This is a genomic window from Mesorhizobium sp. M0522 (assembly GCF_040321085.1).
Classification (GTDB): Bacteria; Pseudomonadota; Alphaproteobacteria; order Rhizobiales; family Rhizobiaceae; genus Mesorhizobium.
Map to the genome: position 1 here is coordinate 1 of NZ_JAMYQW010000022.1, position 56,091 is coordinate 56,091.

At 61.0% G+C, this 56,091-nt stretch carries 57 protein-coding genes (1 of these 57 only partly in view); 21 read left to right on the top strand and 36 right to left on the bottom strand.

Features of this window, described 5'->3' with window-relative positions:
* The 7 genes from NKI58_RS21705 to ccoN form a co-directional block, all read right to left on the bottom strand.
* Positions 1-675 (bottom strand): heavy-metal-associated domain-containing protein (locus NKI58_RS21705; RefSeq protein WP_352828682.1); only part of this gene is annotated, 675 nt, incomplete at its 3' end.
* Complete coding sequence (locus tag NKI58_RS21710) at positions 672-1,169, bottom strand: FixH family protein (RefSeq protein ID WP_352593963.1); 498 nt, start codon at positions 1,167-1,169, stop codon at positions 672-674. The genes NKI58_RS21705 and NKI58_RS21710, both read right to left, overlap by 4 nt.
* Positions 1,166-2,725, bottom strand: coding sequence for a cytochrome c oxidase accessory protein CcoG (gene ccoG / locus NKI58_RS21715; RefSeq protein ID WP_352593964.1), 1,560 nt, complete (start codon positions 2,723-2,725; stop codon positions 1,166-1,168). The genes NKI58_RS21710 and ccoG overlap by 4 nt, the downstream gene beginning before the upstream one ends.
* A 217-nt stretch (positions 2,726-2,942) precedes the next feature.
* Positions 2,943-3,806: a cytochrome-c oxidase, cbb3-type subunit III gene (gene ccoP / locus NKI58_RS21720; RefSeq protein WP_352593965.1), complete on the bottom strand. Its 864-nt coding sequence runs from the start codon at positions 3,804-3,806 to the stop codon at positions 2,943-2,945.
* A gap of 2 nt (positions 3,807-3,808) precedes the next feature.
* Entirely contained in the window at positions 3,809-3,958 is a 150-nt protein-coding gene (locus tag NKI58_RS21725; protein WP_352593966.1) for a cbb3-type cytochrome c oxidase subunit 3, read from the bottom strand.
* A 12-nt stretch (positions 3,959-3,970) separates the two neighbouring features.
* The gene (ccoO, locus tag NKI58_RS21730) at positions 3,971-4,702 is read right to left on the bottom strand and encodes a cytochrome-c oxidase, cbb3-type subunit II (RefSeq protein ID WP_352578058.1); all 732 of its coding nucleotides are present in this window, start codon (positions 4,700-4,702) and stop codon (positions 3,971-3,973) included.
* A gap of 11 nt (positions 4,703-4,713) precedes the next feature.
* A complete protein-coding gene (gene ccoN / locus NKI58_RS21735; protein WP_352593967.1) occupies positions 4,714-6,324 on the bottom strand; it encodes a cytochrome-c oxidase, cbb3-type subunit I in 1,611 nt (536 codons plus the stop codon).
* Between the two features lie 252 nt (positions 6,325-6,576).
* On the opposite strand from ccoN, the gene NKI58_RS21740 reads away from it, so the two are divergent.
* Positions 6,577-6,993 carry a hemerythrin domain-containing protein gene (locus NKI58_RS21740; RefSeq protein WP_352594022.1) on the top strand — a complete coding sequence of 139 codons (417 nt, stop codon included), beginning with the start codon at positions 6,577-6,579 and terminating at the stop codon, positions 6,991-6,993.
* Here NKI58_RS21740 and NKI58_RS21745 read toward each other — a convergent pair.
* Positions 6,990-7,718 (bottom strand): Crp/Fnr family transcriptional regulator, encoded by a 729-nt coding sequence (locus NKI58_RS21745; protein WP_352593968.1) that lies wholly within the window; start codon positions 7,716-7,718, stop codon positions 6,990-6,992. The two genes, NKI58_RS21740 and NKI58_RS21745, sit on opposite strands and share 4 nt — an antisense overlap.
* A gap of 155 nt (positions 7,719-7,873) precedes the next feature.
* Here NKI58_RS21745 and hemN point away from each other — a divergent pair, with 155 nt between their 5' ends.
* Complete coding sequence (hemN, locus tag NKI58_RS21750; protein WP_352640981.1) at positions 7,874-9,223, top strand: oxygen-independent coproporphyrinogen III oxidase; 1,350 nt, start codon at positions 7,874-7,876, stop codon at positions 9,221-9,223.
* Positions 9,224-9,235: 12 nt separating this feature from the next.
* Here hemN and NKI58_RS21755 read toward each other — a convergent pair whose 3' ends face one another.
* The 6 genes from NKI58_RS21755 to NKI58_RS21780 all read right to left on the bottom strand — a co-directional run bounded on the left by NKI58_RS21755 (position 9,236) and on the right by NKI58_RS21780 (position 14,328).
* Positions 9,236-9,667 (bottom strand): potassium channel family protein, encoded by a 432-nt coding sequence (locus NKI58_RS21755; protein WP_352593970.1) that lies wholly within the window; start codon positions 9,665-9,667, stop codon positions 9,236-9,238.
* Between the two features lie 62 nt (positions 9,668-9,729).
* The gene (locus NKI58_RS21760; protein WP_352455633.1) at positions 9,730-10,062 is read right to left on the bottom strand and encodes a DUF779 domain-containing protein; all 333 of its coding nucleotides are present in this window, start codon (positions 10,060-10,062) and stop codon (positions 9,730-9,732) included.
* A gap of 69 nt (positions 10,063-10,131) precedes the next feature.
* The gene (gene adh / locus NKI58_RS21765) at positions 10,132-11,649 is read right to left on the bottom strand and encodes an aldehyde dehydrogenase (protein ID WP_352593971.1); all 1,518 of its coding nucleotides are present in this window, start codon (positions 11,647-11,649) and stop codon (positions 10,132-10,134) included.
* A 145-nt stretch (positions 11,650-11,794) separates the two neighbouring features.
* The gene (locus NKI58_RS21770; protein ID WP_352594023.1) at positions 11,795-12,763 is read right to left on the bottom strand and encodes a helix-turn-helix domain-containing protein; all 969 of its coding nucleotides are present in this window, start codon (positions 12,761-12,763) and stop codon (positions 11,795-11,797) included.
* Between the two features lie 440 nt (positions 12,764-13,203).
* A complete protein-coding gene (locus tag NKI58_RS21775) occupies positions 13,204-13,383 on the bottom strand; it encodes a YdhR family protein (protein WP_352593972.1) in 180 nt (59 codons plus the stop codon).
* A 66-nt stretch (positions 13,384-13,449) separates the two neighbouring features.
* On the bottom strand, positions 13,450-14,328 hold the full coding sequence (locus tag NKI58_RS21780; protein ID WP_352593973.1) for a GNAT family N-acetyltransferase: 879 nt from the start codon (positions 14,326-14,328) through the stop codon (positions 13,450-13,452).
* 242 nt (positions 14,329-14,570) lie between these two features.
* On the opposite strand from NKI58_RS21780, the gene argE reads away from it, so the two are divergent.
* The 5 genes from argE (at position 14,571) to NKI58_RS21805 (ending at position 19,715) form a co-directional block, all read left to right on the top strand.
* Positions 14,571-15,695 (top strand): acetylornithine deacetylase, encoded by a 1,125-nt coding sequence (gene argE / locus NKI58_RS21785; RefSeq protein WP_352593974.1) that lies wholly within the window; start codon positions 14,571-14,573, stop codon positions 15,693-15,695.
* Positions 15,696-15,711: 16 nt separating this feature from the next.
* Positions 15,712-16,635, top strand: a complete 924-nt coding sequence (locus tag NKI58_RS21790) for a 2-hydroxyacid dehydrogenase (protein WP_352593975.1) — start codon at positions 15,712-15,714, stop codon at positions 16,633-16,635.
* Positions 16,636-16,649: 14 nt separating this feature from the next.
* On the top strand, positions 16,650-17,006 hold the full coding sequence (locus NKI58_RS21795) for a cupin domain-containing protein (protein ID WP_023678793.1): 357 nt from the start codon (positions 16,650-16,652) through the stop codon (positions 17,004-17,006).
* Positions 17,007-17,177: 171 nt separating this feature from the next.
* Entirely contained in the window at positions 17,178-18,221 is a 1,044-nt protein-coding gene (locus NKI58_RS21800) for a tartrate dehydrogenase (protein WP_352827547.1), read from the top strand.
* An 18-nt stretch (positions 18,222-18,239) separates the two neighbouring features.
* On the top strand, positions 18,240-19,715 hold the full coding sequence (locus NKI58_RS21805) for an NAD-dependent succinate-semialdehyde dehydrogenase (RefSeq protein ID WP_352593977.1): 1,476 nt from the start codon (positions 18,240-18,242) through the stop codon (positions 19,713-19,715).
* Between the two features lie 154 nt (positions 19,716-19,869).
* On the opposite strand, the gene NKI58_RS21810 is transcribed toward NKI58_RS21805, so the two are convergent.
* Complete coding sequence (locus NKI58_RS21810; RefSeq protein ID WP_352593978.1) at positions 19,870-20,559, bottom strand: haloacid dehalogenase type II; 690 nt, start codon at positions 20,557-20,559, stop codon at positions 19,870-19,872.
* A 429-nt stretch (positions 20,560-20,988) separates the two neighbouring features.
* Here NKI58_RS21810 and NKI58_RS21815 point away from each other — a divergent pair, with 429 nt between their 5' ends.
* Positions 20,989-22,365 (top strand): aspartate aminotransferase family protein, encoded by a 1,377-nt coding sequence (locus tag NKI58_RS21815; protein ID WP_352593979.1) that lies wholly within the window; start codon positions 20,989-20,991, stop codon positions 22,363-22,365.
* A gap of 305 nt (positions 22,366-22,670) precedes the next feature.
* Here NKI58_RS21815 and NKI58_RS21820 read toward each other — a convergent pair whose 3' ends face one another.
* The 3 genes from NKI58_RS21820 to NKI58_RS21830 form a co-directional block, all read right to left on the bottom strand.
* Entirely contained in the window at positions 22,671-23,147 is a 477-nt protein-coding gene (locus NKI58_RS21820; protein ID WP_023678802.1) for an Lrp/AsnC family transcriptional regulator, read from the bottom strand.
* Between the two features lie 10 nt (positions 23,148-23,157).
* Complete coding sequence (locus NKI58_RS21825; RefSeq protein WP_352593981.1) at positions 23,158-24,231, bottom strand: tartrate dehydrogenase; 1,074 nt, start codon at positions 24,229-24,231, stop codon at positions 23,158-23,160.
* Between the two features lie 84 nt (positions 24,232-24,315).
* Positions 24,316-25,641, bottom strand: coding sequence for an NAD(P)/FAD-dependent oxidoreductase (locus NKI58_RS21830; RefSeq protein ID WP_352786751.1), 1,326 nt, complete (start codon positions 25,639-25,641; stop codon positions 24,316-24,318).
* A 156-nt stretch (positions 25,642-25,797) separates the two neighbouring features.
* On the opposite strand from NKI58_RS21830, the gene NKI58_RS21835 reads away from it, so the two are divergent.
* The 6 genes from NKI58_RS21835 to NKI58_RS21860 all read left to right on the top strand — a co-directional run bounded on the left by NKI58_RS21835 (position 25,798) and on the right by NKI58_RS21860 (position 33,084).
* Positions 25,798-26,001: a hypothetical protein gene (locus tag NKI58_RS21835; protein ID WP_352622923.1), complete on the top strand. Its 204-nt coding sequence runs from the start codon at positions 25,798-25,800 to the stop codon at positions 25,999-26,001.
* Positions 26,002-26,417: 416 nt separating this feature from the next.
* A complete protein-coding gene (locus NKI58_RS21840; protein WP_352593984.1) occupies positions 26,418-28,082 on the top strand; it encodes an ABC transporter ATP-binding protein in 1,665 nt (554 codons plus the stop codon).
* A gap of 23 nt (positions 28,083-28,105) precedes the next feature.
* Positions 28,106-29,776 (top strand): peptide ABC transporter substrate-binding protein, encoded by a 1,671-nt coding sequence (locus tag NKI58_RS21845; protein ID WP_352450650.1) that lies wholly within the window; start codon positions 28,106-28,108, stop codon positions 29,774-29,776.
* An 84-nt stretch (positions 29,777-29,860) separates the two neighbouring features.
* Entirely contained in the window at positions 29,861-30,811 is a 951-nt protein-coding gene (locus tag NKI58_RS21850) for an ABC transporter permease (RefSeq protein WP_352786750.1), read from the top strand.
* 32 nt (positions 30,812-30,843) lie between these two features.
* Positions 30,844-31,722 carry an ABC transporter permease gene (locus NKI58_RS21855; RefSeq protein ID WP_023678809.1) on the top strand — a complete coding sequence of 293 codons (879 nt, stop codon included), beginning with the start codon at positions 30,844-30,846 and terminating at the stop codon, positions 31,720-31,722.
* Positions 31,723-31,752: 30 nt separating this feature from the next.
* Complete coding sequence (locus NKI58_RS21860) at positions 31,753-33,084, top strand: NAD(P)/FAD-dependent oxidoreductase (protein WP_502897014.1); 1,332 nt, start codon at positions 31,753-31,755, stop codon at positions 33,082-33,084.
* Positions 33,085-33,230: 146 nt separating this feature from the next.
* Here the strand turns inward: NKI58_RS21860 and NKI58_RS21865 are convergent, their stop codons facing one another.
* Positions 33,231-34,169: an ornithine cyclodeaminase family protein gene (locus NKI58_RS21865; RefSeq protein WP_352593986.1), complete on the bottom strand. Its 939-nt coding sequence runs from the start codon at positions 34,167-34,169 to the stop codon at positions 33,231-33,233.
* Positions 34,170-34,223: 54 nt separating this feature from the next.
* Here NKI58_RS21865 and NKI58_RS21870 point away from each other — a divergent pair, with 54 nt between their 5' ends.
* From NKI58_RS21870 to fghA, 5 genes are all read left to right on the top strand, one after another.
* Positions 34,224-35,261: a GNAT family N-acetyltransferase gene (locus tag NKI58_RS21870; RefSeq protein WP_352593987.1), complete on the top strand. Its 1,038-nt coding sequence runs from the start codon at positions 34,224-34,226 to the stop codon at positions 35,259-35,261.
* 11 nt (positions 35,262-35,272) lie between these two features.
* The gene (locus tag NKI58_RS21875) at positions 35,273-36,451 is read left to right on the top strand and encodes an alanine racemase (protein ID WP_352622917.1); all 1,179 of its coding nucleotides are present in this window, start codon (positions 35,273-35,275) and stop codon (positions 36,449-36,451) included.
* Between the two features lie 56 nt (positions 36,452-36,507).
* Positions 36,508-37,782, top strand: a complete 1,275-nt coding sequence (locus NKI58_RS21880) for an NAD(P)/FAD-dependent oxidoreductase (protein ID WP_352593989.1) — start codon at positions 36,508-36,510, stop codon at positions 37,780-37,782.
* Positions 37,779-39,233, top strand: coding sequence for an aldehyde dehydrogenase family protein (locus NKI58_RS21885; protein ID WP_352593990.1), 1,455 nt, complete (start codon positions 37,779-37,781; stop codon positions 39,231-39,233). The genes NKI58_RS21880 and NKI58_RS21885 overlap by 4 nt, the downstream gene beginning before the upstream one ends.
* A 457-nt stretch (positions 39,234-39,690) precedes the next feature.
* Complete coding sequence (fghA, locus tag NKI58_RS21890; RefSeq protein ID WP_352593991.1) at positions 39,691-40,542, top strand: S-formylglutathione hydrolase; 852 nt, start codon at positions 39,691-39,693, stop codon at positions 40,540-40,542.
* Positions 40,543-40,563: 21 nt separating this feature from the next.
* On the opposite strand, the gene pqqE is transcribed toward fghA, so the two are convergent.
* The 7 genes from pqqE to NKI58_RS21925 form a co-directional block, all read right to left on the bottom strand.
* Positions 40,564-41,685, bottom strand: a complete 1,122-nt coding sequence (gene pqqE / locus NKI58_RS21895; RefSeq protein WP_352593992.1) for a pyrroloquinoline quinone biosynthesis protein PqqE — start codon at positions 41,683-41,685, stop codon at positions 40,564-40,566.
* Complete coding sequence (gene pqqD / locus NKI58_RS21900) at positions 41,682-41,978, bottom strand: pyrroloquinoline quinone biosynthesis peptide chaperone PqqD (protein ID WP_352853745.1); 297 nt, start codon at positions 41,976-41,978, stop codon at positions 41,682-41,684. Before pqqD ends, pqqE begins: the two co-directional genes overlap by 4 nt.
* Positions 41,975-42,733, bottom strand: coding sequence for a pyrroloquinoline-quinone synthase PqqC (gene pqqC / locus NKI58_RS21905; RefSeq protein WP_352593994.1), 759 nt, complete (start codon positions 42,731-42,733; stop codon positions 41,975-41,977). The genes pqqD and pqqC overlap by 4 nt, the downstream gene beginning before the upstream one ends.
* On the bottom strand, positions 42,730-43,668 hold the full coding sequence (pqqB, locus tag NKI58_RS21910) for a pyrroloquinoline quinone biosynthesis protein PqqB (RefSeq protein WP_352827550.1): 939 nt from the start codon (positions 43,666-43,668) through the stop codon (positions 42,730-42,732). The genes pqqC and pqqB overlap by 4 nt, the downstream gene beginning before the upstream one ends.
* Before the next feature lie 464 nt (positions 43,669-44,132).
* Positions 44,133-44,996: a substrate-binding domain-containing protein gene (locus NKI58_RS21915; RefSeq protein WP_352640989.1), complete on the bottom strand. Its 864-nt coding sequence runs from the start codon at positions 44,994-44,996 to the stop codon at positions 44,133-44,135.
* Between the two features lies 1 nt (position 44,997).
* Positions 44,998-45,522, bottom strand: coding sequence for a c-type cytochrome, methanol metabolism-related (locus NKI58_RS21920; protein ID WP_352455602.1), 525 nt, complete (start codon positions 45,520-45,522; stop codon positions 44,998-45,000).
* 154 nt (positions 45,523-45,676) lie between these two features.
* Entirely contained in the window at positions 45,677-47,578 is a 1,902-nt protein-coding gene (locus tag NKI58_RS21925; protein WP_352786744.1) for a methanol/ethanol family PQQ-dependent dehydrogenase, read from the bottom strand.
* Between the two features lie 671 nt (positions 47,579-48,249).
* On the opposite strand from NKI58_RS21925, the gene NKI58_RS21930 reads away from it, so the two are divergent.
* A complete protein-coding gene (locus NKI58_RS21930; RefSeq protein ID WP_352593997.1) occupies positions 48,250-48,603 on the top strand; it encodes a hypothetical protein in 354 nt (117 codons plus the stop codon).
* A 101-nt stretch (positions 48,604-48,704) separates the two neighbouring features.
* On the opposite strand, the gene NKI58_RS21935 is transcribed toward NKI58_RS21930, so the two are convergent.
* The 4 genes from NKI58_RS21935 to NKI58_RS21950 are packed head-to-tail and all read right to left on the bottom strand — an operon-like array spanning position 48,705 to position 51,448.
* Positions 48,705-49,445 (bottom strand): ABC transporter ATP-binding protein, encoded by a 741-nt coding sequence (locus NKI58_RS21935; RefSeq protein ID WP_352594024.1) that lies wholly within the window; start codon positions 49,443-49,445, stop codon positions 48,705-48,707.
* On the bottom strand, positions 49,414-50,211 hold the full coding sequence (locus NKI58_RS21940) for an ABC transporter permease (protein WP_352593998.1): 798 nt from the start codon (positions 50,209-50,211) through the stop codon (positions 49,414-49,416). The genes NKI58_RS21935 and NKI58_RS21940 overlap by 32 nt, the downstream gene beginning before the upstream one ends.
* Positions 50,208-51,194: an ABC transporter substrate-binding protein gene (locus NKI58_RS21945; protein ID WP_352786743.1), complete on the bottom strand. Its 987-nt coding sequence runs from the start codon at positions 51,192-51,194 to the stop codon at positions 50,208-50,210. Before NKI58_RS21945 ends, NKI58_RS21940 begins: the two co-directional genes overlap by 4 nt.
* Complete coding sequence (locus NKI58_RS21950; RefSeq protein ID WP_502897015.1) at positions 51,191-51,448, bottom strand: hypothetical protein; 258 nt, start codon at positions 51,446-51,448, stop codon at positions 51,191-51,193. The genes NKI58_RS21945 and NKI58_RS21950 overlap by 4 nt, the downstream gene beginning before the upstream one ends.
* A gap of 364 nt (positions 51,449-51,812) precedes the next feature.
* Between NKI58_RS21950 and NKI58_RS21955 the strand changes: the two genes are divergently transcribed.
* Positions 51,813-52,193 (top strand): c-type cytochrome, encoded by a 381-nt coding sequence (locus NKI58_RS21955; RefSeq protein ID WP_352450669.1) that lies wholly within the window; start codon positions 51,813-51,815, stop codon positions 52,191-52,193.
* A gap of 60 nt (positions 52,194-52,253) precedes the next feature.
* Here the strand turns inward: NKI58_RS21955 and gph are convergent, their stop codons facing one another.
* From gph to NKI58_RS21985, 6 genes are all read right to left on the bottom strand, one after another.
* Positions 52,254-52,955 (bottom strand): phosphoglycolate phosphatase, encoded by a 702-nt coding sequence (gph, locus tag NKI58_RS21960; RefSeq protein ID WP_352786742.1) that lies wholly within the window; start codon positions 52,953-52,955, stop codon positions 52,254-52,256.
* Positions 52,952-53,509: a thioredoxin family protein gene (locus NKI58_RS21965; protein ID WP_352622906.1), complete on the bottom strand. Its 558-nt coding sequence runs from the start codon at positions 53,507-53,509 to the stop codon at positions 52,952-52,954. Before NKI58_RS21965 ends, gph begins: the two co-directional genes overlap by 4 nt.
* Before the next feature lie 22 nt (positions 53,510-53,531).
* The gene (gene rpe / locus NKI58_RS21970) at positions 53,532-54,218 is read right to left on the bottom strand and encodes a ribulose-phosphate 3-epimerase (protein ID WP_352786741.1); all 687 of its coding nucleotides are present in this window, start codon (positions 54,216-54,218) and stop codon (positions 53,532-53,534) included.
* 62 nt (positions 54,219-54,280) lie between these two features.
* The gene (gene cbbX, locus NKI58_RS21975; RefSeq protein WP_352622904.1) at positions 54,281-55,219 is read right to left on the bottom strand and encodes a CbbX protein; all 939 of its coding nucleotides are present in this window, start codon (positions 55,217-55,219) and stop codon (positions 54,281-54,283) included.
* A 7-nt stretch (positions 55,220-55,226) separates the two neighbouring features.
* Complete coding sequence (locus NKI58_RS21980) at positions 55,227-55,661, bottom strand: ribulose bisphosphate carboxylase small subunit (RefSeq protein WP_352594004.1); 435 nt, start codon at positions 55,659-55,661, stop codon at positions 55,227-55,229.
* Positions 55,662-55,679: 18 nt separating this feature from the next.
* Positions 55,680-56,091, bottom strand: the end of a protein-coding gene (locus tag NKI58_RS21985) for a ribulose-bisphosphate carboxylase large subunit (RefSeq protein ID WP_502897016.1). The gene runs 1,082 nt beyond the window's last position; only the last 412 of its 1,494 coding nucleotides appear in the window; the start codon falls outside the window, past its right edge; its stop codon occupies positions 55,680-55,682.

Genomic DNA, 56,091 nt, shown 5'->3' on the forward strand with positions numbered 1-56,091 from the left:
CAACAGGAAGAACAGCAGAGACACCGACGCGTCGAAATAGGCGTGGTCGCCATGGGTGATCGTCTCATGGAGGCTCATCGCATAGGCCAGCGACACGCCGACCGCGATCGGCACGTCCATGTTCATGCGGCCGTGACGCAAGGCATTCCAGGCCGACTTGAAGAAGATGCCGCCGGCGAAGGCGAGTGCGGGGATGGCGATCAGTGCCGAGACCCAGTGGAACAGGTCGCGGGTCGCGCCCTCGGCACCGGACCAGACCGAAACCGACAGCAGCATGATGTTGCCCGCCGCAAATCCGGCAACAGCGACGGCGCGGATAAGCTCCGAGAGCGTTTTGTCCTTTTCACCAATCTCGGGTTCGAACAAATGCGCCTGGTAACCCAGCCGCCCCAGCATGGCGACGAATGGTGGGGCCTCGTCCCCGCGCCACCGGACCGAGACCCGCTTCGTTGACAGGTTGACGCGAGCGGCCTCGACGTGATCGAGTTTTGACAACGCCGTCTCGATTGTCTGGATGCAGGCTGCGCAATGAACCGTCGGAACTGAAAGATCGGTCTGGCTAAGGCCATCGCCAAGCGACCGGCTCGCCAGCTTGATCTCTTCGCTGGACGGCAGGACGGATGTAGCGTTGCCCAGATCCAGCGCCATTTCCGCGCCCGGTGCACAGCAGCTCATTTCAGCGCACCATCGGAGATCATGATCCTGCGCACGTCGTGGAAAGGCCTTGCCAGACCGGCATCGGCGTCGATTTCGACGATCCACACACCGTCCCTTGGCATGTGCTGCACTGCAAACTCGTGGCCCGAGGCGGCGGCGAGCGTGATGGACTCATCTTCTTTCTCGTAAGCGGGATGGCGAAACAGCACTTTGACGCCATGCAAGGGAACCCCCTTGCCGGCGGCGTCGGTGACGCCATAGCGGACTTCGCCCCATGCAATGGTCAACTTGCCGGTCCAGCCGAGGGCTGCCTGCGCGCGCCCTTCCTCGGCCTTCCTGTTGAATTGCTGGCTCGCCACATAGGTGTTTTCGACGACAAGCCCGGTCCAGCTTGTATTGGCAAGCGTCGCCATGGTCAGATTGACCGCGATGACCACGCCGAAAAAAGCAAGGATGATGGCCAACATGTGCCTGCCGGTGAATTCCCGGGATTTTCGCGTGGTGGCGTTCATCTGGCGATCTCCGGCGCGTTGAAGGTGGCGGTGTATTCGTTGGACTCGAAACTCGCTTTGTCCTCGACCCGGAGTGTGAAGGTCTGCGCTGCGCCATGGATCTGATCAGCAGGCAGGCGCACGAAAACCTTCAACATCTTCAGGCGGTCGGGTTCGACCTGGATCGCAAAAGAGCGATCGGCAGGGAGGTCGACACCAACGATGCTCATCTCTGCGCCTGGCAAACCCCCAATGCTGACGACGATCGTTCTTGGTTCGGGGATCATGTTCAGCAGCTTGACGGTATAGCCATTGCGGATCGAGCCGTCGGACAGCGTCACGAATTGTGGATTGCGGTCGTGCAAAACATTGATCTCGAGCCGGTCGCGCGTCAGCAGCGAAAAGAGCAGACCCAGGCCGATCAGCGACCACATGGCCATGTAGACATAGGTGCGTGGCCGAAAGATCTTGCGGACATGGAAATGCGCCACCCTGTCCGAAAACAGGCCGTCAGCGGTCCTGACCAATGACGGATTGACCGAACAGGCGCCGCCCGCGGTCGCCAGCATCATGTTGGCATTGTAGTCGGAGAGTGTCGCGTAGGAGATCAAGCCGCGCTCCTTGCCGAGCTTGTCCATGACGCCGTCGCAGGCGTCGATGCAGAGCGCGCAGGTGATGCATTCGAGCTGCTGGCCATCGCGAATGTCGATCCCCATCGGGCAGACAGCCACGCAGGCGTTACAGTCGACGCAATCGCCGACTGACTGTCCGGCGGCCTGGACCTTCTTGGTGTGGCGCGTGCGCGGTTCGCCGCGCCAGTCATTGTACGTGACGGTGAGCGAACTTTCGTCGAGCATGGCCGCCTGGATGCGCGGCCACGGGCACATATAGGTGCAGACCTGCTCGCGCATCAGCCCGCCGAACGTATAGGTCGTCGCTGTGAGCACAGCGACGGTGATGTAGGCGATAGGCGCTGCCGTGCCGGTGAAGAGTTCGACGAGCAAGGTCGGCGCATCGGCGAAATAGAAGATCCAGGCGCCGCCGGTCGCTGCACCTATGATCAGCCAGATGGCGTGTTTCGACATTCTCAGCGCGAGCTTGCGGGCGGTCCAAGGCCCGGCATCGAGCTTCATGCGCGCGTTGCGGTCGCCCTCGATAGCTCGCTCGACGACCAGGAACAGATCGACCCACACGGTCTGCGGACACGTATAGCCGCACCAGGCACGACCGACAGTCGACGTAACCAGGAAAAGACCGACGCCGGCCATGACCAGAAGGCCGGCCACATAGTAGAATTCCTGCGGCCATATCTCGATGAAGAAGAAGTAGAAACGCCGGTTGGCGACATCGAGCAGCACGGCCTGGTCAGGGGCAAACGGGCCGCGGTCCCACCGCAGCCAAGGTGTCAGATAGTAGATACCAAGCGTGACCGCCATTGCCAGCCATTTGAATCGGCGAAAGCTGCCCGAGGCCCGCTTCGGGAAGATCTTCTTGCGCGCGGCATACATCGGCTGTCGCACTTTGGCGGAGTTGACCGCCTCGGCTTCGAGCCGTTCTACCTGCGTATTGTCCAGCACTGGTTTCTCCCGTCGCGCAGCTTTGATTTCGCCGGGCAAATGTTCTGACTGGGCACAGGCAGGTCAGCGAAATACAGCGTCGAGCGGATTTTGCTGCCGACTGGATTGCGCCGCGTTGATGCAGGTCAATCGCCTGGCCCACGGAAAACAAATCGAGCCCCGGCAGAGCCGGGCCTCGTCGCTTCGGCGGTGAGGGCCGGAGAATAGGCCCCCGTTCCTATTCTCCACCGCCTAGCGAATGCACGTAGACCGCCAGCTCCTTGATCCTGGTTTCGCCCAGGCGCGCCCCCCAGGCCGGCATCACGCCTTGTTTCGGCGCTGTGACCTGGGCGGCAATGGCCGTTTCGCCCGATCCGTAGAGCCAGATGGCATCGGTCAGATCAGGAGCGCCGAGCTCCTTGTTGCCCTTTGCGTTGTCGCCGTGACAAGCAACGCAGTTTTCCGCAAAAACCTTGGCACCGGGCGCCACCAAAGATTCGTCGCTGACGGCTTGGGACAGGCCGGCAATATAGGCGCTGACCTGTTTAATCTGGTCGGCAGTGATAATGTCGCCAAAGGCTGGCATTTCCGAAAGTCGCGTATCCGGATCGGATGCGAAGCGGATACCATGCGTGACCGTCTGCTGGATCTGATCCGCCTTGCCGCCCCACAGCCAGTCATCGTCATTGAGGTTGGGGAAGCCCTTGGAGCCCTGGGCCCCGGAGCCATGACATTGCACGCAATTGACCTTGAACGCGGCGCCACCAGCGGCGATCGCGAATTCGCGCAAACCATCGTCCGCCGCGATCTCCGAAACACTCTTCGATTCTATCGCCGCGACATATTTGCCCTTCGCCGCTTCAGCCGCCGATAGCTCGTTCTTGACTTCGTTGCGGCTCGAATAGCCGAGCACGCCCGTTGTTGCCGAATGCAGCAAAGGCCATGCCGGATAGGCGATGGTGTATCCGATTGCCCAGACAATGGTGGCGTAGAAGGTTACGACCCACCAGCGCGGAAGCGGGTTGTTCAGCTCCCGAATGCCATCCCATTCGTGGCCGGTGGTCGAAATGCCAGAGATTTCATCGATCTGCTCGTCGCTCATGATCACTCGTCCTCAAGGGGAATCCGGGCAGCTTCGTCGGCCAACTTGCGGCTGCCGGGGCGCAGGGCGAAGGCAATTGCGCCGACAAAGAAAAGCGCCATGGCGACCAGACCCCAGCTGTCGGCAAACTCCCGCATCAAATCGTAATCCATGGATAAAACTCCTCAGCGGTAGCCGGCGGCTTCGTCGTAGTTCTTGAAATCGACCAGCGTGCCGAGCATCTGCAAATAGGCGACGAGGGCGTCCATTTCGGTGACCTGTTGCGGGTTGCCGTCGAAGTCGCCGATCTTGGCTTTGGGGTAGCGGGCTTCGAGGCCGGATGTGTCGGCGTTGGGATCAGCCTGCGCCATCAAGTCGGCGCTGGCGTGTGCGATCATGTCGTCGCCGTAGGGGACACCGACACGGCTGTTGGCGACCAGATGCGTCGAGAAATCCTTCACCTCGATCGGCGTGTCTTTCAGGAACGCATAGCTCGGCATGATTGATTCAGGCACCACCGAACGAGGATCCGTAAGGTGCTCGACATGCCATTGATTGGAATAGCGGTCGCCAACCCTGGCGAGGTCCGGTCCGGTGCGCTTCGATCCCCATTGGAAAGGATGATCGTACATCGACTCGGCCGCCAGACTGTAGTGACCATAGCGCTCGACCTCGTCGCGGAACGGTCTGATCATCTGGCTATGGCAGAGGTAGCAACCCTCGCGCACATAGATGTTGCGCCCGACAAGTTCGAGCGGCGAGTAAGGGCGCATGCCCTCGACCTTCTCGATCGTGTTGTCGAGATAGAAGAGCGGTGCGATCTCGACGATGCCGCCGACAGTCACCACAAGAAGAGAGCCGATGAGCAGAAGCGTGGCGTTCTTCTCGATCAGTGCGTGTTTGTCCATCAAGCCCATTGTCTGGCTCCTTATTCGGCAGGCTGCAGGACGGGCAGGGAGCCCGGCATCGGCTCTTCCTCGCGCTGGTAGCCGAGGATGGTCATGGCGATGTTCCAGGCCATGATCAGGGCGCCGGAGAGGTACATGGCCCCGCCGATGGCGCGCATGACATAGTAGGGGTGCATGGCGGCCACGGTTTCGGCAAAGGAGTAGACCAGGAAGCCCTGCTCGTCGTATTCGCGCCACATCAGGCCCTGCATGATGCCGGACACCCACATGACGGCCGCGTAGACGACGATGCCGAGCGTCGCCAGCCAGAAGTGCCAGGTGACGAGCCGCAGCGAATAGAGACGTTGGCGGTTCCAAAGCTTCGGCACCATGTAATAGATCGCGCCGAACGAGATCATCCCAACCCAGCCGAGCGCACCGGAGTGCACGTGACCTATGGTCCAGTCGGTATAGTGCGACAGCGAATTGACCGTCTTGATCGACATCATGGGACCTTCGAAGGTCGACATGCCGTAGAAGGCGATGGCCATCACCATCATGCGGATAATCGGATCGGTGCGCAGCTTGTCCCAGGCGCCCGACAGCGTCATCAGGCCGTTGATCATGCCGCCCCATGACGGCATCCACAGCATGATCGAGAACACCATGCCGAGTGTCTGCGCCCAGTCGGGCAGGGCGGTGTAGTGCAGGTGATGGGGGCCGGCCCAGATGTATAGAAAGATGATCGCCCAAAAATGGACGATCGACAGCCGGTAGGAATAGACCGGCCGGTTCGCCTGCTTGGGCACGAAGTAATACATCATGCCGAGGAAGCCGGCGGTGAGGAAAAAGCCGACGGCGTTGTGGCCGTACCACCATTGCGTCAGGGCGTCCTGGACGCCGGAAAAGGCGGAGTAGCTCTTGGAACCCAGGAATGAGGCCGGCATCGACAGGTTGTTGACCACATGCAGCATCGCGATGGTGACGATGAAGGACAGGTAAAACCAGTTGGCGACGTAGATATGCGGCTCCTTGCGCTTCAGGATCGTGCCGAGGAACAGGATGAGATAGGCGACCCAGACGATGGTCAGCCAGATATCCACATACCATTCGGGTTCGGCGTATTCGCGGCTCTCGGTGATGCCGAGCAGGTAGCCGGTCGCGGCCATGACGATGAAGAGCTGGTAGCCCCAAAACACGAACCAACCGAGATCGCCGCCGAACAGCCGCGCGCGGCAGGTGCGCTGGACGACATACAGGGACGTGCAGAGCAGCGCATTGCCGCCAAAGGCGAAGACGACGCCCGACGTATGCAATGGCCGTAAACGGCCGAAGTTAAACCAGGGCTGAATGTTGAGATCGGGGTAGGCAAGTTGCAGCGCAATGACGACGCCGACCAGCATGCCGACGACACCCCAGAACATGGTGGCGATGGCGCCATAGCGGACTGGCCCATCCATGTAGGCGGACGGGTCGATCGGAGCAGCCACTTCGAAATTCGTGTTGCGGATGAGGATGGCGACAAAGCCGAGCAGCACAAAAAACAGTACCCACATATGCTGCCGGAATGGCTCGTCCACACCGAACCCGGCTGCCACAAGGGCCGCAAATGTGAACAGGCCCAAGGCGAAGATTTGCGTGCCGAACTTCATGACCTGTCCCCGACCTCGGATTGGGATGCGCGGATACCAATCCGCTTGACACCAATTCAGCAGTCGCGTCGTCGCTGCCTTGATCCATGTCAAAGCCATTTGCTTTTGGATTGGGCAGCTTCGAACTCGCAAACGATCAGGAGGCTTTCATTGGACGGGGAGAACGAGCGGAAATCGTCGCTGTTTGAAGCCCGCCGCGAGATTTCCATGCCGGTCGGACGGTTCGATCGAGAGTTCCTCCCTGGCGCTGTGATGAAACGTGCCCATGGGGAAAAGCTGCGGCTTTGTGACGCCTTGGAAAAGATCGCCGATACGTTGCCGGCCGCAGATCGCCTGAAGTGTATTGGCGTGGCCAACGCGATCGTTCCGCTGTTGCGCAACATTCACCGATACGAGGAGACGGTTATCTTTCCGGCCTACGAGGCTGCTTTGACTGGCAGCGATTCCAACCTTGCTTCAACTCGTCGATTGCGCGCAGAACACGTCGAGGACGAATGCTTTGCCAGCGAGGTGACTGAAATCCTGCTGGCGATCGGCCATGGCGAGACAGTCGAGAATGCCGAGGCTGTCGGCTTCATGCTGCGCGGCTTATTCGAAAGCTTGCGCCGGCATATCGCCTTCGAACGCGAGCACGTCTTGCCGATGATCGGGGTCGTCGATACCGGTTAGGCGCCGGAGCGTCGCTGCAGCCGGCTCATGTTCTCCACAGTCATGTGCCGGTTGTTGTCGATCCGGATTACGCTGTCTGTTCTCAGCCTGGTCAGTTGGCGGCTGACCGTCTCGATCGTCAAGCCGAGAAAATCGGCGATGTCGGCGCGCGTCAGCGGCAGGTCAAAGCTTGTCGACTGGGCCGCCGGGTCAAGCGTGGGATCGATATTCCTGGCGATCATCAGGAGAAAGCTCGCCACCTTTTCCGCAGCACTCTTGCGCCCCAGCGTCACCATCCAGTCTCGTGCTTCGTCTAGTTCATTGAGCGTCTGCTTGAAGAGACGATGCTCGAGCTGTGGCGATTCCTTCATCATGCGTTCGATGGCGGCTTTTGGAAAGGAACACAGGGAAACGGTCGTTGCGGCTTCGGCGTTGATCGCGCTCTCCACCTTGAAGGGCCTGCCCAGGAAATCGGGGGCAAACTGGAGGCCGACAATCTGCTGGCGTCCGTCCGACAGGCTCTTTGTGAGCTTCACCACGCCGGAAAGTACGTTCGAATAACGGTCGACGGTCTGGGTGTCACCAATCAGTTCTGCGCCCGGTTCAACGGTGTGCTTCGATGAGGTCTTGGCGAGGCCCACCAGTTGATCGGGATCGAGCGCGCCGCAGACGCCATGGTGGCGCGCTTCGCATGATCGGCAAAGCACTGGAATGCCGGTGCTGTGAATATCCTGACGCACTGTCATCATGATCGTCCGAGGACCCAAAGTGCCGGCAAGATAGCATCGGCGGCAGGAAAATCCTTGCGGCAGTTTGTCCACCGCGGACTTTGACCGAAATCAAGGCTACCGGCCAGTAATGTGGGCAACGTCGGGCCATGCAAAGTGGAGCGGATAGAGACGTGCGGCCAGAATTAGTTGCCAGACTTGGTGAGAACGTGCCGCGCTATACGAGCTACCCGACAGCGCCGCATTTCAATGCAAGCGTCGATGCTGCCGTTTGTCGGGGCTGGCTGCAGGCGCTCGACGAGGGCCACGAGATATCGCTCTATCTGCACATCCCGTACTGCGACAAGCTTTGCTGGTTCTGTGCCTGCCATACCAAGCAGACACGCCACTACGAACCGGTGACCACATATCTTCGCTCACTGCATGCCGAGATCGCCACCGTCGCCGGTCTTGTCGCAGGCAAGGGCCGCGTGCGTGCCGTCCATTTCGGCGGCGGTTCGCCAACGATGCTCAAACCGGAGGATCTGGTGGCGCTGGGAACCGCCCTGCGCAACAGCTTCACCTTTCTTCCCGGCGCCAAGATCAGCGTCGAAATCGAACCCAATGATATGGACGATGCCCGCCTCGACGCACTCGCCGAAATCGGCATGACCCGTGCGAGCCTCGGCGTCCAGGATTTTGACCCGAAGGTGCAAAAGGCAATTAACCGCGAGCAGAGCTTTTTGCAGACCAAAGCGGTAGTCGACGGCGTTCGTTCGCGCGGCGTCGAATCGGTCAATCTGGACCTGCTCTACGGCTTGCCACACCAGACCAGGGAGAGTGTCTCCTCCACCGTCGCGCAGGCACTGACCCTGGAACCGGACCGGATAGCGCTTTTTGGCTACGCCCATGTGCCGTGGTTCAAGAAACATCAGACGATGATCGACGAGGCATGGCTGCCGGGTCCGGCAGAGCGGTTTGCTCAATCGCAACTTGCGGCGCGGGCGATCGTGGACCAGGGATACGAAGCAATCGGGCTCGACCATTTCGCCAAACCGGGCGATGCCCTCGCGCTTGCCGCCCGCGCCGGAACACTGCACCGGAACTTCCAGGGCTATACCGAGGATCGCTGCGAGACCTTGATCGGCCTTGGCCCGTCATCCATCAGCCAGTTTCGCCAGGGCTATGCACAGAACATGCCTTCGACCGCCGAGTATGGACGCATGGTTGCTGATGGCGGGCTGGCCGCTGTTCGGGGTATCGCGCTTTCCGACGACGACCGTGTTCGCGGCTGGATCATCGAGCGATTGATGTGTGACTTCGCCTTCTCGGCGATTGAGCTGGTGGAGCGCTTTGGCGAAGCCGGCCAAAGACTTCTCCTCAAGGCGAGTTCCACGGCTCTTCATGGTCCTGCGCGGCTGCTTGAACTTTATGGTGACCGCTTCGTCGTGCCGGCGGAAAGCCGGCCCTTTGTCAGAAGCATCGCGGCGAAGTTCGACAAATATTTCGAAACCGGTACAGCCAGGCATTCCGTAGCGGTCTGAACGATCGCCCGTTCAGAAATGCTCGCCGGCCTTGAATGGGCCAATGCGGGTGCCGGCCGCGATCAGATAGGCGGTCGACCAGCCAATCAGAAGAAATCCGTTCACGCCCTCTAGAGCCGCGAGGACGCGCCATGCGTGAGCGGGCACAATGTCGCCGTACCCGACGGTCGAGAAGGTGATGGTGGAAAAGTACAGCGCGGTTTCGAAGTCAGGAAAGATATCGAGCAGCCGGTATAGTCCTGCCCAGAGCCACACCTCTGCGGTCATGATGGCAAAGAGCCCCATCACCACGCTGATCATCGCAACGATGCGGCTGCGGCGCCCGTGCATGCGAAACCGGGCGACCAGGTGACCCATCACATGTGTGACCACGATCAGACCAAAGGTGTGAACCAGGACCGTAAGGCTAATGACGACGGTGCCGATGAGCAGATTGAGGATCATCTTCGGAAGGTAGAGATTGCTGCGGTGCCTTCCTTGCTCGAAATCAAACCGGCAGGTTTCGCCTATGCGGTGCAGATTGTCGACCGGGTCAGGAACCGCTTCTCCCGCCCGTTATCCAGCGAGAACATGCCACCGCGACCCGGCACCACGTCGATGATGAGATCGGTATGTTTCCAAGCCTCGAATTGCGACGCACCGATGTAGAACGGCGCGTCGCCGATGTGGCCGAGCAGCACGTCCTGGTCGCCCACGATGAAGCCGATACGCGGATAGCACATCGGCGAAGAGCCGTCGCAGCAGCCGCCGGATTGATGAAACAGCACCGGACCGTGCTCGGCGACAATCTCGGCGATCAGTTCAAGGGCTGCCGGTGTCGCTGTGACCTTCGCTCGCATCATGTTTTCCGATTTCCAGCCTTTGGCGCGGCCCCCTCGCGGAGCCGCGCCTGTGGGTCAAAGCGGCGATCAGAAGAAGCCGAGCTTCTTCGGGCTGTAGCTGACCAGCATGTTTTTGGTCTGCTGGTAGTGGTCGAGCATCATCTTGTGCGTCTCGCGGCCGATGCCGGACTGCTTGTAGCCGCCGAAGGCCGCATGCGCGGGATAGGCGTGGTAGCAGTTGGTCCAGACGCGGCCCGCCTGGATCGCGCGGCCGAACCGGTAGGCGCGGTTGCTGTCGCGTGTCCAGATACCGGCGCCGAGGCCGTAGAGCGTATCGTTGGCTATGCTGAGCGCTTCGTCGTCGTCCTTGAAGGTCGTGACCGAGACCACCGGTCCGAAGATCTCTTCCTGGAAGATGCGCATCTTGTTGTGGCCCTTGAACACCGTCGGCTTCACGTAGTAGCCGCCGGCGAGATCGCCGGGCAGGACGTTGCGCTCGCCACCGGTCAGCAACTCGGCGCCTTCCTGGCGGCCGATGTCGATGTAGGCCAGGATCTTTTCCAACTGCTCGGATGATGCCTGGGCACCGATCATCGTTGCCGGGTCGAGCGGATCGCCCTGCACGATCGCCTCGACACGCTTCAGCGCACGTTCCATGAACCTGTCGTAGATCGATTCATGAATGAGCGCGCGGCTCGGGCAGGTGCAGACTTCGCCCTGATTCAGCGCGAACATGACGAAGCCTTCGATCGCCTTGTCGAAGAAATCGTCGTCTTCGGCGACAACGTCCTTGAAGAAGATGTTGGGCGACTTGCCGCCCAGTTCCAGGGTGACGGGGATCAGGTTCTGGCTGGCATACTGCATGATCAGCCGGCCGGTCGTGGTTTCTCCGGTGAAGGCGATTTTGGCAATGCGCGGCGACGACGCGAGCGGCTTACCGGCTTCGAGGCCGAAGCCGTTGACAATGTTGAGCACACCCGGCGGCAGCAGATCGCCGATAAGATCGGCCCACAGCAAGATGGCAGCCGGCGTCTGCTCGGCAGGCTTCAGCACGACGCAGTTTCCGGCGGCAAGCGCGGGAGCAAGCTTCCAGCAGGCCATCAGCAGCGGGAAGTTCCACGGGATGATCTGGCCAACCACCCCGAGCGGCTCATGGAAATGATAGGCAACGGTATCGTCGTCGATCTGCGAAAGGCTGCCTTCCTGGCCACGCAAGGCACCGGCGAAATAGCGGAAATGGTCGATGGCTAGAGGCAGGTCGGCGGCGGTCGTTTCGCGGATCGGCTTGCCGTTGTCCCAGGTTTCGGCAGATGCGAGAAGATCGAGGTTTTCCTCCATGCGATCGGCGATGCGATTGAGGATGAGTGAGCGCTCGGCCACGCTCCTGCGCCCCCAGGCGTCCTTGGCGGCATGGGCAGCGTCTAAAGCCGCCTCGATGTCCTGGGCATCCGAGCGACCCACCTCGCAGAGCAACTGACCATTCACCGGCGAGAAGTTTTCGAAATAACGGCCCGAACGCGGCTCGGCCCATTTGCCACCGATGAAATTGCCGTAGCGCTTGTCGAAGGGCGCCTTGACCGGGCGTGAGAATTCTACCTTGTTCATGTGTCTTCCTCCGCAAAGCTGGCGCCGCGGAATGCGACGCTTCGGGAAGACACTTGCGATCTCCCACCGCTATTGCCAATGCGCCGGGGACAGTGGGCGGGCGGGTGTGTCGCAGAATTGCGACAGTCACGCGACGTTTCAAAAGTCAGTGGGACCTGTGGACGTCCAGGCGGTTGAGTTTGCGGTGAAGCGTGGCGCGACTGATGCCGAGCGCATGGGCCGCGGCCGAGACATTTCCGTCTGCCCGCGCCAGCGCCCGCTGCAGAACGCCGCGCTCCGCCTCGGCGAGGACTTCGGGGCGGCTCTCGGCCCAACCGAGCAGATCGGCCGCAGGCATCGGCTTGTCGAGACACTGTTGCGTAATTCCAAGCGCCAGGCGAGCCGAACGGGTCGCGCCGACCACAAGGTCGTCCGCATCAACCGCGATCAACGCGCCGGAACCCTTGTCGGGCACCGGCGCCAGCAGAATGCGCGCCTTGGGGAATGCCATTTTGAAGTTCTCGGCCTCGATCCGACGCGCCGCGTCGACGACGGCCATGGAAATAAGCTTGGAGAAGACCTCGGTCAGATCAGCCCGGCAGGAAGACACGTCAAGGGCAGCCGCAAGGTCTCCACGGTAATCATAAATCGGAGCCGTGGTGCAGCTCAGCCCGGTGTTGCGCGTGTGAAAATGCTGATCACGGTGGATCGTCAGGACGCGCTGTTCCACCAGACAGGTGCCGATACCGTTGGTGCCCTCGCTCTCCTCGTTCCAGACGGACCCTGTCCATAACCCCCAGGAACGAAACGTCTCGTCGTCCACAGGCGCGCCGCGCCGTTCGACCGGCACGCCGTCGCGATCGGCGAGCAGGACGCAGCATCCAACGCCGCCCACCGCAAGATAGAGCCGGTCCAGGCTTGATTGAGCAACCCGGACGAGCGGCCCGATGCGTTGCCGGGCCTCTCCCAATTCCGCCTCTGTCAGATAGCGTGGGGGGCTGCAATCGGCCGGATCGAGCCGGTGCAGACTGGAAGACCGTCGCCAGGAAGCGACCAGCGCGGACTTCGCCGCCGCGTCCGAAGCGATCGCGGCCTGAACGCGGTCGGCGTGATGACCGGATAGATCCTCACCCATGCTTGTCCTCCCAGAACCCCAGCTCTCTTCCTGTCGGCTACTAAACCACGGCTGCTTCAAGGCAAGCTAACGCTGGTGTCCTGCCAAGTTCCGCTTTCGATCACCGCACTGTCAATTCGACAGAAGAACCAGACATCCGCTATGTTTTCCTGTCAGTCAGTGACGTTGGCCAATGGGTAGTCGTCCTCGCCTGTGCCCCCCACACACACACTCTCTCTCTCTCTCTCTCTCTTCCAGGCAACTGTTCGGCTGATCCCCGCAAGCCTACCGGTATGAACTGGGCATTCATTGATCCATAGCAAAGACGGCTGACCATAATCAGCTGCGGGATCGTGCGGAACAATACGGGAAGCTTTCTGATTGTGGCCTCCAAAACCCAACAAATCAACGCTTTCGGCACATCCTCCGGGCCCACCAAATTATTACATATCAATATCGGCTCATCGTCCACGGGTGGCCATCGACAGCCGTTCGTTGACAGCGTACGAGCGAACGCCGATGTCGGCGATACCGAAACAGTTCAGGTGCGCGGAATGTTTCTCGATATACGCTTGCGCGTGCTCGACGCTGTCGAACAAATAGACCCGCCCGCAACATCTCGATCGGGCGCCTCGGTCCACACTTCCAGATCAGCCCGGGCTCATTGATTCTCTGACGGCTGGTTGAAGGCGACAGTATGCTTGCATTCAGCTCAAGGCGTGGCCGGCCAATCCATAGACCCAAGGCCCATTGTCTTGCCGGTTCAGGAAGCGGCGCCCTTTGGACATGGTCGTAACGGTCTCGGCAATGCCGAGGCCGCTCTGCTGGAGAAACGCGGCAAACACGCCATCCTTCTCGCGGGTGTCGACGCGGGCGAATCGTCCTGCCAGTTCCTTCAGATGCAGGGCTGTAAGATGGACCGCGTCGAGATCGTTTCGCGCGACCATGGGGCCGATCACGTGACCACGACCGAACTCGCGACACATGGAATAGCCGACGATTTCGCCGCCGCGGCTCAAAGTGCAGATTGAGGCATCCACTGCGAGCAACGCGAGCAGCCTCTCGCGGTTTATCCCTAACGCGCGCGTATCCAGCGGAGTGATGTCCTTAAGCCTGTCGCTCGACAGCGCCTGCAATTCACCGTTCAAGGCCGGCATAGCCGGGAGTGTTTGTGGGACCTCCCCCTGGCGCTGATATACGATCGCCTCGGTCGTGAAGCCGAGTGAAACGTAGAGGGGGTAGGCAGCATGGGTCGCGTTGAGCGCCAAATTGCGATCGCCGCACTGCTCAAGGACTAGGTCCATGAGCCATCGGCCGCCTCCTTGCGCTTGTGTGCGTGGCGTTGTGATCACCAGGCCAATGGTGGCAAAGTCGTCCCCGTGGGGAAACCACATCGCGCTCCCGAAAACGCGTCCAATACCATCAACGGCAACAATGCCGCGTCCGGCACGGCGCAGAAAGTCCCAATCCTTCGGCCGGTGAGGCCAGCGGACTGAGATCGACAGCGCGTGCAGCAGCTTGACGTCGACATCATCAATGTCCCGCGCGACCAGTTCGAAGGATTTCAGGCGTACTGATCTCTGCATCTCAATCGATCCGCTCCTTCAACGAATGCGCAAGGCACGCGGTGTTGATCCTGTCATCGATCGCCATGTCGCGACATACCTCTTTTGCCGCAGCATTATACGGGAAAGCCAGCAGGTTTCGCTGGTTCGAGGTGCTTTTTCGCAATCTTCGGCCAAAGCACGACGCAATTCGGCAGGGAACACTGCTGCCTGCGGATAGGCTGGTTGCACCCGGTGATAGTGTGCAAGCAGAGCGGACCGCCATGAACGTGGAAGAAATCCTCGCGACCCTGGTTGCATTTCCCTCTGTTGTGGGCACGCCAAACGGCGCGATCGTCGATTGGATCCGCGACTACTGTCAGGCGGCCCGAGCCGAGGTGACGGTCCTCCCCGGCCCCGAGGGTGACCGGTCCAACCTTTTCCTCACGATCGGCCCGCGCCAGGGTCGGGGCTACATCATCTCCGGGCATATGGATGTCGTCCCGGCCAGCGAGCCGGAATGGAGCTCGGACCCCTTCGTTCTGCGCCGCGAGGGCGGCAGGCTTTACGGCCGCGGCACCTCCGACATGAAGGGCTTCCTCGCCTGCGCATTGGCGGCGCTCCCAGGACTTGCGGCGATGAACCTGCGGCAGCCAGTTCATCTCGCATTCTCATATGACGAAGAGGCTGGGTGCCGTGGTGTGCCGCATCTCCTAGCCGCGTTGCCGAGCTTATGCGAGAGGCCGCTTTGCGCGATTGTCGGCGAGCCGAGCCGGATGCAGCCCGTGCGCGCGCACAAGGGGAAGGCTGCCGCGCGGCTCGAGGTGATCGGGCGATCCGGCCATTCCTCACGCCCCGATCTCGGACTCAACGCCGTGCACGCCATGGCCGGCGTCATCGCGCACGCCGTGGCCTACGGCCAATCCCTCGCCGACGGGCCGCTCGATCAAAATTTCGAGCCCCCGTATTCTTCCTTGCAGGTGGGCGTCATCGCCGGTGGACAGGCGGTCAACATCATCGCTGGCCACTGCACAGCCGATATCGAGGCGCGCGCCGTGCCCGGCGTTTCTCCAGCCTCCCTGCTTGAGCCGGTCAAGGCCCGGCTTTTCGCTCTGCGAGACAGCGGCTTCGATGTGGCGTGGCATGAGTTGAGCACCTATCCCGCCCTTGCGCCCGGCAACGGGAGCGAGCTAGCGGCCGTTCTGACGGAGCTGACGGGGCAGGAGCCGCTGACAGCTGTGAGTTACGGCACGGAGGCCGGACTTTATCAGCAGGCCGGCATCGATGCGGTCGTTTGCGGACCCGGCGACATCGACCGTGCCCATCGTCCCGACGAATATATCGAGATTGGTGAACTCGCCGCTTGCCGGAAGATGATCGAGGGGCTCGGCGCGCGTCTTGCGGCCTGAAGGAAGGGCGGTCACCATGGCGTTTCTTTTCAATTCCGATGCGGCGCGTGCTGCGGTCTTCCGCGAGATCTTTGCGCGCCAGCTCCCAGATCTGGAATTCGTCCATTCCGGGGACGAGATGGAGCCGGAGAAGGTGCGCTATCTCATCACCTGGACGGTGCCGGACGAGATCTCGCGCTACCGCAATCTGGAAGTGCTGTTTTGCATCGGCGCGGGCGTCGACCAGTTCAAGCAGGACGTGGTGCCAAGCCATGTGAAGCTTGTGCGCATGGTCGAGGACGGCATCATACGCATGATGCAGGAATACGTCGCGCTCGGCGTGTTGACTCTCCACCGCGAGATGCCCGCCTATCTTGAGCAGCAGAAAAGATGCCTCTGGCAACCGATTGCCGCTCGACAGGCGGCCGAACGCCGGGTTGGCTTCCTCGGCCTTGGCATGCTGGCCCAGGCGGCTATCGAGCGCTTGAAGCCCTTCCAGTTTCCGCTTGCCGGGTGGGGCCGCAGCGAAAAGCGGATAGAGGACGTCGCCTGTTTTCACGGCACGGACCAACTCGCGGGCTTTTTGAAGCAAACGGATATTCTCGTCTGCCTGCTTCCGCTCACGGAACAAACGCACGGCATGCTCGATGCAGAGTTCTTCGACTTACTGCCCGTCGGGGCGCAGCTGCTGCATGTCGGCAGGGGTCCGCAACTGGACCAGGCCGCGCTGATCAACGCGCTCGACACCGGTCACGTATTTGCGGCGATGCTTGATGTCACCGATCCAGAACCGCTCCCGGAAGACCATCCGCTGTGGTCGCATCCGAAGGTGATGATAACGCCGCACATCGCCTCGGTGACGCAACCGCATACGGCGGCACAATCCGTCGTTGACAACATCCGGCGCCACCGCGCCGGAGAAGAACTGATCGGCCTCGTCGATCGGACACTCGGCTACTAACCAGGAAACATCACATGTCACTTCTGATCACGATCGACACAGTTCCAGACTTCGCGCCGAAGGAGGCACTACCGGCTCCGGAGCGGCTCATTTCCGGCAATCCATCCTTCAAGACCTGGGCGCAGGATGCCTCGAAGGGAGAAAAGGTGCTCACCGGTGTCTGGGAGGCGACGCCCGGCGAGACGCATTCGATCAAGGGCACGATCTACGAGTTCTGCCACATCGTTTCGGGTCTCGTCGAAATCGAGGAGAAGGGCGGTGAGACCAAGACCTACCGCGCCGGCGACAGTTTCGTGATGAAGCCTGGTTTCGTCGGCGTCTGGCGCACTATCGAGACCGTGCGCAAAATCTACGTCTGCGTTTATGACTGAGTTCAGTGCTCAAGGTCCGGCCGAATAGCGCGCGGCGGTTCCAGAACAATCGGCTTTCCAGGTTCCGCCTGACGCGATTCGACGCCGTCGGAGAGCTCAACCTCGACGGAAAATGCGGCGGGCGGTCGACTACTGTTCCGGTGACGCCAGTGCGAATGAGGACCTCCATCAATGAAGACCTACAAGATAGCGCTGATCCCCGGCGACGGCATCGGCAAGGACGTGACGCAGGCGGCATGGCAGGTGCTGCAGGCGGCGGCTAAGCAGGGCGGTTTCGCCCTTGATGACACAAGATTCCCGTGGTCGTGCGCCTACTACCTGGAGACCGGTGCAATGATGCCGTCAGACGGCATCGAGACACTTCGAAAATTCGATGCGATCTATCTCGGCGCTGTGGGTTGGTCCGCGGAAGTGCCCGACTCGGTATCGCTTCACGGACTGCTCCTGCCGATCCGGAGAGGGTTCACGCAGTACGCCAACATACGACCGCACCGGCTGTTGCCGGGCGTTCAGGGGCCGCTGCGCTCCGATGGTTTCGATATCCTGTGCATCCGCGAGAATACGGAAGGCGAATATTCCGGCGCCGGTGGGCGCGTTCATTCCGGCACGGCCGATGAGGTCGCGGTAGAGACTGCGATCTTCACGCGTACGGGTGTCGAACGGATCATCCGTTTCGGTTTCGAACAGGCGCGGGCGCGTCGCAGGAAGCTCGCATCTGTCACCAAATCCAACGCGCAGAAACACACCATGGTTTTCTGGGATGAGGTCACGCGCGAGTTGGCAAAAGACTATGCCGATGTGGAGGTCTCGCACTACCACATCGACGCCATTGCCGCCCGTATGGTCCTGGCGCCGGAAAGCCTCGACGTAATCGTCGCATCGAACCTTTTCGGCGACATCCTCACCGATATTGGAGCGGCCATTCAGGGCGGGCTGGGTTACGCCGCCTCCGCCAATATCAATCCCGATCGCAGCGCGCCTTCCATGTTCGAGCCGGTCCATGGTTCGGCGCCCGACATCGGGCATCTCGGTGTCGCCAATCCGATCGCCACGATCTGGTCCGGTGCGATGATGCTCGAGCATCTGGGTGAGGGGCAGGCTGCGGCAGAAGTGATGTCCGCAATCGAGTCCGCAACCGCGCGGGGGATTGGCACGATCGCTGGCAAGGACAGGACTGAAACAATCACGCAGGCCGTGCTGGCAGGATTGATCTGAAAAAGCAGAGGAAAGACCATGAATGCGATGACGAAGATTGGCATGTTCAACGATTCCGACCTTTTCCGCCAGCAGGCGCTGATTGGCGGTGTCTGGCGGGATGGCGAAACGAAGGGCGTGGTCGATGTCATTGACCCTGCCAGCCAAAGTGTTCTCGGCACTGTTCCCGCAATGGGGGAGAACGAGACGAGAGCCGCAATCGGCGCCGCGGCTGAGGCCTTCAAAAGCTGGAAGAAGAAGACCCATGCCGAGCGTGCAGGACTTCTGGAGCGCTGGCACGACCTCATTCGTCAGCACGAACAGGATCTCGCGCTCCTGCTTACGCTGGAACAGGGCAAGCCGCTTGCCGAGGCGGTGGATGAAATCCGCTACGGCGCATCTTTTGTGAAATGGTTTGCGGAGGAGGCGCGCCGGATCGGTGGCTCGACCATTCCGTCACCCACGGCCGATCGCCGCATTCTGGTGCTGAAAGAACCTGTCGGCGTCTGCGCCATCATCACGCCGTGGAATTTTCCCAACGCGATGATCGCACGCAAAGTGGCACCGGCGCTGGCCGCAGGTTGTACGGTTGTCATCAAGCCGTCGGAATTTACGCCATTCTCGGCGCTGGCGCTCGGCGTTCTGGCGGAACGGGCAGGTATCCCTGCCGGCGTGATCAATATTGTAACCGGCATGCCCATCGAAATCGGCAACGAACTGATGGCCAACGAGACGGTGCGCAAGATCTCGTTCACCGGTTCGACCCGCGTCGGTGCGCTACTCATGCGTGGCGCGGCCGATAGCATCAAGCGGCTGAGCCTGGAGCTTGGCGGCAACGCACCCTTTATCGTCTTTGACGACGCCGATCTGGATAAGGCAGTTGAAGGGGTGATCGCATCCAAGTTCCGCAATGGCGGTCAAACCTGCGTCTGCGCGAACCGGATTCTCGTGCAGGAAGGCGTTTACGATGCTTTCGCCGAAAAGCTGAGCCAGCGCGTCACGCGGATGAAGGTTGGCGCAGGGACCGACGAGGGCACTGAGATCGGCCCGATGATCAACGCGGCCGCGATCGACAAGATCGAGCGTCACATCGCGGATGCACGGGCGAAAGGTGCGCAGATCATCGCCCAAAGCGAGACGATGCCGGAGGGTAAGCAATATGCACGGCCCGTCGTGCTGGGAGAAGCTACTACGGGGATGCTCCTGGCATCGGAAGAGACGTTCGGTCCGGTGGCGCCGCTTTTTCGCTTCGAGACGGAGGAAGAGGCCATCGCCATTGCGAACGGTACGCCGTTCGGCCTTGCCGCCTACTTCTACACCGACAACCTCAAGCGCTCATGGCGTGTTGCCGAGGCGCTGGAGTTCGGTATGGTCGGGCTCAACACAGGCATGATCTCGACCGAGGTTGCGCCTTTCGGCGGTGTCAAGCAGTCGGGAGTGGGGCGCGAAGGATCGCAGCTCGGCATCGAGGAATATCTCGAGGTCAAGGCGCTTCATGTTGGCGGGCTTAACTAGTTATCTTGCACGCAGGTGGAAACACTTGCAGCCCTAAAGCGTTGGAACCACAAGAAAGGGGCGGTGAAAACCGCCCCTTTCTCTATTGCGACCAGTGAGCATTAACGTTTTGGGAGCGCCTCAGTCTGGTGTGACTGCGCCAGCAAACAGACGTTCAGGCGAATTCCCGAACGGGCTCCAGTCCGACGGCGCCGGCCAGACCGCCGATATCCTTGATTTCGGTATATTCGTAGAAGGGGTTCGCAGGCTCGTGGCCGCGGTTCACCCAGACCTTGCTCTTGATACCGAGATCATAGGCGGTCATGAGATCGTAGCGAAATGAGGACGACACGTGCGTAATGTCCTCCGGGCCGCAGCCTAGTTTGTCGAACATATATTCGAAGCCCTTCATCTGCGGCTTGTAGGCGCCCGTCTCTTCGGCCGTGATGACCATGTGAAAGGGCGCGCCGAGTTTCTCCACGTTCGACATGATCAGGCTCTTCATGGAGTTCGACAGGATCACCAGCGGAATCTCCTTGGCCACCTTGGCCAGGCCCACCGGGACATCCGGGTGCGGACCCCATGTCGGCACTTCCGCATAGATGCGCTGGGCATCCTCGGGCCGGAATGCGACGCCGTTGCGCTTGCAGGTCCGTTCCACGGCACTGTGCACGACCTCGACATAGGGCTTCCAGGCGCCAAGGACCTCATCGAGGCGACAGGCCGAGAAATCCTTGATGAACTGCGCCATCCCAGCTGGGGAGAGCTGCGCGCCGTATATGCGTCTCGCCGCGCCGGCCATGTCGAAGTTGGTCAGCGTGCCATAGCAGTCGAAGGTGATGTATTTCGGTCTGAACTGGGTCATGGGCGTCGATCCTTCCGATCCTGTCGGCACTGCGTGCCTTTTACAGCAAGGATCATAATGAGGACCGGAGAAGGCTAGTCGCCGCATTCGATGCGCCCTGAAGCAGATTGTTTTGTATTGGGTGAGAGCTTTGGCAGAGAGTTGCGCCTGAGTTCGTTTCGGGCTTCGGCGGGAGCGCGATCCTTCAGCCGTGCGTCGGCATAAAATGCGGCGCCGGCGGCAAAGCAAAGTCAAAACGCCTATCGCTCAGGTTCTGGTCGGGAAGAACTGCTGTCCGCAGCAGCCTATCTTGGGCCTAGAGAATTCAGGCCCGGAATGAACCATGACCGCGCAGCAGATCACGCTGGAAAACGAGCTGAAGGACGAAACCACACCACACCGGATTTAATGCTCTCGTAAGTCAGGCACTGCGCTGAATCGGAGGAAGAAATGCTGGCAAACTCACTGATCGAACTCGATCGCGCACATCTGGTTCACCCGTTTTCATGCTATCGGGGCCACGAGGACACGGGCGTGCGGGTGCTCAAATCCGCCAAAGGCGCAACCGTGACCGATGCAAGCGGGAAAACCCTGCTGGACGGATTCGCCGGTCTATGGTGTGTCAACATCGGATACGGCCAGGAAAGCGTCGTTGAAGCAGCCGCAAAGCAGCTAAGAGAGCTTCCCTATGCGACGGGATATTTCGGGCTGGGATCCGAGCCTGCCATTCGCCTTGCCGCCAGGCTTGCCGAACTGGCGCCCGGCGATTTGAACCATGTCTATTTCACGCTTGGCGGCTCCGATGCAGTCGACAGTACGATCCGCTTTATTCGCTATTACTACCATGCCAAGGGTACGCCGCAAAAAGACCAGTTCATCTCGGTTGAGTATGGCTACCATGGATCCTCGACGGCAGGGTCAGGTCTGACAGCGATCGCGGCTTTCCATGCTGGTTTCGGTGTGCCATACGACTGGCAGCACAAGATTCCCTCGCACTACGCCTATCGCAATCCGGTCGGTTCTGACCCGCAGTCGATCATCGATGCATCGGTCGCGGCCCTGCGGGCCAAAATCGCGGAACTCGGCGCGGGCCGCGTTGCAGCTTTCTACGCCGAACCCGTCCAGGGTTCGGGCGGTGTCCTCGTTCCGCCGGCAGGTTGGCTGAAGGCTCTGCACGCCGTGTGCAAGGAACACGACATTCTGTTCGTTGCGGACGAAGTTATCACTGCCTTTGGCCGTACCGGCCCGCTCTTCGCGTGTGAGGAAGACGACGTCGTGCCGGATTTCATAACCACAGCGAAGGGACTGACCTCGGGCTACGTGCCGATGGGCGCCGTCTTCATGTCGGACCACGTGTACAATACGATCGCGGACGGAGCCGGCAAAGCGGCCGTCGGCCATGGCTATACTTATTCGGCCCATCCCGTGAGCGCGGCAGTTGGGCTCGAATGCCTGCGTCTCTATGAAGATGGCTTGCTCGAGAATGGGCGCAAGGCCGGGAAGCGCCTGATGCAAGGCCTTCGCTCGCTCGCCGACCACCCGCTGGTTGGCGACATCCGCGGTCGCGGTATGCTGGCAGCAATCGAGTTGGTCACCGACAAGGAGCGCAAAACGCCGCTGCCGGCGGCGGCCGATCCGGGGCGCCGCATCTTCGAGCGCGCGTGGGCGAACGGCCTTGTCATCCGCGCCTTCAACAGCGGCATCCTCGGCTTTGCGCCGCCGCTCTGCTGCACCGAGGACGATATTGATGGAATCCTCGAACGTACCCGAATGACGCTGGATCAAACGCTCGAAGACAAGGACGTGCGGTCAGCGATGCAGGGATGATCATTGGCATCGCCGAAGCGACCTCGGTCAATGCGGTAGACGCCTAATGCATGTCGCGCAAAAGTGTGCAGCGGTTTTGCGATAACGACATGCATCAAAACAAGAACCTAAAGCGCGTCGCATGAGGCCGGTCGAACGCGACGCGCTTTAGCGGCCCCGAAACAAATCCTCAGGTGATGCCGCCGTCTGCCAAGTGCCAAGCATTTGCCGGTATGTGGAATCGCATGCCGTTGCACAAGCGCAGCGAAAACAGCAAGAGGGAATGCTGGCGCGCGGCTCTCCAGGTCCAAGACTGCGGAGCAGCTTCATTTGTCGAAAATGATGTCGAGAGGCAAATGGGATTTCACGATCGGTGACTTCAGCACGACGAAGCTGAAATATTTGTCGATTCCGATATCCAATTCGATCATCCGCTCCATGATTGTCTGGTACTCGCTGATGCCCGCTGTGACAAACTTCACAAGATAGTCGTAGCCGCCTGAAACCAGATGGCATTCGATGACAGAATCGACTTTCTGAATAGCGGTGAGAAATCTCGCGAAGTCGTTCTGTTGATGGTGCTTGAGCGTGACTTCGGTGAAGATCGTTAGAGTCTGTCCGAGCTTGGACACATCGATCTGGGCGGAATAGCCGGTGATGAAGCCTTCCGCCTGAAGCTTCTTCACCCGCATCAGGCAAGGGCTCGGCGAAAGGTTGACCAGGTCGGCAAGCTCGACATTCGTGACCCGCCCGTTCTTTTGCAGTTGGGATAAGATCTTGATGTCGATCCTGTCGAGCTTCATTGGAAACCTGTCACAGGTTCGAACCGCGGATCGCCCGACAGACGGCGTCCGTCACCTCCTGCGTGGTCGCTGTCCCTCCTACGTCCGGCGTCAGCACGCCTTCACTCGTCACCGCTTCCACAGCGCTCATCAACCGCACCGCCGCTGCGCTCTCGCCCAGATGTTCGAGCATCTGGGCAGCGGTCCAGAAGGTGGCGACCGGGTTGGCAATACCTTTGCCGGCGATGTCGAATGCCGAGCCGTGAATTGGCTCGAACATCGAGGGATAGCGCCGCTCGGGATCAATGTTGGCGGTCGGTGCAACGCCGAGACTGCCCGCGAGCGCGCCTGCAAGGTCCGACAATATGTCGGCGTGAAGATTGGTGGCGACGATCGTATCGAGGCTCCGAGGTTTCAACGTCATACGCACTGTCATAGCATCGACTAGCATCTTGTCCCACGCGACGTCCGGGAATTCCTGCGCCACCTCGGCTGCGATTTCGTCCCACATTACCATGCCGTGGCGCTGCGCGTTGGATTTCGTAACAACTGTCAGGAGCTTTCGCGGCCGTGACTGCGCCAGCCGGAATGCATATCGCATAATGCGGGTGACGCCGACGCGCGTGAAGATCGCGACCTCGGTTCCGACTTCCTCGGGGAGTCCGCGATGGGCGCGGCCGCCGTGGCCCGAATACTCGCCCTCGGAATTCTCCCGTACGATCACCCAATCCAGATCGCCAGGGCCAACGCCCGCCAGCGGCGAAACAATCCCGGGCAATATCCTGGTCGGCCGCACGTTGGCGTACTGATCAAAGCCTTGGCAGATCGGCAGCCGGAGGCCCCAGAGCGTGATGTCGTCAGGCAGATCGGGGGCGCCCACCGCGCCAAAGAAGATGGCGTCGAAGCGCTTCAGTTGCGCCACCCCATCTTCGGGCATCATCCGACCATGGACCTTGTAATAGTCTGAGCCCCAGTCGAAGTGCTGGAGGCGCAGCTTGAAGTCGCCGCAGCGCTGCTGCAGCGCCTCAAGCGCCTGGAGACCTGCGGCAATCACCTCTGGGCCGATCCCGTCGGCCGGAATGGCGGCAATCTCATATTCGCGCATCGTCACTTCCCTGTTTTTTGGTGCTGGCCGCCTGGTGACCTCAATCTCGTGTGCGATCGATTGTATGTTGGCAAGACGGTCTTCTCAGAATTCAGCGACCTTGCCCCACGCAGCAGTCTTCAGGCGCTCGGGCCTATAAGGACGCGGATCGACGATAGGCTCGCTGCCTGTAATGATGTCGGTGATCATATGCCCCGCGCCTGGGCCGATCCCGAAGCCGTGACCGCTGAATCCCGCCGCCAGGATGAAGCCCGGAATCCCCTCCACTTCGCCGACTGCGGGAATGCCATCGGGTGTACTGTCGATATAACCCGCCCACACATCGGAGATCGCGACGCGTTGGAGTTCGGGGATCAATTCGCAGGCTCTTCGATATGTCAGCCGAATCTGTCCCATGTCGGGCTTCGGGTCGAGAATGCGGTTCCGTTCCATTGGCGTGATCTCGTCGAGGGCCCATTTGCGCAGGCTTTCATGGCCTTGACGCCAGCCCTCTAAGGCGCCCGGGGCGATATTGCGCCAGCGGCGGGCAAACATAGGTACAAACTCGCGGCTGAACCTGAACTGCTGCGGCGTTGGATCGACACGCGCCCGCCCGCTGATCGCCAGCGCGTATCCACCGTTGCTGCGCCGCGTCAGAGAGACGCGCGTGGTATGCAGGGCATCCGTCAGGCTGTTTGCGCCGGGTGCCACGGCCAGAATGGACGAACGCACGGCAGCTTGCGGGAAACGAACACCGAGCTGGTTGCAGAAGGAAGAAGCCCACGCGCCCCCGGCCATGACAACAGTCTTTGTATGGATGGTGCCCGCTTCGGTCACCACAGCGCTCACCCGGCCGGCGCTCAATTCCAGCCCGCGCGCCGCGCAATGCTGATGTACGGTGCCGCCCGCCGCCATGATGCCGCGCGCCGCAACCGGCACTGCCTTGGAAGGATCCGCCGTTCCGTCAGTTGGCGAGAACACGCCACCTTTCCATTTGCGGCCCGTCGCTTTGCCCCGTTCGGTGGCTTCTTCCGCGCTCAGCATGTGCGTGGTGATCCCGACCGTTCTCGCAAAATCGCGCCACTTCGCCCAGCCTGCCAGCTCATTTTCGTCTTGTGAGAGATAGAGGAGCCCGCAGCGGCGAAATCCAGTATCCTCACCAGTCTCCTGTGCCACCTTCTCCCAGAGATCGAGGCTCTTGGTTGCCATTGGCAACTCGCGCGCATCGCGGTTCTGCTGGCGGCACCAGCCCCAGTTTCGGCTGGACTGCTCGGCGGCGATACGCCCCTTCTCGACCAGGGCGACCTTGAGGCCGCGGCGCGCCAGATAATATGCGCTGAACACGCCCACCACGCCGCCGCCGATGACGACGACTTCCGCCTCGCGAGGGAGGGAAGGGCTGCAGTCGATGTGCATGAGCGGCGCGGGCATGGATGGGACTCCGGTAATTTGAAGCATCCTAACCTGCCGCCCGCAAATGCAGGCTGCGGAGTTTGTGCCTGGACGGAATTTCCTGCGTTTAGCAGCCTCCAGGACAGGCAATTATTGTGCGAAAAGCTCGCTGCGAGCCAAGCAGGAGTACACTTCATGCAGTCGCGTCATCTGCGGTATGGGCGGCACACGGCGCAGTTGTCGACCTTGATCGGCAGCGCCTTGGCCGACATTGTGATGGGCCGCACGGTCACCAATCCGCTCGGCGGCATGACCTGCACATGTGCCGATGTACACCGGAAAGCCTTGGTCCTATCCCTCTTGGGCGCGTATTGCCGGATGAAGGATATGGTTGCCTGATCCCGGTTTCCGCGCCGAAACGGGAACAGAGTGAAATGCCGAACTGGATGTTCTTTTCAGAAGTTCCTGCCGCGCGAGGGCCAAGTTTCGAAGACTCTGCGGAAACAGAACAGTCAAACTGGCGGGAAGAACGGAGCAACCCTTCCTTATGGTAGGCAGGCTCCAGAGGACATCCGACAGGCAGGGCTTGCCCCTTCGGAGAGTTCTCCAAGAAAAAAGGGAACAGAGTCCGGTACACGGACCGGATTTCATAAGGGAACCGCCAGGATGAGCAGAACCCGTCTCTCGCAGACTCAGCGCGCGAAGCGCCGAGAAGGCCAGACTGCGGCCGCTACGGTGAGGCGCTTCTGCTCAAAGGGCGATGAAGCGGTCCGCAACAGGGTGGACGCGCTCGGTTGAAAGGGGAGGTGATCTCGATGGTCGCAAGCATCCAGGCTGTAGCCCCCCACGATGTGGCGCTTTCGGTGCGCGACCTCACGGTGAATTTGCCGCAAGGCATGGAACGGACCCATGCTGTCAAGGACATTTCCTTCGATCTGAAACGCGGCCAGATACTCTGCATCATAGGCGAGTCCGGATCGGGTAAGTCGGTCACGGCGAACGCGATCATGGGGCTACTGCCCAAGGTGATCCGCCTCTCATCGGGAATAATCCAGCTGGAGGGGTTGAACATCATCGGCATGTCGCCCGACAAGCTGCGCAACCTGCGTGGACGGGTCGTGTCGATGATCTTTCAGGACCCGCTCTCGGCGCTCAATCCCCTGATGACGGTGGGCGCGCAGATTGACGAGGTCATGGCCGCGCATGGCTTCGGCACGCCACAAACCTGTCGAAACCGCGCTATCGAGCTGCTCACTGAAGTAGGCCTGCCAGATCCCGAACTCATGTATCACCAGTACCCTTTCCGGCTTTCGGGCGGGCAGCGGCAGCGCGTCATGATCGCCATGGCCCTGGCGCTCGAGCCGACGGTGCTGATTGCGGATGAGCCAACCACCGCGCTCGACGTCACCACCCAGGCTCAGATCCTGCAACTGATCCGTGACATTCAGCAGCGCAAGGGCATGAGCGTTATGTTCATCACCCACGATTTCGGCGTGGTGGCCGAGATCGCCGACAGCGTCGTGGTGATGGAAAAGGGCAATGTCGTCGAACAGGGCAGCGCCGAACAGGTGCTGAAGTCGCCCAAGCACCCTTATACCCAGCGCCTGATTGCAGCCGTACCGCATTTGACCGGCGAAGATCGCCCTCGTCCGGAAGCTGCCAGCAAGGAGCCGATCCTGAAGGTTGAGGGTCTGGTGAAGACCTATCGCGGCGGCAGCGCGCTGTTCGGCGCGCAACGAGTTGTGACAGCGGTCAACGAGGTTTCGTTCGAACTGGCGCCCGGCCGCACGCTTGGGGTCGTAGGCGAGAGCGGTTCGGGGAAATCGTCGCTGGGCCGGCTGCTGATCAAGCTGCTGGACAATGACGGCGGCGGGATCTTGTTCGAGGGCTGTGACATAGCCAAGCTTTCCGAAGCGAAGTTCCGCCCGCTTCGACCGCGGATCCAGATGATCTTCCAGGATCCCTTCGCTTCTCTGAACCCACGCTCGACGGTCGGTCACATCATGACGGTGGGCCCGATGGCGCACGGGATGCCTTATGTCCAAGCGCGCGATGAAGCGCGTGCGCTTCTGGCCCATGTCGGTCTCGATGCCGGCGCTTTTGGCCGCTACCCGCACGAGTTCTCGGGTGGGCAACGCCAGCGCATCGGCATCGCTCGTGCGCTGATGTTCAAGCCGAAGCTGTTGATTGCCGACGAGGCGGTCTCCGCACTCGACGTGTCGATCCAGGCGCAGATCCTGCAGCTTCTGGACCAGATCCAGCGCGAGACGGGCGTGTCGATGGTCTTCATCACGCACGACCTGCGCGTCGCCAGCCAGATCTGCGACGAAATCGCGGTGATGCAGAAGGGCCGGATCGTCGAGCGCGGACCGCCCTCGCAAATATTCCTGAACCCGCAAGCAGCCTACACGCGCCAACTGGTAGCGGCAATTCCAGGAGAGCGGCCGGGCAATGCCCGTCCAGTAGCAGCAAACGCATAAGAAATAACAAGAGAGGAACTACCATGACCAAAAATTCATCGACTACGTCCAACTACTCGAGGCGCGAAGCGCTGCGACTGATGGCGATAGGTGGGGCTGCAGGCCTCATCGCGCCCAATCTGTTGGGCAAGCCCGCCTTCGCCAAGACCCCTCCTGCAGGCCCGGCCGGTCGCGTCATCGTCGGCCTCTCCCAAGAGCCGACCGTGTTCAATCCGCTGATGGCGCATATCGAAGTCGATGACGCGGTCCATTTCTCGGTTTTCGACGCGCTGGTCCGCATGGATCCCCAAGGTGGTCTACATCCAAACCTCGCAGCCGAGGTGCCAAGCCAAAAGAACGGCGGCATTTCGGAGGACGGTCTCAACTGGCGCATCCGGTTGCGTGACAATGCCCGCTGGCACGATGGTGAGCCCTTCACGGCCGAGGACGTGAAATTCACCCTTGAACTCATCACGAACCCGAAGTTTCGCGCTTGGCGCACGAGCGGCCATTCGCTCGTGCAGGACATCACAGTGGTTTCGCCCACCGAGATCACATGGCGGATGAAGGAGGCTTTTGCGCCCTATCTTTCGTTCTTGGCCGAAACGTTCATCGTGCCCAAGCACATTCTGGAGAAAGAGGCCGATCCGAATACAGCCGCCTTCAACCAGGCGCCGGTCGGCACCGGCGCATTCAAATGGAGCCAGCGCGTCGCAGGTGATCACATCGAGCTCGTCGCCAATCCTGAGTACGCGGGCGAAGGCCCCTATGTCGAGCAGCTCATCTTCAAATACATCCCCGACATGACGGTGCTCTACACGCAATTCAAGAGCGGCGACGTGGACCTGGTCGATCAGTCGTACATCACCGCCGACCATTATACTGAAGCCCGCGAACTAGCAGACCGCGTGGTGACACTTGAGACCGGGTCATCCCTGGAGTCGATCTACCTCAATTTGGGCCGCCCGCAGTTCAAGGAGTTGGCAGTGCGCCAGGCGCTCTACGCCGCCTTGGATAGGAAAGCGATCGTCGACACGATCTATTACGGCGTGGGCACTCTCACCGAGACCTTCATGCCGAAGGAGTCCTACTACTACGACCCGAACCTGCCGGTTCAGGAGTTCAATCTGGACCGGGCGCGCCAAATCCTTGATGAGGCCGGCTGGGCGCCGGGGCCGGATGGAATCCGCGCCAAGGATGGGGTGCGACTGTCCTTCTCCAACTCGACAACTTCCGGCAACAACCTCCGCGAGCAGACGCAGCAGTTCCTGCAGCAGACGTTTGCCGAGATCGGCGTCGAGATGACGATCTCGAATTTGCCGGCTGCAGTTATGTGGGGCGAGTTCTGGCTGAAGTCGCAATTCGACACCGCCATGGTGGGCGTCACCTATCTGATTGCCGCGGACCCCGACGCCACAAACCGGCTCCATACGAAGGCAATCGCCGCTCAAGGCGGACACGGTTCGAACACCGGGCAATATTCCAACCCTGAGGTCGATGCCCTGCTCGAAAAGGGCGCTCGCAGCTTCGATCCGGAAGAACGACGCGGGATCTATAATCGCGTGCAGGAAGTGGTGCGCCATGATCTGCCCTTCCTGCCGCTGTTCGCGTACACAATCGTCCTCGGGCGCAAGAAGGGGTTGGACGGCTTCGAGCCCAACGCCAACACCCGCACCGCGTCGTGGGATGCCGCAGCCTGGCAGTGGAAGGCCTAATCCACGCAGTTGCCGCCGCCCCGCCGATTCCGCCGCGGCGGCGGCAACAGACTAAAATCATCAACCCACAATGGAGGGACTCGAATGCGCGGCTTCCTGCTCAATCGCCTCTCGCAGAGCCTGGTGCTGCTTGTGATCGTTTCGATCATCGGCTTCGGCATTCTGAACCTCCTTCCCGGCGGCCCGCTGGCGCAATTCGGGCTCGATCCCGGAATGACCCAGCAGGATATCGAGCGTCTCAAGGGGCTGCTGGGCCTCGATCGACCCATATGGATCCAATATCTGGACTGGGCATGGCGGCTGGTGCGGGGCGACTGGGGTCACTCTTTCCGCGACGGAGCGCCGGTATTGGAGGTGATCGGCAGCCATCTCTTTGCCACGCTGCTGCTGATGGGGTCCTCAACCGCAATTGCGATCTCCATTGGCGCCTGGATTGGAATCCGAGGCGCCACGCGCCGCTACTCGCTGTTCGATTATCTTGCAACTGTCGGGGCCATGGTTGCGTTGTCGGTCCCCACCTTCTGGTTCGGACTCGTCGGCATCTACGTCTTTTCCCTGAAGTTGGGTTGGCTGCCTGCGGGTAATATGTCCGAGATCGGCGACGCCTCGATCCTGGGCTACCTCCACCATCTGATCCTGCCAAGTATCGTGCTGTCGCTGGTCCATGTCGCGATCTGGAGCCGCTACATGCGGACGGCCACTCTCGATGCCATTAGCCAGGACTTCGTCAAGACCGCTCGGGCCAAGGGGTTGAGTGAACGCCGGATTCTGATGAAGCATGTCGTCGGCAACGCACTTTTGCCGATGATTACCTTGGCCGGGATGCAGCTTCCCAGTGTCCTCACTGGCGCGCTCGTGACCGAAACCGTCTTTACCTGGCCAGGAATGGGACGGTTGTTCCTCGATAGCCTTGGTTACAGCGACTATCCGGTTGTGATGGGGCTGCTGATGTTCTCCGCCATCCTCGTTCTGCTTGGAAACCTGATCGCCGACATTGTCGTCGCTGTTGTCGATCCGCGCATTCGTCTGGCTTGAGCGCGCAACTTCCCCGACAGGAGACAGCCGATATGACCGCTTTCACCGCAAATGCAGCTCCAAGCCGATGGAGAAACAACCGCGCGGCACGTCGTTTCATGCGTCATCGCTTGGCGCTGCTCGGGCTGGCGATGATCATCTTCCTGAGCCTCGCTTGCGTCCTCGGCCCCCATCTCCTGCCTTATGACTCACTGTATATCGATCTGCGGGCCCGCTTTGCCCCTCCGCTGACGGGCTACCACTTTCTAGGTACCGATCCGCTTGGCCGCGACGTGGCGGCAAGGCTTTTGATGGCGGGACGAATCTCGCTGCTGGTGGGTTTCTTTGCCATGGTTTTGTCGACACTCATCGGCACCCTGGTCGGCGTAATTGCCGGCTATCGCGGCGGCTGGGTCGGGGCCACGCTGATGCGCACGGTCGATGGATTCCTGTCATTCCCATCGATCTTTCTGCTGCTGGCGCTGGCTGCCGCACTGAAGCCCAGTCCTGTGATGATCACCGTCATTATCGCCCTCACCAGTTGGATGGAGGTTGCCCGCATAGTCGAAGCGGAAGTCCGCTCGTTACGCGAACGCGAGTTCGTCCTAGCCGGGCGAATGCTGGGATTGAGCGGCACCCACATCATGTTCCGCGAGATACTGCCCAACGCCATGGGGCCGATTATCGTCGCTTCCACCTTGACGGTCGCGCGCGCCATTCTCATGGAAGCCTACATCAGTTTCCTCGGCTACGGGATCCAGCCGCCACTGCCCAGCTGGGGCAACATGCTCAATGGCGCCCAGCAATATCTGGGCAGCGCACCTTGGCTGGCAATCATTCCCGGAGCTGCAATCACCATCGCGGTAACCAGTTTCAATTTCATCGGTGACGGGCTGCGTGATGCGCTCGACGTCCGAGACGACCACATCTGAAAGTTTCACCGACCGTAGATTACCCCTGCAATGCAGCGAGAAGTCAGCCACGTGCAAGAGCCTCATATCGCCGACAAGAACACACCCTACTGGTGGGAAGCAGCGCCCGTCATGCCGCGGCCGCGACAGCCGGTCGCAAAGAACCTTGACGTGGCAATTGTCGGCGCCGGTTATGCCGGGCTTTCGGCCGGGCTTGCGCTGGCGCGCGAAGGGCGCTCGGTCGCAGCCTTTGATGCGATGAATCCGGGCGAGGGTGCTTCCACCCGCAACGGCGGGATTACGAGCGGGACCATCCGGCCGGACTATGCCACGATCACCCGGCGCTTCGGGGAAGAGAAGGCCATGGCGATCGAGGCCGAGGGCAAGGTCGCACGCGAGTTCCTCTACGACTTCATCAAGACCGAAGGGCTCGACTGCGACTTCCGACTGGTTGGCCAGTTCAAAGGCGCTTTCGGATATGAACAGTATGAGAAGATGGCGCGCGGCGCCGAGACGCTGGCGAAGAAACTGCGGATCGAGTCCTACGCGGTTCCGCATGCCGAGCAGCGAAATTATATCGGCACCGACTTCTACCGCGGCGGGACTGTTCGGATGGACATTGGCGGGCTGCACCCCGCAAAATTCCATGCTGAGCTCCTGCGGGTGGCGCTCGCATCCGGGTTGACGGTCCATTCGCATACAGTGGTCAAGTCGATCGAGAGGAACGGTTCGGGGTTCCGCGTCGCGACTTCGGCAGGGACGGTGGATGCACGGCAGGTTCTGGTCTGTACCAACGGCTATACCGACGGCGCCGCTCCCTTCCTGCGCCGCCGCCTGGTTCCGGTTCGCAGCCGGATCATCGTCACCGAAGAACTTGCGCCCGATATCATGGCGCGGCTGATGCCGAAGCTGATGACGATCACCGAGAACCGGCAACTCGGTTTCTATTATCGTCCCTCGCCCGACGGAAAACGTATCCTGCTGGGGGGCCGTGACAGTTCCCGCGTCGGCGATCCGGCGGCGCCGAAACTTCTCCTTCGCAAGGGCCTGGTGAACCTTTTCCCGGAGTTGGAGAACGTGCGCCTTTCGCATTGCTGGTTCGGCAATGTGGCGATGAACCGAGACATGCTGCCCCGCATCTTCGAGAAGGACGGCGTGGTCTATGCAACTGGCTTCTGCGGTTCGGGCGTGGTCTGGGCGCCATGGATTGGCATGCGTGCGGCCCACAAGTTGATGGGGCATGGCGAGCAGTCGCGCACTGCGTTCGACTTTCGACCGCCTTCGGCCGTCCCGCTCTATCGTGGCAATCCGTGGTTCATGCCGGCGATTATCCAGGGCTATCGGTTGCAGGACCGTCTCGCCTTCTGGCGCGCCAGACGCTAGTCGCCGACATCGGGGGCGATCCGTGGTTCATGCGGGCAACCCTTTGGCGCGCCCGCCGCTGACACGACTGCAGGATCGCGCGGGGTCACCTTGTTGCCGGAGAGTGCCGAAAAATCCGTCGGGACTGGGGCCTGGTGCGAAACTGATCAGCGGTGGGACGCCTTTGCGCGGATCAGCGCGTCGGCCATGTAGAGGTCCTGCAGGGAGATGCCGGAACTGTCGAAGACCGTGACCTCATTGTCGAAGCGGCGTCCGAGCGCACGCCTTTCAATAACGTCGCCGATTGGTGTTACCGCAAGCACGCCGGCGTCGATTTCGTCGCGCACGTATTGGAACTCGCCGATCTGGACGGACTGGCAAAGCAGATCACAAAACAGACGTGCCTTGGGAAATAATTCGCTCGGCAATTCGCGTTTACCCGGAGCATCCGACCCGATGCTGACGATATGGGTTCCGGGTCCCACCCAAGCGGCATTGAACAGCGGTTCGCGTGCGGGTGTCGCCGTCACCACGATGTCGGCCGTGCGCACGGCTTCTTCCGGCAAGGCAGCGCGCGCCTTCAGTCCCCTTTCGCCGATCTGATCGACAAAAGCGTCGCGCCGCGGCGAAGGCCGGGCCACGACCAGCACGGTTTCGATTGGGCGGATGCGTGCCAGCGCCATCACTTCGAAGCTCGCCTGGTTGCCGGCCCCGAAGATCGCCAGAACCTTGGCTTGCTTGCGCGCAAGAAGATCGGCCGCAACCGCGTCGGCGGCGGCCGTCCTGTAGGCGTTGACCTTCCCGGCCTCGACTACGGCGCCGAGCCGACCTGTATGCTGATCGAGCAGCACGATGGTCGAGTTGTGGCGGGGAAGGCCACGTGCCGGGTTGCCCGACCAGAAGGAGCCAATTTTCACGCCGGTCAGGTCGCCCGACGAACCGGATTTGATTGAGAAGGTATTGGTCACCTCCTGTGTGCGCCCGAGAACAGCCGGAAAGACCCAGCTCTGCCGCGATGCTGCCGCCACGAGAGCCTCGCGCGCCGCCTCGAAAGCAAGTTCATGCGTGACGAGGGCAGCTGACTCCTCTTCGCTGATGTAGATCATCCAAAATTCCTCCTGGGCATCGCCGATCGGGCAACCACGAAGCGGCGATTCAAGGTGCCAGGTATTCCTCGCCCGATTTGCACGACTTGGCATGCCGAGGAACTGCATAAAACGAATAATACCGCTGATTTGAAGGGGCAAAACAGCAGCGAAATCTGTCCGCCGGGCGCGACTCTAAGATCCGACTTCAATCCGACTCTGGATCAACTGACAGCGTTGCACCTTATGGCCTTTGAGCATGACAGAAATATCGTCAGCGCCCCGATCGAGCTGATGAAATTGGAAACCCGCCATTTGCCGGGCGCACTGAAGCTGTCGCAGGAGATGGCCTGGCCCTACCGTCAGGAGGATTGGGAATTTGCCCTGATGGTCGGCAATGGCCTGATGCTTGAGCGGGCAGGACAGGTGATTGGCACGGCCATGTCCTGGAATTACGGACAGTCCTATGCCTCGGTCGGGATGATCATAGTTACTGGCTCCGCGCAAGGCGGTGGCAACGGCGCCCGGCTCTTTGATGGATTGCTTGAGGCGACACACGGTCGCAACCTGCTGCTCAACTCAACCGAAGAGGGGCTGGCGCTCTACAAGCGACGCGGCTTCACTGCCTGGGGCACGGTGCTTCAGCACCAGGGCTCGCTGGCTGTCGCCGTGACGCGGAGTACCCGCGACGACATCCGTCAAGCGACAGCCTCTGACCTCGCGGCAATTCAGGCCTTCGACGAACGGGCCACGGGCATGCCCCGGCTGCCGATGGTGGCTGCGCTCGCCGATGTGGGCAACGCATTGGTCATTGAGCGCAGGGGACGGATTGCAGGCTACGCTGTCGCGAGGAGGTTTGGCCGCGGCTATGTCGTCGGCCCTTGTGCAGCCGAGAGCGACCACGACGCGCGGCTTCTGATCCTGGCCCAGCTTTCGAAGCTTCACAATCAATTCGTTCGCATCGACGTCTATGCCGAGGATGGATTGGGCGACTGGCTTGCGAGCCTTGGCCTGCAGCGGTCCGGCACTGCGACCGCCATGGTCAAAGGACAACGACCCGTCGCCGAGGGGCCAGCCCATATGTATGCGTTGGCAAACCAGTCGTTCACTTAGGAAACGAGTCTATGAATAAGATGGCGGCAAGCCTGGCGGTGAGCGAGACGGCTAGGACGATCGACGCCTTGGTCACCCCGACGCTGCTTCTCGACCGTGGCCGGCTCGAGCACAACATCAAGGGTCTGGCTGAGCGCGCCAGGAAGCTTGGCGTGGTGCTGCGCCCGCATATGAAGACGGCCAAGAGCATCGATGTCGCCCGATACGCGTTCCATCGCGAACGCGGTCCGATCACGGTCTCGACCATCGCCGAGGCGGAGTATTTCGCGGGCCATGGCTTTCGAGACATCACCTACGCGGTCGGCATCTCGCCGGCCTCGGCCAAGCGGGCCATGGAGCTTTGTCGCCGCACCGGCGCTGATGTGAAGCTGTTGCTCGATTCGGTCGGGCAGGCCGATGCCCTGGCCAGCGTCCGCGAAGCCACCGGTATGACCCCATCTGTTTTCATTGAACTGGACTGCGATGACCATCGCGGTGGCTTGAGGCCGGACGACCCGAAGTTGCTCGACGTGGCCGGCAGTGTCGTCGCGGCCAGTGCCAAACTCGTCGGCGTTCTCGCCCATGCAGGCGAATCCTATGGCTTGAACACGCCCGATGCGCTGGTCAAGGCAGGCGAGAACGAGCGTTCAGCCACGGTGCGCGCCGCTGAAATCCTGCGCGCCCATGGCCATGCCTGCCCGATCGTCAGCGTCGGCTCGACGCCGACAGCGCATTTCGCCAGCAATCTTGAGGGGGTCACGGAGCTGCGCGCCGGGGTCTACATGTTCTTCGACCTGGTCCAGCACGGCGTTGGGGTGTGCGAACTCGACGATATCGCGATTTCCGTATTGGCCACGGTGATCGGGTCCAAGCCGGAAAAGGGATGGGTGCTGGTTGACGCTGGATGGATGGCGCTTTCGCGCGACCGGGGAACCGCAAACCAGCAGATCGACCAGGGTTACGGCGTGGTCTGCGACGAAAAGGGGAGGGTGCTTGAAGATGTGATCGTGGCCCAGGCCAGCCAGGAACACGGTATCCTCGCCATTCGTGCCGGCTCTGGAAAGTCCATGCCCGAGCTGCCGCTCGGGACTCGGGTCCGGATTGTGCCCAACCATGCGTGTGCGATGGCCGCCCAGCATGATTTCTACAGCGTTGTCAACGGGGACAGCCCCAAGATTGAAGCGCGTTGGGAGCGGATGCGCGGCTGGTAGGCGCGCGACTACGCTCGGATGTCGCCCCACTCAAATCAACACTGGTGGTCAAGAAAATGAAGTTTACCTCTTACTGGCTGGATACGTCTCAGCCGTTCAATGAAGGGTCGCCCAAACCGCTCGAAGGCCACTACGACGTGGCGATTGTGGGCGGCGGCTTGACCGGCTCCTCCGCCGCGCTGGCCCTTGCCAAAAAGGGCGCCCGGGTTGCCCTGTTGGATGCCGAAACGATCGGCAATGCCGCGTCCGGCCGCAATGGCGGCATGTGCAACAACGGCTTTGCCCAGAACTATGCAATCATGGCTGCCAAGCACGGCAAGCCGGCCGCAAATGCGCTCTACAAGGCTTTTGACGCCGGCGTCGATATGGTCGAGCGGTTGGTGCAGGAAGAGAAGATCGACTGCAGCTTCTCCCGCGTCGGCAAGCTCAAGCTTGCCGCCAAGCCCGAGCACTACGACATGCTGGCGCGCAGCCAGGAACTACTGGCTGCCAATGTCGATCCCGACACCAGGATGATCGCGCGCGAGGACCTGCGAACCGAAGTCGGCACCAGCCGCTACCATGGCGGGCTGCTCTTTCCCAAGAGCGCGGGCATGCATGTCGGCCGGTTCGTCCGGGGCCTCGCGACCGCTGCTGCCCGGCGTGGCGCAGAGGTCCATGAACGCTCGCCCGTCATTGCGATGCGCAAGGTTTCAGGCGGGCATGAGGTAACGACGCCAAAGGGCAAGATCGTCGCGCGGCAGGTCCTGTTGGCAAGCGGCATTTCCCAGGTTGGCCCGCTCGGCTGGATCCGCCGGCGCATGATCCCGGTCGGCGCATTTCTGATCGTGACCGAGCCGCTGTCGCCCGACCACCTTAGGCGTCTCATGCCGACTGGGCGCATGGTCGTCGACACGCGCAATCTCGTTGTCTACTGGCGGCTCACGCCGGACAATCGCCTTCTGTTCGGCGGGAGGGCGCGCTTTGCCGTGTCCAACCCTCAATCCGACGAAAAAAGCGGCCGGATACTCAAGGCGGCGATGGTCGAGGTCTTTCCGGAACTGGCCGGCACCCGCATCGACTACTGCTGGGGCGGCATGGTCGATATGACCCGCGATCGCCTGCCGCGCGCCGGAGAGCGCGATGGCATCTATTACTCGATGGGCTATAGCGGACACGGGACCCAGATGTCGACGTTGATGGGCACCATCATGGCCGACGTCATGGACGGGCGCCCCGAGCTCAATCCCTGGAAGGATTTCGACTGGCCAGCGATCCCCGGTTATTTCGGGCGCCCCTGGTTCCTGCCGATTCTCGGCGCCTATTACCGCATGAAGGACCTTGTAGGGTGATGACGCCCCTCGAACACCTGGCCCGCAACGGCCACCTGGACAAGTTCTTCATCGACGGTCAATGGGTTGAGCCGAGCGGCACCGCGACGGGCGTCGTCGTCAATCCCGCCACAGAAGAGGTTGTGAGCCAGTTTCCGCTTGGAAATGGCGAGGACGTTGACGCGGCCGTTGCAGCGGCTCGCCGGGCATTCGCCTCCTGGAGTCGGACCACGCCAGAAGACCGCGCGGGTCTGCTCGATCGCCTGCAAGCGCTGCTCGAGGCGCGCGGCGAACTGCTGGCTCAATGCCTGAGCCTCGAAATGGGCGCGGCGATCGGCTATGCGCGCAGCGCCCAGGTGCCGCTGGCGATCACGCATGTTAAGGTCGCTCGCGATGTGCTGACAGACTTTCGCTTCGTCAAGCAACGGGGGCAAACCGCCGTCACCCACGAACCGATCGGTGTCTGCGCCTTGATCACTCCGTGGAACTGGCCACTTTACCAGATCACCGCCAAGGTTTCGCCGGCGCTCGCTGCAGGCTGCACGATCGTGCTGAAGCCGAGTGAGCTTTCTCCCTTGGACGCCCTGCTGTTCGCCGAGGCAATCGAGGAAGCCGGCTTCCCTGCCGGGGTTTTCAACCTCCTGCAAGGTGATGGTCCAGGCGTCGGTATGGGTCTCGCCTCCCATCCGGATGTCGACATGATCTCCATTACCGGGTCCACCCGCGCGGGCATTGCGGTGGCCCAGGCGGCGGCGACCACGGTCAAGCGTGTCGCGCAGGAGCTCGGCGGCAAGTCGCCGAACGTGATCCTGCCGGACGCAGATCTCGATCGCGCCGTTTCTCTGGGCGTAGCCGCCGCCTTCCGCAATCTCGGCCAGTCATGCAGCGCCCCGACGCGCATGATCGTGCCACGCGCGCTGCTCTCCGAGATCGAGGCAATCGCCAAAAGGGCCGCAGCCCAGATCGTCATTGGCGATCCGCTTTGCGAAGCCACAACTCATGGTGCAATCGCAAACCGTGCCCAATTCGACCGCATCCAAACCATGATCGGCGTCGGCATTTCTGAGGGCGCCAGGCTCCTCACCGGCGGACCGGGCCGTGCGCACGATCTGAACGTCGGGTTCTATGTGAGGCCGACCATCTTTTCCGACGTGCGCACGACCATGCGTATTGCCCAGGAAGAGGTCTTCGGGCCAGTTCTCTGCATCATCCCCTACGACACAATCGAGGAGGCCGTCACCATCGCCAACGACACGGTCTACGGTCTGGGGGCCCATGTGCAGGGCCAGGATGTGGACGCCGTCAGGGACGTGGCCTCGCGGATCCGCTCCGGTCAGGTGCATCTCAACTACCCGGCCTGGGATCCGCACGCCCCGTTTGGCGGTTTCAAGCAGTCCGGAAACGGACGCGAATATGGGATCGAGGGCATGTTGGAGTATCTCGAGGTAAAATCCATACTCGGCTATTTCTAGGCCCTGGGCCTGTCCGTGGCTTTCGACGGTCGGGAATAGCCGTCGGCTCACAAGTTCTTGCTCGGTACCCTGTCGCGCTTGCTGCGAGCCCACGCGATGACGCGTGCGTGCTCGTCCGCCATAGCCGCGTCGAAGCGGCTGTCGCCACTGAAAGCCAGGGCAAGTGCATTTGCGCAGAGTTCGGCGTCCCGGAAGCATCGCCGATGCCTGCGCAGTGAGTGCGTCCTTGTTATAGCCAGCATCGCCAACAATCGCCCAGCCTGGCCCGTATGGCTTGCTGGGCAACGCTGCGCCAGCGAGTGGCCTCTCGCGCCTTGCTGCGCCAAGACGGTCGGCGAAGGCAGGCCATCCCGGCTCCGATCAAGAGCCCCGCGCGCCAGCCGGCCCACCAAGGTTGCCGCGATCACCCTTGATGTCGTAGAGCCTACGGTCGGCGGTAATTGGTGGAGAAGAATATATGCCAGAGCACCCGAAACTCGTCTCGACTGCCAAGTCGCATGGCGGCGCCCAGCATGTTTACTCTCATCTTTCGACGAGCTGCTCGTGCGAAATGACGTTTGCCATTTTCGTGCCTCCGCAGGCACGGGAAAGCCGTTGCCCCGTGGTGTGGTACCTCTCCGGGCTCAGCTGCACCCATGCGAATGTAATGGAAAAAGGCGAATACAGACGTATTGCCGCCGAACTCGGCTTGATCGTTGTCTGTCCCGACACCAGCCCGCGTGGTGCCGACATTCCGGATGAAAAGGACAATTGGCAGTTCGGCAGCGGCGCCGGTTTCTACCTCGACGCGACGCAAGAGCCGTATGCCAAGAACTATCGCATGTATTCCTATATCGTCGAGGAGCTGCCAGCCGTGATCGGGCGCGAATTTCCCGCCGATATGGCGCGCCAGTCGATCTTCGGCCATTCGATGGGCGGGCATGGCGCGCTGACGATCGCACTGAACAATCCCGCGCGTTTCAGAAGTTGCTCGGCCTTTGCGCCGATCGTGCAGCCAAGCACAGCCGGCTGGTCGAAGCCGGCTTTCGAAAAATATCTCGGCCTGGATAAGGCCTCGTGGCGGCGCTACGATGCCACTTCGCTCATCGAAGATGGACACCGTTTCCCGGAATTCCTGGTCGATCAGGGAACGTCAGACGGTTTCCTCCAGGAGGGCCTCAGGCCCTGGCTGCTCGAAGACGCCTGCTCCAAGGCAGGCATTCCATTGAAATTGCGGATGCAGGACGAATACGATCACTCCTATTTTTTCATTTCGACATTCATGCATGACCATATGACGTGGCATGCCGAACGGCTTTCACGAGGGTAGGCCGTAGGAATAGGTCGGCAGTCAGGCGGGCTCGGTGACGACGCCAATGCGCCGGTAGACGAATGGTTCGTCCTTCGAAGGAACCGTCGCAGCGCGCTGGGCCTCGTCGATCAGCATTGCCATGCGCGCATGGATCGGCGATTTCGCGCAAGCCGGGTCCGTCGCGGCGGCATCGCCGGCGATTGCCATCGCCTGGCAGCGACAGCCGCCCCAGTCGATCTCGCGCCGCTCACAGTTGCGGCAGGGCTCCTGCATCCAGTCCGTGCCTCGAAAGGCATTAAATGCCGGGGAATCGGTCCAGATCGCGGCCAGGCTGCGTGATCCAAAACGCTCGAAGCCGAGCGACGGGATGGTCTGGGCGGCATGGCATGGCAGTACGGTGCCGTCCGGCGTCACCATGAAGGCGTCGCGCGCCCAGCCGCCCATGCACGGCTTGGGATAGATGGCGAAATAATCCGGCGTGACGAAATCGATGTTCATGTTGCCGGTGAGCCGTTCGCGCGCCGCCGCGACGATCTCCGCCTGCCGGTCGACGGCAGCACGCTCGGGCATCAGTTGATCGCGATTGGTCAGCGCCCAGCCGGCGTACTGCACGTTGGCGATCTCGAGACGCTCCGCACCCAGCGAAAGGGCCAGATCGATGAATTCCGGTACCTCCTCGATATTGTGGCGATGGATCGGCGCGTTGATGGTAAGCGGCAAGCCGGCCGCGCGAGCGCGGCGTGCCGTTTCCAGCTTCTTTTCGTGGCTGCCCCTGTGATTGCCGATGCGCTCGGTGGTCGCCGGCCGTGCACCTTGAAAGCTCAGTTGCAGATGGTCGAGCCCGGCTTCGGCAAATGCCTCGATGCGGCCATCCGCAATGCCGACACCGGCGGTGATCAGGTTGGTGTAGACGCCGCGCGCCGAAAGCCCGGCGATCAATTGCTCGAGATCGCGACGCAGCGTCGGTTCACCGCCGGACAGATGCACCTGGAGAACGCCAAGATCGGCGGCCTGCGAGAATAGGTCGAGCCAGCTCTGCGTGTCGAGTTCGCGATTGGCCTTCAGCAATTCGAGTGGATTGGAGCAATAGGGGCATTGCAGCGGGCAGCGATGCGTCAGTTCCGCCAGCATGCCGATCGGAGGGAGAATGGGCTCGCTCATAGCTTCACCAGCAGCTTGTCCGACCATTCCTGCAGGAAGGCGATGACGTCGGCCGCCACGGCCTCCTGTTCGGCATCATAATCCGCGGCAAGGCCGGCAATGATGTGGCCGACCGTGGGCCGCCCATCGCAGCGGCGCAATATGTCGAGGCTGATGTGGTTCGGCCAGAACACCTTTTCGGGCGAAAGCACCGCGAACGCCTGGCGCACGGAGTCATACTGTATGCGCACGTGCTTCGGCAGCGATGGAACCGACTGCGGCGACACCATGGCTCTTTCGCGCAGTGCCATCATTGGGCTGCCTCCGGACGGAAGGCGCCGGGCGGGATACTGCCCGGCTCGCCATAGGCGTGTTGAAGCGCGTCGAGCATGGCCCAGAGTATATCGCATTTGAACACCAGTGCATCGATCACCTGCTGCTGACGTTCCGCCGTGTCGGCATGTTCGAGCACATAGGCGAGCGCGAAGTCGGCGTCGCGCGAGGCCTGTTCGGGCCGTCGGCTGAAATAGGCCAGCGTGTCCTCGGTGATATAATCGTATCTGGCCAGCATCGCGGGTACCCGCTCGCCGATGATGAGCGGCGAGAACATCTCGGTCAGCGACGACGCGACCGCCTCCAGCAGGGTCCGGTTCGTGCAAAAGGAGAGGTAAGCGCCAACCGCAAAACGGGTCGCCGGCAGGGCCAGCCTTTCGCTCTTCACCGCGTCGGCATCGAGACCGAGCGAGGTCGCCAGGTGCAACCAGCGCGCAATACCGCCGCTCCAGCCGTCCTCGCCGTCATGATCCTCGATGCGTTTGCGCCAGGCGGCACGAAACGCCGGATCCTCGGCATGAGCGAGGATCATGGCGTCCTTGCGCGGAATGACCGCCTGATAGCAATAGCGGTTCAGCGCCCAGGCCTGCATCTCGGTCCGCGACAGCGCACCGCTGGTCATCCTGTGATGGAAAGGATGGCGGTTGTGATAGCGCTCGGCACCGACCTGCCGCAGCACGGCTTCGAGCTCGCTTGAGGACAGGCCGTTGCTGGCTGCGTCGTGGAAATCACTCAAAGGTCCATCTCCATCCCGTCGCGGGCCACTTCCCAGCCAGCCGCTTTGACTGCTGCCTGCTCGGCAGAATTCTCGTCCAGAACAGGATTGGTGTTGTTGATGTGGACGAAGACACGGCGGCCGATCCTCACATCGGCCAAGCTGGCGATCGACCCTGCGTCTCCCGACATTGCCAGATGCCCCATGCGCGCACCGGTCTTTTGGCCGACGCCGGCAGCAATCATCTCGTCGTCGGTGAAGACCGTGCCGTCGAACAGAAGGCATGCGGCATCGGCTAGACGCGTGCGCAGGGTCGCATCGATGCGGGCGCAGCCGGGGATGTAGAAGATGGAGCCGCGACTGCCGGCACCGGCGATACGGACGCCGATCGTGTCGCCGGCATCGGAGCTGAAATTGGCATCCGGCTGGCCTCTTTGTTCGAGATAGAGGGCTATCTTCCCGGGCACGGGAAAGCTCTCGACAGCCACCCCGGTGTCGTGGCCGTCTGCGTCGCAGATCGCCAGTCCTTGCGCCGGTGGCAAGATGCGTCGCGGCACGAGCGCCGGATCGAGGACATTGAAAATCGAATTCGCCTCCAGCGTCGCCAGAACCTGTGTCGTTGCATAGATAGCGAAAGGCTGCCGCTCACGCAGGCTGAGCAGGCCGGCGACATGATCGACATCGGCATTGGTCAGCACCACCGCGCGAATAGGCGTCGAGCGCAGCGGCGCATCGTGCGCGGGCTGCAATTCAGGCGTTGCCGCGATCTGCTGGCGAATGTCGGGTGACGCGTTGAACAGAACCCAGCCGAGCCCATCCGCTGACGCGGCGACACTCGATTGGGTTCGTGAATGCACGCCAGCTACCCCGGTGCGAGCCGCACGGCTCAGACGATAATTGCAGTTCCATTGCGGAAAGCCGCCGCCGGCCGCCGATCCAATGATTCTCAAGCGCATGAAAACGCCCGCCCCGCGGCTTCTCTGACCAGCAGCCAATTTGCAGCCGCAAAAAACGGCCCGCCCGCTTTGCGTGCCTCAAAATCTTTCACGAAAATCCCATGCGGCAAGGGGATGCGTGCCCCTGTTGCCAGGGACACGCACCTCTGCGGCCTACTTCTTGGGAGTAATTTCAGCAGGCAGATACCGCGAAATTTCAAAGCCCGCAGCAACCTGACACATGGTCGGTTTTGTCCAGCTCTTCTTCATAACATTTCTCCTCTTCTACCAGCCCGAAGGGGCCGATCCGGTGGTTAGCCAACCATTGCAGGGCACCGAAGCAATGGCTCGTCCATCACGTTCTCAAATGGACAAATGAAACACAAGGTTTTGAAAGGCCCGAAAAACAAAACTATCGAAAGTAGCTGTAGTTTTCTCTTCAATTGTTCATCGCCTGGGTTTTTCCTCCTCCTGACCCATCCCAACTATTGCGTGATCGGATTGTCGTGCTCGTCGATCAGCGGCACATTGTAACCCAGCAGGAGCTTGGTCATCTCCGGCTGGTTTTCCCTGATCACCCGGTTGAGCGTTCGTTTCCATTCCTGGTCGGACGGACGTACGCCCATGGTGATGCGGTAGGACATGCGCGAGCCGGTTTTTTCCTTCAACAGCGGAACAATGGTGACATCGGCTCCGAGTTCCTTGGCATAGTAACCTGCCATCGGCCCCCACAGGACCGCCGCGTCGATCTTGCCGGCGAGCATGTCCTTGATCATGACCTCCCCCATGGACGGAGTGATGCGCGTATCCACCGCGAGTGGATAGATCTTGGCGGTCCGCAGAAGCTTGTTGGCGGCCATGTTGGCGGTTGGCGGCGTGCTTTCGACGACGCCGATTCTCTTGCCGGAAAGTTTCGGGTCTTCGATCGTCTCGATGCCTTCCATGCCGTTGCCTTTGGGGTATACGAGCACATAGGCGGAGCGGTAGTAGGCATTGGTGTTCTGCACCAGTTCATCGCCTTGGGCGTAGCCCATGATGATGTCGCATCGGTTGGCCCCCAGCGTGTTTCGCACAAAGCCGGTGACAGTGGGAAACCACGTGTAAGCGACTGATTTCCGCCCCGTCTTCTTGGCAACCAGTTCAGCCAGCTTGTTTTCGAAGCCTTGGCCGTTCTTGTCGGTAAAGGGCATATTCGAGGGATCGGCGCAGACGCGCAGAATGTCGGGATCGACCAGTTCGCCCGCAGCGCCAAGCCCGGCATTTTGCGCCAGAACGTTCGACGGCAGCAAGGCGAGGGCGCCGAGGATCGGCAGAACGACGCGCAGCTTCGATGCAGTGCAGCCGATCATATCATCCACCCATGCAGGATGCTTCGGCATCCTTGGCTGCCTGAGCCTTGTTTTCGTGCTTGGGCGGCCTGCCGCGGGGTGCCGCGCCATCGGCGCGCGCGCGCAGATAGACGTAGAGATCGTCCAGGTAACAATAGACGTTCTTGTTGTCGCCAAAGGCAGGCATGACGTTTTCCTTGCCGCCGCCGACATTCTTGCGGCCCTCGGCGACGATCGACAGGAACGTGGCGTAATCCATGGTTTTTAGACTATTGACCAGGGCAGGCGCATAGCTCGAACCTGTTGCGTCCTGTCCGTGACAGACATGGCAATCGGAGTGATACCGGCGGTACCCGCTGAACGTGTACCAATCGACGGTTCCGTTTTCGATCTTGTAGGTCGGATTTCCGTCCGCATCTACATATTTGCCTCCTTCTTGCTTCACCGCCTTGGCTTTTTCCATGCTGTCTTCGGCCCGTGCCAGACTTGAGCTGGCCAGAGGCAGCAGGACCAGGGCGAGAGCGGAAACTGCAATGCGGACGATCATTCAGACTCTTCCTTCATTTGCCAGGGACACTGGCTGCCGTCGTGCAGCGGCATTGATCGGTGTTTGGGTGCGCGCGTAATCGAGAGCCCAGTTCCCGGCTTCGGGTGACCCGGGCTCTCGTTTTCGAACCTAGTCGTAAGGCTCTTCCCGGTTATCAGTCCGGGAGGCCGAAGACGGTGAGCTGACCACCCAGCGTCGTATAGTCGGCAAGTGCCGCGTAACCGCCGACGGCACCCAGACCAGCGGTTCCAACGACCGCGGTCTCGTCGCCCTGCGCACGGCCCTGATCGACGGCGCCATGCCAGGCAGCGGCGTTATCGGGCGAAAGCAGGCCACCTGCCAGACCGATACCGGCCCATCCACCGACGCCGGACAGAACGGCGACGTACTGCTTGCCGTCATGCTCATAGGTCGTGATGTTGCCGATGATGCCGGACGGGGTCTTGAACTTGTAAAGTTCCTTGCCGTCCTTATCGACCGCCTTGATGTAGCCTTCGAGGGTACCGTAGAAGACGACGTCGCCATCTGTCGCCAATGCGCCCGACCACACCGAGAACTGCTCGGGCTTCGACCAGACGATCTCACCCTTGGCTGCATCCCAGGCAATGAAGTTGCCCATGTTGCCGTCACCGCCGGGCGCCGCATACATCGACACGGTGGCGCCCACATAGGGCTGACCGGCGGTGTAGCTCACTTTGTAAGGCTCATAGTCCATGCAGACATGGTTGGTCGGCACGTAGAACAACCCGGTCTTCGGCGAGTAGGCGGCCGGCTGCTGGTCCTTGGTTCCAAGCGCGGCCGGGCAGATACCGGTCGAGTTGGTGTCTTCGCCGTTCTGCTGGGTCGAATACTTGGCGACGACCTGCGGGCGGCCATACTGGTCGCTCTTGGGATCCATGTTGACTTCCGTCGCCCAGTTCACTGCCGGATCGTATTTTTTGGCGACGAGAAGTTCGCCGGTGGCGCGATCCATTGTGTAGGCAAAGCCGTTGCGGTCGAAATGCACCAGCACGTCGTGCTTGGCGCCGTTGACTTCCATGCCATCGACGAGAATCATCTCGTTGATGCCGTCATAGTCCCACTCATCATGCGGGGTCATCTGGTAGAGCCATTTGGCAACACCGGTATCCGCATCGCGAGCCATGATTGTCATGGACCAGCGATTATCGCCTGGGCGCTGGACCGGATTCCACGTCGAGGGATTGCCAGTGCCGTAATAGACCAGGTTCAGCTTGGGATCATAGGAATACCATCCCCATGTCGTGCCGCCGCCCGTCTTCCACTGTTCGCCTTCCCAGGTGTTCGTGCCGGAATCCTTTCCGACAGGCTTGCCGAGATGAGTCGTCTCCTCGGGATCGAGAAGGGTGTCTGCATCAGGACCTTCCGAATAGGCTTTCCAGGCGAGCTTGCCGTCTTTCAGATTGTAGGCGGCCAGCCAGCCGCGAACACCGAATTCAGCACCGGAGACGCCCACGAGCACCTTGTCCTTGATGACTACGGGTGCCGACGTGCCGGATTCGCCTTTTCCGCCGTCGGTCTGGTCGCCGTTCTTGACAGACCAGACGACCTTGCCGGTCTTGGCATCGAGCGCGACGACGGTGGTGTCGGCCTGGTTGAGAATGATCTTGCCGTCGCCATAGGCGACACCGCGATTGACCGTGTCGCAGCACATGATCGGAATGACGTTCGAGTCCTGCTTGGGCTCGTATTTCCACAGGATCTTGCCGTCATTCTTGAGGTCGAGAGCAAAGACGTTGTTTGGGAAAGGCGTATGGACATACATCACGTCGCCGATGATCAGCGGCCCGCCTTCGTGACCACGCAGCACGCCGGTGGAAAAGCTCCATTTGACCTGCAGGTTCTTCACATTGTCCGCAGTGATCTGGTTGAGTTTGGAATAGCGGGTGTTGGCGTAGTCACCCGTCTGCATCGCCCAGTTCTTCGCATCCGATGCGAGCTTTGCAAGGTCTTCATTGGCCGAAGCCGTATAGGCAGCGCCGAGCGATAAAAACGCCGCGGTCGTCAGTATGTAGGTAGTTTTCGCAAGTACACGCATCCAAAATCCTCCCGGGTTCACAGTGAAGAATCGACCGTCAAGCCCCACAGGGGCCTGCCCAAGCAATTCATGTTGGGAAGTTATTTTCCGGCAGCTGTCACGACCTACCCCGAAGCAGAGGGCACCGTTACCGCCCGCCCCCCTTGGTCTTCGAAAGACTGCCGCCGCTCCCTGATGACGGTGGCGCTCTTGAAGCCGGAAACAGGGAAAAGCTATGTCATCGTAAAAGACCAGGCAAGCAAAAACCTACAATGCGTCGTTGCGCTGCAATATCGATTATGGTGCGATGCAATATTTAGAAACAAGTAAAATAAGCATCGGGTAAAAAACTAATAAGAGGATGGCCGCCAGCTGCGACATATATAGCAGCCATATTGTTCCCGTATTCTCAAGGTGATACACATTTGACTTTATTTCGATATATTCTACGAGGCACCTCGGAGTAAGTATGCGTGCATCTCGCTGGCTGCCGATAGTGAGCGACGCATGAAATGAACGCGTGAAAGAGGGTGCGCAGGGGGTCATGAAGCTGGCTCTTGTCGGTCGATAGGGCATTCCTCCTTTGGTCGTATACGCAGGCCATGGGAGCTTGACTGGCTTTGCGGCACGTCGCCAATTGGAGCGATGATCCCGTCTGGATGCATGGTGTCCAGGCCAACTGGAGGTTCCTCATGATAAGGTCTGTTGGATCTCTCACCTTGCCGGTGGCCTTTGCGGCGACGCTGGCCTTTGCGAACTTGGCCAGCGCCGCGGGAGACTACCCGACGGCAACGATTGCCGACTACGTGCTCGGCTGCATGCAAACAAATGGCCAGACACGTCAGGCGCTTGAAAGCTGTTCCTGCTCGATCGATGTTATCGCCTCGATCCTTCCTTACGATCACTATGAGAGGGCGGAGACCTTCAAAAGCATGTCGCTGACGACAGGGGAGGCCGCAGGGTTGTTTCGCGAAAGCGCGCCAGCGAAGGCGGCGCGCACGGAACTGAAACGCGCGCAGGCTGAAGCCGACGTACGTTGCTTTTAATCAGGCGAAACAGGCGCGCGTGGCGGTGCCTCACAGTCTCGCCGTTTTATTGGCCATTGGCTGCGAAATACCTTGCAATCCGCATTCGAGCCGTAAGGCGATCAGGCCACGCCCGGAAATTTTTGCTGGAACGACAGCAAAAGGTCGCTCATCACCTGTGGGTTGCGATGTTGCCGCGGCAAGCCTACGTCGAACATGCCGAGCACATGGGCAGGGCGCTGCGCAAGCACGATGATGCGGTCCGACAGCATCAGTGCCTCGCGCAGATTGTGGGTTACCATCAAGGCGGTCGTAGGCCGCGCTGACCAGACGGTCAAAAGCAATTGCCGAAGCCGCTCGGCGGTCTGTTCGTCGATGGAGGCAAAGGGTTCGTCCAGGAAAAGTACCGCCGGTTCGGTGGCGAAGGCCCTGGCAAGCGCTGCCCTGCGCGCAAGGCCGAGCGAAAGCTCCGCCGGATAGAGCGAGCGCATGCCGGCGAGGCCGAGAGTGTCAAACAGCTCGTCGAGACTCTTCGCTCTTAGGCTTTTCGGCAGCGCCAGCCTGACATTCTGCTCCACCGTCCGCCATGGCAGCAAAGTAGGCTCCTGGAACACGGCGGCGATGCGGTTCGAGCCGCCTTGCGGCAGTTGGAAAGAGCCGGAAAAGTCTTTGTCCAGTCCAAGCAGGATGCGCAACGTCGTGGTCTTGCCGCAGCCCGACGGCCCAAACAGGCAAGCGAATTCGCCCGGCCGGACCTCGAAGGACAGACCCTGAAGCGCCGTGATCGACACACCTTGCGCGGACCTGAAGGTCTTTTCGGCGATGTCGACCCTAAGCGGGACGGCGGCGCCAACGGGTTGCATGTCGTTCAATGGGCTGCACCAGGAGAAGTTCGATGACAAGCATCACCGCCACGAAAGCCAGCGTGTACGCGAGAATGGCGGCGACGTCGAAGAGCTGGAAATAGAGATAGATCTGGAAACCGACGCCATTGGAGCGGCCGAGCAGTTCGACCACCAGGACGATCTTCCATATGAGGGCGATGCCGGACCGCGAGGCCGCGGCAAAATAGGGCTGCAGTTGCGGCAGCAGGACATGGCGGATGCGCTCGAGTGGGGCGAAGCGGTAGACGGCGGCCATTTCGGCATAACGCGGATCAAACGCCCTGGCGCCTTCGCGCATCGTCACCACGACATTGGGGATCTTGTTCACGGCAACTGCGCCAATCGCCGCCGCCTCGTTGAGGCCGAACCAGATATAGGCGAGCACGATGACCACCAGCGCGGGAATGTTGAGAAACAGGACCACCCACGGACTGAAGAACCGGTCCGCACCGCGGTAGCTTCCGAGGATGACGCCGATGACCGAGCCGATAATCATTGCGGCGACGTACGCCGCAGCAACCCGTCCGAGCGTGGCGCCAAGATGATAAAAAAGGTCACCGCTCGCCGCTTCCCTGAGCAGTACCTGCCAGACCTGCCCTGGTGGGGGGAAAGCACGGCTTTGCCACAGATGAGCCGCGAGGCCCCACAGCAGGCAAAGTCCAATCAGGGAAACCGTTACCGTCAGCGCTGGTGTCAGCGGCGTCGCAAAGCCGGATCGACCCGACTTGTCTTCCGTTGCGGTCATTTCGCGAGTTCCGGCCAGAACGTGCCGGGCGCCATCTCGGGCGCCCTGCCAACCAGCTTCTCGCCGCCTATCGCGGCCAGCACGTGATAGAGTTTGCCCGCATCGGCCGCTTCTTCGGCGACCGGCCGTCTTGGGATGCCCTGGCGATAGCGGTCGCGCAGTTTTTCCAGCTCCTTGCCTTCTGCGCGAATGAGCGGCGCCAGGCGCAGCCATTCTTCATCGGATCTGGCCAGCAACTCCTTGGCCTGCTTGGAGGCCTTGACGAAGCCTCGGGCGGCATCCGGATTGTCGTTCGCCCATTGGTCGTGGAAGACGTAGCCGAGCGCCGATACGGGGCCCGAGGCACCAAGCGCTTTCGCCGCATCATCCGCGCCGATCAACCGACGAAAGCCGTTGGCCTCGAGCCGGGCGCAGAAATGCCAGAAATTGAGCACGGCATCGAGTTCGCCTTGCATCGCCTTTTCAGAAATCAGCGGCGGCGCGCCAAAGACGACGTCACAGGCTGTCGGCAGGTCGAGGCCGTGATCGCGTCTGGCCAGCGCCTGGACCAGTAGCCAGCTCTTGTCGAGCGGGCCGTCGGCGACACCGATTTTCTTTTCCTTGAGGTCGGCGAGCGTCCGGATCGGCGATTCCTCCCTCACCATGATTGCCCCTACGGCGGTCGAATAAGGGGCCAATGTAAGGTCGCCGCCCTCGGAGCGCTGGCGCGAGACCCACAGCCAATCGGTCACGATCATGTCGATCGCGCCGGCCAGCAGCGCGACGTTGGTCGCATCCTCCCCGGCGAAGTAGACGATTTCCAGATCGATCCTGTTGGCCTCGTCGAGCTTGTGGCGTTTCAACGTATCGAGTTCCCAGCTCACGGTGCCGAACTTCAGGACACCAATTCGGACCTTAGCTTTCGCAAAGACGGCAACCGGCTTTGAGGCGAGGATGGCACCCAGAGCCGCCAATCGCAGCGTCGTGCGCCGCGAAATCATCATGGCGTCTCCTCTTTTAGGGTCGTCGACGAACCAGGAATGTCGATCAAATCGATCGTTCCTTGCTCGGAACGGCACATTTCCAGCGCACGACCTTGAGACTCGGATGTTCCTTGAGACCATTTTGCGATCTCGGCGGGCGATAGGAACATGCATTGGAACAGAGAGCCGCGGCTCTCGAAATAGAGATGTTCATCTCGGCAATTGCCCGGATTGGCGCTAAGGCACACCGTTAATATGAGATCGACCATGTCCATTTGGCACTTATCGTCGCCTGCGCGGCGAACTCTCCAGAGTTCGTGCTTTGGAGTTGCGCGGATTCCTGAAGGTGCCCAAACAGCAAACCGGTTGGAGGGAGGCTACGCGTTCGGCCAACAGGCGTCAATGATATGGACCGCGTGTCGCTACACACTTCCCTTCGCGCAGTCGGGAAACGAAACAGGACCTTTGTACGATTGACTTCCTTCATCGGCAGTCTAGCTTTTCGAGGCGTGCAGGTGCTGCCAGTCCGGGGAGGAAGGACGAATAGTTCGCTCTCCCGCTTTAAAACGAATGCCGGCGATCAAGGCATCGACACGCGTAAAGTGTCCCGGGCACTCACACGATCAATGAGGAAATGCCATGCGCGCAGTCGCATTTTTCGCCGCCGTGTCCGTCGCCACCTTTGTCACTACCCAGTCTCAGGCACAGGATGCCGCGGCGGGTGAGAAGGTCTTCGCCAAATGCAAGGTCTGCCACGTCGCAGACAAGGACCAGAACAAGGTCGGTCCGTCCTTGAACGGCGTTATCGGCCGAACGGCCGGGACGCACCCGGGGTTCAGCTATTCCAAGGCCATGACCGAGGCCGGCAAGTCCGGCGTCAAATGGGATGAGGCGACGCTGACGACCTACCTTCGCGATCCCAAGGCGATGGTCAAAGGAACCAAGATGGCGTTTGTCGGCCTCAAGAAAGACGAGGACATCGCCAACGTCATTGCTTATCTGAAGCAATTCTCAAAATAACGCGGTACCGCCGGCCGTTGGATTGCGCTCGGCCGGCGTTGGCTCGGCTTTGCGCATGGGTCACGCAGCGTCTTGCAGCCTTCGCATCGCTGACGGCAGATCGAACAGGCTGTCGCAAACGAGGTCGGCGCAAAGCTCTTCAACGGGAATTTGGCTGTATCCGCCACGCAGCAGAATGACTGCCATGCCGGCGGCGCGGGCGGCGGCCACGTCGGCGCTGCTGTCTCCGACCATCAGCGTGTCACGAGGTTCGACCTGAAGCAGGTCGAGCGCCAGCAACAGCGCGTCTGGCGCCGGTTTCAAGTATGTCACCGCGTCTCCGCCGATGATCGCGCCGAGATAGTCCGTCAGCCGAAAATGCAGCAGGATTTCGCGAGCCGCCAGCTGCGGCTTGTTGGTCACCACGGCCATGGCTATTCCGCTCAAATGCAAGTGCGTGAGAACCTCCCTGACGCCAGGCATCAGCCTCGTGCGGCCGGTCAGATGCCTGCGATAGATCGCCGCCATGACGCGGTTGGCCTCATCGAGCGCGATGCCGAGGAGCGGCGTGCCGGAAGCCGCGAAGGCCCTTTCGACCAGTTTCCTGATGCCGCCGCCGATCATGGCCTTGACCTGATCCAGGCGCAGCGGCGGCAGATCGCGTCCGGCCAGCAATTCGTTGACGGCGGCCGCAATATCAGGCGCCGAATCGACCAGTGTGCCGTCAAGATCGAACAGGATCGCCTTGCGCGAGCGAAACGGCCTGCCTGCGCCGACGTTCATGCAGCATCCTTCCACTTGATCGAACAGCCGATCGAAGCGATCTGGTCAAGCGGTCCGTCGCCGGTTCGGGCAACCTGCTTCATCGCCTCGAACAGGTCGCGCCTCAGCCCGGGCAATTCGGCGTCGCGTCGCGACGCGTCCAGCCGGCCGCGATATTGCAGCGTCAACTCGCTGTTGAGCCCGAAGAAATCCGGGGTGCAAACGGCTCCATAGGCACGCGCCACCGTCTGGTGCTCGTCATGGAGATAGGGGAAAGTGAAGCCGTTCGTCCTGGCAAAGAGCTTCATGTTGTCGAAGGAATCATCTGGATAGGCGTCGCTATCGTTGGAGTTGATCGCGACGAAGCCGATGCCTTCGGCCTTGAGGTCATTGGCGTCGCGCACCATCCGTGAAATCACCGCCTTCACATAGGGGCAGTGGTTGCAGATGAAGGCCACCACCAGCCCGTTCGGGCCGGCGTGGCTGAAAATCGAATGCGATGTGCCGTCGACGCCGGGCATAACGGCATCAGTGGCTTGCCAGCCGAAATCGCAGACAGGTGGGATTGCCGCCATATTTGCACTCCGATGTGACGGTTTACGCGGCTTTCCGGATCGCCCCGTCGGCCGCCTGCCTGATGGCGTCGATATTGGCACGATAGGCAGCCTCGGTGCCACCCTTGAAGATGGCCGAGCCGGCGACCAGCACATTGGCGCCGGCCGCGGTGACCAGCGGAGCGCTCTCGGGGGTGACGCCGCCGTCGATTTCGATGTCGATCGGGCGGTTGCCGATCAGCGCCTTGACCCGCCTGACCTTGTCGACGACAGCCGAAATGAAGGCTTGGCCGCCGAAGCCCGGATTGACGGTCATCAGAAGCACAAGATCGAGCCGGTCGAGCACATATTCGATGACGCTTTCCGGCGTCGACGGGTTCAGCGACACGCCGGCCTTCTTGCCGAGATTTCTGATTGCCTGCAGCGAACGGTCGAGATGCGGTCCGGCCTCGGCATGCACCGTAATGATGTCGCAGCCGGCATCGGCGAAGGCGCCGAGATAGGCGTCGGCCGGCGCGATCATCAGGTGGCAGTCGAAGACCTTGTCCGTTCGATTACGGATCGCCTTGACCACCGGCGGACCGAAGGTGATGTTGGGCACGAAATGGCCATCCATCACATCGAGATGGATCCAATCGGCACCCGCCCGGACGACCGCTTCGACCTCGTGGCCGAGCCGCGAGAAGTCCGCGGAAAGCACCGAGGGCGCGATGATTGTCTTGGTATCCATGATCGTCGGCTCCCATTCTGTCGTCCGTTTCCGGTCGCTGCACACCAACCGGCGTCATTTTGTCAGCGCGCCTTCGTGTCCGGTTCGCCTTCGAGCTTGCCTTCCGCGAACACGCGGCTGCCGCGAATATCGGATTCCTCAATGGTGATAAGGTCAGTTTTCGTCAACGCCCGGTCGCGCGACGCGAAAAGCCGGCTGGCCTGGCGAAGCCGCGCCCGGTCGAGCCCATTGCGGACCGAGCGGGCGTTGGAGAAATGCGGCAGCCGCATGCGGATCGGGAGATACTCTTCGAGCGCCTTGGCCGCCGCCTCGCTGAGCCGGTAATTCTGTTCCGCCAGCATGATCTCGGCGATCGATTTGAGTTCGCTGACGCCGTAGTCGGGAAAGTCGAGGTGGTGGGCGATGCGCGAGCGCATGCCGGGATTGCTGTCGAAGAAGCGGTCCATCTTGTCCTTGTAGCCGGCAAGAATCACAACCAGATCGTCACGGTTGTTTTCCATGCATTGCAGCAGGATTTCGATCGATTCCTGGCCGTAGTCGCGTTCGTTCTCGGGCTTGTAGAGATAGTAGGCCTCGTCGATGAAAAGCACCCCTCCCATGGCGCGCTTGATCACTTCGCGGGTTTTGGGCGCGGTGTGGCCCACATACTGGCCGACGAGATCGTCGCGCGTCACCGCGACCATATGCCCTTCGCGGACATAGCCAAGACGATGCAGGATTTCGGCCATTCTGAGCGCCACGGTGGTCTTTCCGGTACCGGGATTTCCCGTAAAGTTCATGTGCAGCGTCGGTGCGCCAGAGATCAGCCCGAACTTACGGCGAAGCCGGTCGACCAGGAGCAGCGCAGCGATCTCGCGGATGCGGTTCTTGATGGGCTTCAGGCCGACGAGTTCGCGGTCGAGCTTGTCCATCACCTCGTCGATGTTGGACGCCTCGAACTCGGCCTGTAGATCAACCGATTCGCCCTGCGCGGCAGCGCTCTTTGCTATCGCGTCCAGCATGGTTCGCCTAGCTCCGTTCGCCTTCGGGCCTGTCGGTCGCATAAGGCACGATCGAATAGCTCTGACTGCGGCCGTCACGTTCCTGGCGCAGCAGCCGGAACCCGGGTTCATTGGGTGGCCGGTTGACGATGAATGACATGCGCGGTGCTTCCCAGCCCTTGGTCGAATCGAAGGCGGTGACCCGGACATACATGTTGGGCATGGCTTTCCGGCAATTGTTGACTTCAAGCAGGATGCCCGCCGGGTCCCTCAGGTCGAACATCGGGTTGCCGTACATTTCCCAATAGGTGTTTCGCGGATGCGGATCGTCCGTGTATTCGACGCTGACCGCCCAGTGGTTTTTCAGCGCGTATTTGATCTGCGCCGAAATCTGCTCATCGGTTAGCTCGGGCAGGAACGAAAACTGTCCCTGCGTGACCTTGTTTCCGGGATTGGTCATCATGGCGACGGTTCCTTTCGTCTAGAAGCTCGGCGTTGCGGTTGGCACAAAGTCGGCCGTGTCGGTCGATTCGTAGTTGAAGGTGACGTCCTTCCACGTCTCCAGGGCCGCCTTGAGCGGCGTGCACCATCTGGCCGCCTGTTCGAGGATTTTGGTCCCTTCGCGCAGATAGTCGCGGCCCTCGTTGCGGGCGAGGATCATCGCCTCCAACGCGACGCGATTGGCCGTCGCGCCGGCCTGGATGCCGTCCGGATGGCCGATCGTGCCGCCGCCGAACTGCAGGATGACGTCCTCGCCGAGATAATGGATCAACTGGTGCATCTGGCCGGCATGGATGCCACCGGAGGCGACGGGCATCACCTTGTTGAGCGAGGCCCAGTCCTGATCGAAGAACAGCCCGGTTTCGAGGTTCTTCGGCGTGCGCTCCTCGCGC

Bases quoted from the DNA above. Each gene is read 5' to 3' on its own strand.
- NKI58_RS21710 (WP_352593963.1), bottom strand. From the start codon at position 1,169: ATGAACGCCACCACGCGAAAATCCCGGGAATTCACCGGCAGGCACATG.
- ccoP (WP_352593965.1), bottom strand. From the start codon at position 3,806: ATGAGCGACGAGCAGATCGATGAAATCTCTGGCATTTCGACCACCGGC.
- NKI58_RS21725 (WP_352593966.1), bottom strand. From the start codon at position 3,958: ATGGATTACGATTTGATGCGGGAGTTTGCCGACAGCTGGGGTCTGGTC.
- ccoO (WP_352578058.1), bottom strand. From the start codon at position 4,702: ATGGGCTTGATGGACAAACACGCACTGATCGAGAAGAACGCCACGCTT.
- ccoN (WP_352593967.1), bottom strand. From the start codon at position 6,324: ATGAAGTTCGGCACGCAAATCTTCGCCTTGGGCCTGTTCACATTTGCG.
- NKI58_RS21740 (WP_352594022.1), top strand. From the start codon at position 6,577: ATGAAACGTGCCCATGGGGAAAAGCTGCGGCTTTGTGACGCCTTGGAA.
- NKI58_RS21745 (WP_352593968.1), bottom strand. From the start codon at position 7,718: ATGACAGTGCGTCAGGATATTCACAGCACCGGCATTCCAGTGCTTTGC.
- NKI58_RS21755 (WP_352593970.1), bottom strand. From the start codon at position 9,667: ATGATCCTCAATCTGCTCATCGGCACCGTCGTCATTAGCCTTACGGTC.
- NKI58_RS21760 (WP_352455633.1), bottom strand. From the start codon at position 10,062: ATGCGAGCGAAGGTCACAGCGACACCGGCAGCCCTTGAACTGATCGCC.
- adh (WP_352593971.1), bottom strand. From the start codon at position 11,649: ATGAACAAGGTAGAATTCTCACGCCCGGTCAAGGCGCCCTTCGACAAG.
- NKI58_RS21770 (WP_352594023.1), bottom strand. From the start codon at position 12,763: ATGGGTGAGGATCTATCCGGTCATCACGCCGACCGCGTTCAGGCCGCG.
- NKI58_RS21780 (WP_352593973.1), bottom strand. From the start codon at position 14,328: ATGCAGAGATCAGTACGCCTGAAATCCTTCGAACTGGTCGCGCGGGAC.
- argE (WP_352593974.1), top strand. From the start codon at position 14,571: ATGAACGTGGAAGAAATCCTCGCGACCCTGGTTGCATTTCCCTCTGTT.
- NKI58_RS21790 (WP_352593975.1), top strand. From the start codon at position 15,712: ATGGCGTTTCTTTTCAATTCCGATGCGGCGCGTGCTGCGGTCTTCCGC.
- NKI58_RS21795 (WP_023678793.1), top strand. From the start codon at position 16,650: ATGTCACTTCTGATCACGATCGACACAGTTCCAGACTTCGCGCCGAAG.
- NKI58_RS21800 (WP_352827547.1), top strand. From the start codon at position 17,178: ATGAAGACCTACAAGATAGCGCTGATCCCCGGCGACGGCATCGGCAAG.
- NKI58_RS21805 (WP_352593977.1), top strand. From the start codon at position 18,240: ATGAATGCGATGACGAAGATTGGCATGTTCAACGATTCCGACCTTTTC.
- NKI58_RS21810 (WP_352593978.1), bottom strand. From the start codon at position 20,559: ATGACCCAGTTCAGACCGAAATACATCACCTTCGACTGCTATGGCACG.
- NKI58_RS21815 (WP_352593979.1), top strand. From the start codon at position 20,989: ATGCTGGCAAACTCACTGATCGAACTCGATCGCGCACATCTGGTTCAC.
- NKI58_RS21820 (WP_023678802.1), bottom strand. From the start codon at position 23,147: ATGAAGCTCGACAGGATCGACATCAAGATCTTATCCCAACTGCAAAAG.
- NKI58_RS21825 (WP_352593981.1), bottom strand. From the start codon at position 24,231: ATGCGCGAATATGAGATTGCCGCCATTCCGGCCGACGGGATCGGCCCA.
- NKI58_RS21830 (WP_352786751.1), bottom strand. From the start codon at position 25,641: ATGCCCGCGCCGCTCATGCACATCGACTGCAGCCCTTCCCTCCCTCGC.
- NKI58_RS21835 (WP_352622923.1), top strand. From the start codon at position 25,798: ATGCAGTCGCGTCATCTGCGGTATGGGCGGCACACGGCGCAGTTGTCG.
- NKI58_RS21840 (WP_352593984.1), top strand. From the start codon at position 26,418: ATGGTCGCAAGCATCCAGGCTGTAGCCCCCCACGATGTGGCGCTTTCG.
- NKI58_RS21845 (WP_352450650.1), top strand. From the start codon at position 28,106: ATGACCAAAAATTCATCGACTACGTCCAACTACTCGAGGCGCGAAGCG.
- NKI58_RS21850 (WP_352786750.1), top strand. From the start codon at position 29,861: ATGCGCGGCTTCCTGCTCAATCGCCTCTCGCAGAGCCTGGTGCTGCTT.
- NKI58_RS21855 (WP_023678809.1), top strand. From the start codon at position 30,844: ATGACCGCTTTCACCGCAAATGCAGCTCCAAGCCGATGGAGAAACAAC.
- NKI58_RS21860 (WP_502897014.1), top strand. From the start codon at position 31,753: ATGCAGCGAGAAGTCAGCCACGTGCAAGAGCCTCATATCGCCGACAAG.
- NKI58_RS21865 (WP_352593986.1), bottom strand. From the start codon at position 34,169: ATGATCTACATCAGCGAAGAGGAGTCAGCTGCCCTCGTCACGCATGAA.
- NKI58_RS21875 (WP_352622917.1), top strand. From the start codon at position 35,273: ATGAATAAGATGGCGGCAAGCCTGGCGGTGAGCGAGACGGCTAGGACG.
- NKI58_RS21880 (WP_352593989.1), top strand. From the start codon at position 36,508: ATGAAGTTTACCTCTTACTGGCTGGATACGTCTCAGCCGTTCAATGAA.
- fghA (WP_352593991.1), top strand. From the start codon at position 39,691: ATGCCAGAGCACCCGAAACTCGTCTCGACTGCCAAGTCGCATGGCGGC.
- pqqE (WP_352593992.1), bottom strand. From the start codon at position 41,685: ATGAGCGAGCCCATTCTCCCTCCGATCGGCATGCTGGCGGAACTGACG.
- pqqD (WP_352853745.1), bottom strand. From the start codon at position 41,978: ATGATGGCACTGCGCGAAAGAGCCATGGTGTCGCCGCAGTCGGTTCCA.
- pqqB (WP_352827550.1), bottom strand. From the start codon at position 43,668: ATGCGCTTGAGAATCATTGGATCGGCGGCCGGCGGCGGCTTTCCGCAA.
- NKI58_RS21915 (WP_352640989.1), bottom strand. From the start codon at position 44,996: ATGATCGGCTGCACTGCATCGAAGCTGCGCGTCGTTCTGCCGATCCTC.
- NKI58_RS21920 (WP_352455602.1), bottom strand. From the start codon at position 45,522: ATGATCGTCCGCATTGCAGTTTCCGCTCTCGCCCTGGTCCTGCTGCCT.
- NKI58_RS21925 (WP_352786744.1), bottom strand. From the start codon at position 47,578: ATGCGTGTACTTGCGAAAACTACCTACATACTGACGACCGCGGCGTTT.
- NKI58_RS21930 (WP_352593997.1), top strand. From the start codon at position 48,250: ATGATAAGGTCTGTTGGATCTCTCACCTTGCCGGTGGCCTTTGCGGCG.
- NKI58_RS21935 (WP_352594024.1), bottom strand. From the start codon at position 49,445: ATGCAACCCGTTGGCGCCGCCGTCCCGCTTAGGGTCGACATCGCCGAA.
- NKI58_RS21940 (WP_352593998.1), bottom strand. From the start codon at position 50,211: ATGACCGCAACGGAAGACAAGTCGGGTCGATCCGGCTTTGCGACGCCG.
- NKI58_RS21945 (WP_352786743.1), bottom strand. From the start codon at position 51,194: ATGATGATTTCGCGGCGCACGACGCTGCGATTGGCGGCTCTGGGTGCC.
- NKI58_RS21950 (WP_502897015.1), bottom strand. From the start codon at position 51,448: ATGGACATGGTCGATCTCATATTAACGGTGTGCCTTAGCGCCAATCCG.
- NKI58_RS21955 (WP_352450669.1), top strand. From the start codon at position 51,813: ATGCGCGCAGTCGCATTTTTCGCCGCCGTGTCCGTCGCCACCTTTGTC.
- gph (WP_352786742.1), bottom strand. From the start codon at position 52,955: ATGAACGTCGGCGCAGGCAGGCCGTTTCGCTCGCGCAAGGCGATCCTG.
- NKI58_RS21965 (WP_352622906.1), bottom strand. From the start codon at position 53,509: ATGGCGGCAATCCCACCTGTCTGCGATTTCGGCTGGCAAGCCACTGAT.
- rpe (WP_352786741.1), bottom strand. From the start codon at position 54,218: ATGGATACCAAGACAATCATCGCGCCCTCGGTGCTTTCCGCGGACTTC.
- cbbX (WP_352622904.1), bottom strand. From the start codon at position 55,219: ATGCTGGACGCGATAGCAAAGAGCGCTGCCGCGCAGGGCGAATCGGTT.
- NKI58_RS21980 (WP_352594004.1), bottom strand. From the start codon at position 55,661: ATGATGACCAATCCCGGAAACAAGGTCACGCAGGGACAGTTTTCGTTC.